Source organism: Pseudomonas gessardii, from assembly GCF_001983165.1.
In the GTDB taxonomy this organism is placed as follows: Bacteria; Pseudomonadota; Gammaproteobacteria; order Pseudomonadales; family Pseudomonadaceae; genus Aquipseudomonas; species Aquipseudomonas gessardii.
On record NZ_MNPU01000054.1, the window covers coordinates 1 to 40,519 of the forward strand.

40 protein-coding genes are annotated in these 40,519 nt (G+C 60.5%); 17 read left to right on the plus strand and 23 right to left on the minus strand.

Annotated features, from left to right (window positions below; translation table 11 throughout):
* Positions 1–314 precede the first annotated feature (314 nt).
* Positions 315–1,100, plus strand: coding sequence for a collagen-like triple helix repeat-containing protein (locus tag BLL38_RS25350; RefSeq protein WP_076964784.1), 786 nt, complete (start codon positions 315–317; stop codon positions 1,098–1,100).
* A 109-nt stretch (positions 1,101–1,209) separates the two neighbouring features.
* Here BLL38_RS25350 and BLL38_RS25355 read toward each other — a convergent pair whose 3' ends face one another.
* Positions 1,210–1,674: a CopD family protein gene (locus BLL38_RS25355; RefSeq protein WP_076964785.1), complete on the minus strand. Its 465-nt coding sequence runs from the start codon at positions 1,672–1,674 to the stop codon at positions 1,210–1,212.
* A gap of 99 nt (positions 1,675–1,773) precedes the next feature.
* Between BLL38_RS25355 and dinG the strand changes: the two genes are divergently transcribed.
* The 5 genes from dinG (at position 1,774) to pdxH (ending at position 9,245) form a co-directional block, all read left to right on the plus strand.
* Positions 1,774–3,918, plus strand: coding sequence for an ATP-dependent DNA helicase DinG (gene dinG, locus BLL38_RS25360; RefSeq protein ID WP_076964786.1), 2,145 nt, complete (start codon positions 1,774–1,776; stop codon positions 3,916–3,918).
* A gap of 89 nt (positions 3,919–4,007) precedes the next feature.
* Positions 4,008–6,233, plus strand: coding sequence for a beta-galactosidase (locus BLL38_RS25365; protein ID WP_076964787.1), 2,226 nt, complete (start codon positions 4,008–4,010; stop codon positions 6,231–6,233).
* A gap of 53 nt (positions 6,234–6,286) precedes the next feature.
* Entirely contained in the window at positions 6,287–7,432 is a 1,146-nt protein-coding gene (locus tag BLL38_RS25370) for a serine hydrolase domain-containing protein (RefSeq protein WP_076964812.1), read from the plus strand.
* 139 nt (positions 7,433–7,571) lie between these two features.
* Positions 7,572–8,570 (plus strand): OmpA family protein, encoded by a 999-nt coding sequence (locus tag BLL38_RS25375; protein WP_076964788.1) that lies wholly within the window; start codon positions 7,572–7,574, stop codon positions 8,568–8,570.
* 27 nt (positions 8,571–8,597) lie between these two features.
* A complete protein-coding gene (gene pdxH / locus BLL38_RS25380) occupies positions 8,598–9,245 on the plus strand; it encodes a pyridoxamine 5'-phosphate oxidase (protein WP_076964789.1) in 648 nt (215 codons plus the stop codon).
* A 60-nt stretch (positions 9,246–9,305) separates the two neighbouring features.
* Here pdxH and BLL38_RS25385 read toward each other — a convergent pair whose 3' ends face one another.
* On the minus strand, positions 9,306–9,551 hold the full coding sequence (locus tag BLL38_RS25385; protein WP_076964790.1) for a hypothetical protein: 246 nt from the start codon (positions 9,549–9,551) through the stop codon (positions 9,306–9,308).
* A 157-nt stretch (positions 9,552–9,708) separates the two neighbouring features.
* On the opposite strand from BLL38_RS25385, the gene BLL38_RS25390 reads away from it, so the two are divergent.
* Together BLL38_RS25390 and BLL38_RS25395 are read left to right on the plus strand one after the other, a co-directional pair.
* Positions 9,709–10,173: an outer membrane lipoprotein gene (locus BLL38_RS25390; RefSeq protein ID WP_029297142.1), complete on the plus strand. Its 465-nt coding sequence runs from the start codon at positions 9,709–9,711 to the stop codon at positions 10,171–10,173.
* A 115-nt stretch (positions 10,174–10,288) separates the two neighbouring features.
* Positions 10,289–11,317, plus strand: a complete 1,029-nt coding sequence (locus tag BLL38_RS25395; protein ID WP_011711660.1) for an IS30-like element ISShes10 family transposase — start codon at positions 10,289–10,291, stop codon at positions 11,315–11,317.
* 34 nt (positions 11,318–11,351) lie between these two features.
* On the opposite strand, the gene BLL38_RS31535 is transcribed toward BLL38_RS25395, so the two are convergent.
* The 5 genes from BLL38_RS31535 to nhaA form a co-directional block, all read right to left on the minus strand.
* A complete protein-coding gene (locus BLL38_RS31535) occupies positions 11,352–11,603 on the minus strand; it encodes a pyocin S6 family toxin immunity protein (RefSeq protein ID WP_076964791.1) in 252 nt (83 codons plus the stop codon).
* Positions 11,512–11,874 carry a DUF7683 domain-containing protein gene (locus BLL38_RS31540; RefSeq protein WP_236361895.1) on the minus strand — a complete coding sequence of 121 codons (363 nt, stop codon included), beginning with the start codon at positions 11,872–11,874 and terminating at the stop codon, positions 11,512–11,514. Before BLL38_RS31540 ends, BLL38_RS31535 begins: the two co-directional genes overlap by 92 nt.
* A 187-nt stretch (positions 11,875–12,061) precedes the next feature.
* Complete coding sequence (locus BLL38_RS25410; RefSeq protein ID WP_076964792.1) at positions 12,062–12,397, minus strand: hypothetical protein; 336 nt, start codon at positions 12,395–12,397, stop codon at positions 12,062–12,064.
* Entirely contained in the window at positions 12,394–13,611 is a 1,218-nt protein-coding gene (locus BLL38_RS25415) for an S-type pyocin domain-containing protein (protein WP_076964793.1), read from the minus strand. The genes BLL38_RS25410 and BLL38_RS25415 overlap by 4 nt, the downstream gene beginning before the upstream one ends.
* 152 nt (positions 13,612–13,763) lie before the next feature.
* Positions 13,764–14,951, minus strand: a complete 1,188-nt coding sequence (gene nhaA / locus BLL38_RS25420; RefSeq protein WP_076964794.1) for a Na+/H+ antiporter NhaA — start codon at positions 14,949–14,951, stop codon at positions 13,764–13,766.
* Between the two features lie 216 nt (positions 14,952–15,167).
* Between nhaA and BLL38_RS25425 the strand changes: the two genes are divergently transcribed.
* Positions 15,168–16,262, plus strand: coding sequence for a PLP-dependent cysteine synthase family protein (locus BLL38_RS25425; RefSeq protein WP_076964795.1), 1,095 nt, complete (start codon positions 15,168–15,170; stop codon positions 16,260–16,262).
* A gap of 110 nt (positions 16,263–16,372) precedes the next feature.
* Here the strand turns inward: BLL38_RS25425 and BLL38_RS25430 are convergent, their stop codons facing one another.
* Both BLL38_RS25430 and BLL38_RS25435 read right to left on the minus strand, forming a co-directional pair.
* Positions 16,373–17,986, minus strand: a complete 1,614-nt coding sequence (locus BLL38_RS25430; RefSeq protein WP_076964796.1) for an NAD(P)/FAD-dependent oxidoreductase — start codon at positions 17,984–17,986, stop codon at positions 16,373–16,375.
* A gap of 106 nt (positions 17,987–18,092) precedes the next feature.
* Positions 18,093–18,764: a COG3650 family protein gene (locus tag BLL38_RS25435; protein ID WP_076964797.1), complete on the minus strand. Its 672-nt coding sequence runs from the start codon at positions 18,762–18,764 to the stop codon at positions 18,093–18,095.
* Between the two features lie 172 nt (positions 18,765–18,936).
* Between BLL38_RS25435 and BLL38_RS25440 the strand changes: the two genes are divergently transcribed.
* Positions 18,937–19,293: a hypothetical protein gene (locus tag BLL38_RS25440; RefSeq protein WP_076964798.1), complete on the plus strand. Its 357-nt coding sequence runs from the start codon at positions 18,937–18,939 to the stop codon at positions 19,291–19,293.
* Here BLL38_RS25440 and BLL38_RS25445 read toward each other — a convergent pair whose 3' ends face one another.
* The gene (locus BLL38_RS25445) at positions 19,294–19,893 is read right to left on the minus strand and encodes a short chain dehydrogenase (RefSeq protein ID WP_076964799.1); all 600 of its coding nucleotides are present in this window, start codon (positions 19,891–19,893) and stop codon (positions 19,294–19,296) included.
* Between the two features lie 104 nt (positions 19,894–19,997).
* Between BLL38_RS25445 and BLL38_RS25450 the strand changes: the two genes are divergently transcribed.
* Entirely contained in the window at positions 19,998–20,906 is a 909-nt protein-coding gene (locus tag BLL38_RS25450; RefSeq protein WP_076964800.1) for a LysR family transcriptional regulator, read from the plus strand.
* On the opposite strand, the gene BLL38_RS25455 is transcribed toward BLL38_RS25450, so the two are convergent.
* The 9 genes from BLL38_RS25455 to BLL38_RS25495 form a co-directional block, all read right to left on the minus strand.
* Positions 20,903–21,388: a DoxX family protein gene (locus tag BLL38_RS25455; RefSeq protein ID WP_076964801.1), complete on the minus strand. Its 486-nt coding sequence runs from the start codon at positions 21,386–21,388 to the stop codon at positions 20,903–20,905. The two genes, BLL38_RS25450 and BLL38_RS25455, sit on opposite strands and share 4 nt — an antisense overlap.
* Complete coding sequence (locus BLL38_RS25460) at positions 21,385–22,149, minus strand: HvfC/BufC N-terminal domain-containing protein (RefSeq protein ID WP_076964802.1); 765 nt, start codon at positions 22,147–22,149, stop codon at positions 21,385–21,387. The genes BLL38_RS25455 and BLL38_RS25460 overlap by 4 nt, the downstream gene beginning before the upstream one ends.
* On the minus strand, positions 22,146–23,027 hold the full coding sequence (gene bufB / locus BLL38_RS25465; RefSeq protein WP_076964803.1) for an MNIO family bufferin maturase: 882 nt from the start codon (positions 23,025–23,027) through the stop codon (positions 22,146–22,148). The genes BLL38_RS25460 and bufB overlap by 4 nt, the downstream gene beginning before the upstream one ends.
* Before the next feature lie 22 nt (positions 23,028–23,049).
* Positions 23,050–23,352, minus strand: a complete 303-nt coding sequence (locus BLL38_RS25470) for a BufA1 family periplasmic bufferin-type metallophore (protein ID WP_076964804.1) — start codon at positions 23,350–23,352, stop codon at positions 23,050–23,052.
* A gap of 277 nt (positions 23,353–23,629) precedes the next feature.
* Positions 23,630–24,331 carry an ABC transporter ATP-binding protein gene (locus tag BLL38_RS25475; RefSeq protein WP_029297115.1) on the minus strand — a complete coding sequence of 234 codons (702 nt, stop codon included), beginning with the start codon at positions 24,329–24,331 and terminating at the stop codon, positions 23,630–23,632.
* Complete coding sequence (gene livG, locus BLL38_RS25480) at positions 24,332–25,099, minus strand: high-affinity branched-chain amino acid ABC transporter ATP-binding protein LivG (RefSeq protein ID WP_032858084.1); 768 nt, start codon at positions 25,097–25,099, stop codon at positions 24,332–24,334.
* On the minus strand, positions 25,096–26,349 hold the full coding sequence (locus tag BLL38_RS25485; RefSeq protein WP_029297111.1) for a high-affinity branched-chain amino acid ABC transporter permease LivM: 1,254 nt from the start codon (positions 26,347–26,349) through the stop codon (positions 25,096–25,098). Before BLL38_RS25485 ends, livG begins: the two co-directional genes overlap by 4 nt.
* Positions 26,346–27,269, minus strand: coding sequence for a high-affinity branched-chain amino acid ABC transporter permease LivH (livH, locus tag BLL38_RS25490; protein WP_057958729.1), 924 nt, complete (start codon positions 27,267–27,269; stop codon positions 26,346–26,348). The genes BLL38_RS25485 and livH overlap by 4 nt, the downstream gene beginning before the upstream one ends.
* 228 nt (positions 27,270–27,497) lie before the next feature.
* Entirely contained in the window at positions 27,498–28,625 is a 1,128-nt protein-coding gene (locus tag BLL38_RS25495; RefSeq protein WP_076964805.1) for a branched-chain amino acid ABC transporter substrate-binding protein, read from the minus strand.
* 183 nt (positions 28,626–28,808) lie between these two features.
* Here BLL38_RS25495 and BLL38_RS31190 point away from each other — a divergent pair, with 183 nt between their 5' ends.
* Positions 28,809–28,970, plus strand: coding sequence for a hypothetical protein (locus BLL38_RS31190; protein ID WP_162843706.1), 162 nt, complete (start codon positions 28,809–28,811; stop codon positions 28,968–28,970).
* Positions 28,967–29,272 carry a DUF2288 domain-containing protein gene (locus tag BLL38_RS25500; RefSeq protein ID WP_076964806.1) on the plus strand — a complete coding sequence of 102 codons (306 nt, stop codon included), beginning with the start codon at positions 28,967–28,969 and terminating at the stop codon, positions 29,270–29,272. The genes BLL38_RS31190 and BLL38_RS25500 overlap by 4 nt, the downstream gene beginning before the upstream one ends.
* A 297-nt stretch (positions 29,273–29,569) precedes the next feature.
* Here BLL38_RS25500 and BLL38_RS25505 read toward each other — a convergent pair whose 3' ends face one another.
* From BLL38_RS25505 to BLL38_RS25515, 3 genes are all read right to left on the minus strand, one after another.
* On the minus strand, positions 29,570–31,750 hold the full coding sequence (locus BLL38_RS25505; RefSeq protein WP_076964807.1) for a hypothetical protein: 2,181 nt from the start codon (positions 31,748–31,750) through the stop codon (positions 29,570–29,572).
* A gap of 208 nt (positions 31,751–31,958) precedes the next feature.
* Positions 31,959–34,184, minus strand: coding sequence for a putative bifunctional diguanylate cyclase/phosphodiesterase (locus tag BLL38_RS25510; protein WP_076964808.1), 2,226 nt, complete (start codon positions 34,182–34,184; stop codon positions 31,959–31,961).
* Positions 34,185–34,327: 143 nt separating this feature from the next.
* On the minus strand, positions 34,328–34,696 hold the full coding sequence (locus BLL38_RS25515; RefSeq protein WP_076964809.1) for a YkgJ family cysteine cluster protein: 369 nt from the start codon (positions 34,694–34,696) through the stop codon (positions 34,328–34,330).
* Positions 34,697–34,941: 245 nt separating this feature from the next.
* Between BLL38_RS25515 and BLL38_RS25520 the strand changes: the two genes are divergently transcribed.
* Entirely contained in the window at positions 34,942–36,288 is a 1,347-nt protein-coding gene (locus tag BLL38_RS25520; RefSeq protein WP_076964810.1) for a spinster family MFS transporter, read from the plus strand.
* 167 nt (positions 36,289–36,455) lie between these two features.
* Here BLL38_RS25520 and rapA read toward each other — a convergent pair whose 3' ends face one another.
* On the minus strand, positions 36,456–39,302 hold the full coding sequence (gene rapA / locus BLL38_RS25525; protein ID WP_076964811.1) for an RNA polymerase-associated protein RapA: 2,847 nt from the start codon (positions 39,300–39,302) through the stop codon (positions 36,456–36,458).
* A 218-nt stretch (positions 39,303–39,520) separates the two neighbouring features.
* On the opposite strand from rapA, the gene BLL38_RS25530 reads away from it, so the two are divergent.
* From BLL38_RS25530 to ccoM, 3 genes are all read left to right on the plus strand, one after another.
* Positions 39,521–39,862: a hypothetical protein gene (locus BLL38_RS25530; RefSeq protein ID WP_029297088.1), complete on the plus strand. Its 342-nt coding sequence runs from the start codon at positions 39,521–39,523 to the stop codon at positions 39,860–39,862.
* Positions 39,849–40,079 carry a hypothetical protein gene (locus tag BLL38_RS30815; protein ID WP_130898270.1) on the plus strand — a complete coding sequence of 77 codons (231 nt, stop codon included), beginning with the start codon at positions 39,849–39,851 and terminating at the stop codon, positions 40,077–40,079. The genes BLL38_RS25530 and BLL38_RS30815 overlap by 14 nt, the downstream gene beginning before the upstream one ends.
* Positions 40,080–40,222: 143 nt before the next feature.
* The gene (ccoM, locus tag BLL38_RS31695) at positions 40,223–40,339 is read left to right on the plus strand and encodes a cytochrome c oxidase subunit CcoM (protein ID WP_029297086.1); all 117 of its coding nucleotides are present in this window, start codon (positions 40,223–40,225) and stop codon (positions 40,337–40,339) included.
* Positions 40,340–40,519: the final 180 nt, after the last annotated feature.

Below are 40,519 nucleotides of genomic sequence, written 5' to 3' on the forward strand. Positions count from 1 at the left end.
TTGTGCTTAGTCAGGTAAGCTCGGTTCGGTCAGACGCCCATTGATAACGATGTTTTGGAAGCGGGATTGTTTCGCTTAGCAAGCTCAGAAAATTAACTGACTGTTGCACTTGCTCCTTGAGACCGCCGTTCCCTCCTTGCCCCTGGGTGGCTTCAGGGGCATTTCTGACGGCAATTTCCGACAAATCTCGCCGTTCCAGATGCCAAGTCGCAGCCTCCCCAAGTTTTTTAATCCTTCACTGGCAAATCGCCTGTAGAACTCGTTACTGTGCGCCCAAAGAATAATGTGAAGGAGACAGGGGCATGGGGTTATCAATGATCGAAACAGCACGGCAGCCACTCACGCGTAAGGTTTTTTTCCTGGTCCTGCTGGTCAGCCCTATTGCCCTGGCTGAGAGCGTCAGTGTCGAGACCCACTCGTTGTTGCGCTTGCCCAACAGCACCAGCGTGCTGCAGTTGGAGCGCCTGGAAGTTGCCGACTACGGCACTTTGTTGATTCCGGCGAATATCACCCAGGTCACGGTCGACGAGCTGCATCTGGGCCGCGAGGCGCGGATCACCATCGTGCCCAGCGCCTCGGCCCTGCAATTGCAGGTGCGGCATGCCCAGTTGGAACATGGCAGCCAGATCACCTCCCGTGGCGCGCCCGGCACCCATGAAAAGCCGGCCAAGCCGGGGCGTGACCTGAGCTTGCGGATCACCCAATTGAGCGCGGATGAACTGTCGGTCGATGCCCGTGGTGGCACGGGTGCCCAAGGCTATGCCGGCCTGGATGGCGCCAATGGCGAAGACCCAGGATGCACGTGGGGATCGGCCGGGCGTGGCGCCAATGGTGACAACGGCGGTGACGGGCTGCCGGGTGCGGCGGGCGCGGCAGTGCGCATCGAGTTGCCGCAGGATTATCCGCGCGAGCAGATCAAGGTCTGGGTCGATGGCGGTGCTGGCGGCTTGCCAGGTGTTGCCGGCAAGCCAGGTAAGGGCGGGCAGTCCAAGGGTTGCCTGGTGTACCACGCCGATGGCGGCGAGGCGGGCCGGCCGGGGTTGGAAGGGCAGGCCGGGCCGGCGGGGCCTGCCGGTACGGTCACTATCCAGCGGCTTTGAGCTATCGGCAGCGGCCCCATCGCGGGCAAGCCCGCTCCCACACTTGATTTGCGAACCCATTCAAAATGTGGGAGCGGGCTTGCCCGCGATGGGGCCTTGAAGCACAACCTCAGAACATCGGCCGAGCCGAAGCCACTGCCACCACCACCAACCCGACAAGTAGATTTACCCCCACCAACCGTCGAATCTGCCCCAGCGCCGCTGCGCCCGCCGGCCAATCCTCTGCGGCCACCGCTGCCCGCAGTTCCGGCAACTTCAAGGCCTGGATGCGGATAAACAGCGCCGTCATCACCACATACAAGCCCATCATCACCTGTACATAGCGCGGCGCGGTTTCAAAGCCGTTGAAGCGCAATTGCAGCAAGCCGACACCACTGATCGGCAAGATCAACACGGCCACCCAGACCCACACGAAAAAACGCTGAAACACATTCAGCCACAGTTTCAGCCGTGGAGGGCCGTCGAGCGCCGCCATTGCGGCCGGGCGCAGGATCATCCAGGCGAAAAACATACCACCGACCCAGACCAGGGCGGCCAATACATGCAGGGTGTAGGCAAGGCTAAAGACGGTCATTGAGGTACTCCGTTCTGCGCGGGATTAATTAGCGGGGTATGATAGCGGCCGATCCGAACCACTGAAAATTTATCCAGCGTTTTTTGCGCCCGACTATCCATGATCAGCACTGAACTCAAAACCACGATCCAGGGCGCCTACTCGCGTTTTCTCGAAGCCAAGAGCTTGAAACCGCGCTACGGCCAGCGCCTGATGATCGCCGAAGTGGCCAAGGTCCTCGGGGATATCGACACCGACGACGAAGGCCGGCGCAGTGGCGACCCTGCGGTCGTGGCCGTCGAGGCCGGCACCGGTACCGGCAAGACCGTGGCCTACAGCCTGGCGGCGATTCCCACTGCCAAGGCCGCCGGCAAGCGCCTGGTGATTGCCACCGCCACCGTGGCCCTGCAAGAGCAGATCGTCTACAAAGACCTGCCGGACCTGATGCGCAACAGCGGCCTGAGCTTCACCTTCGCCCTGGCCAAGGGCCGTGGCCGCTATATGTGCCTGTCCAAGCTGGATGTGCTGCTGCAGGAAGGCCATGCGCAAACCGCCACGGCCTCGCTGTTTGAAGAAGAAGGCTTCAAGATCGAGGTCGATGAAGCCAGCCAGAAGCTGTTTACCAGCATGATCGAGAAATTGGCCGGCAATAAGTGGGACGGCGACCGCGACAGCTGGCCCAATGCCCTGGAAGACGCCGACTGGGCGCGCCTGACCACCGATCATAGCCAATGCACCAACCGCCACTGCCCCAACTTCGGCCAGTGCGCCTTCTACAAGGCCCGCGAAGGCATGGGCAAGGTCGATGTGATCGTCACCAACCACGACATGGTCCTCGCCGACCTGGCCCTGGGCGGCGGCGCCGTGCTGCCCGACCCACGCGATACCCTGTACGTGTTCGATGAAGGCCACCACTTGCCGGACAAGGCCATCGGCCACTTTGCCCACTACACGCGCCTGCGCTCCACCGCCGACTGGCTGGAAACCACTGCCAAGAACCTCACCAAGCTGCTGGCCCAGCATCCGCTGCCGGGCGACCTGGGCAAGCTGATCGAGCAGGTGCCGGACCTGGCGCGGGAGATCAAGACCCAGCAACAGTTCATGTTCAGCGCTTGCGAGCAGGTGGCGGACTTCAAGCCCGGCGAAGACGTCGAAGGCCGCGAACGGCCACGCCACCGCTTTGTCGGCGGGCTGATCCCCGAGCATATGCGCGAGATGGGCGTGGAGCTGAAGAAAGGCTTCTCGCGCCTCACCGACCTGTTCACCCGCCTGACCGACCTGCTCAAGGAAGGCATGGACGGCGAGGTCAATATCGGCATCGCCAGCAACCAGGCCGAAGAATGGTACCCATTGTTTGGCAGCCTGTTGTCCCGTGCCCAGGGCAACTGGGAGCTGTGGACTGCCTTCACTGTCGAAGACCCGGAAGACAACCCGCCCATGGCCCGCTGGCTGACGCTGTCGGAAAGCGGCGCGTTGTTCGATATCGAAGTCAACGCCAGCCCGATCCTGGCGGCGGAAATGCTCCGGCGCAACCTGTGGAACGTGGCCTACGGCGCCCTGGTGACCTCGGCCACCCTGACCGCCCTGGGCACCTTTGACCGCTTCCGCATGCGCGCCGGCTTGCCGAAAAAAGCCGTCACCGCCGTGGTCCCCAGCCCGTTCCATCATGCCGACGCTGGCGTGCTGCGGGTGCCGGACCTCAAGGCCGACCCACGGGATGCGCCGGCCCACACCGCGGCCATCATTCGTGACCTGCCGTCGCTGGTGGAAGGTTCCAAGGGCACCCTGGTGCTGTTCTCGTCACGCAAGCAGATGCAGGACGTGTTCGACGGCCTCGACCGCGACTGGCGCAAGCAGGTGTTTATCCAGGGCAACCTGTCGAAACAGGAAACCCTGAACAAGCACAAGGCGCGGGTCGATGGCGGGGACTCCAGCGTGCTGTTCGGCCTGGCCAGCTTTGCCGAAGGTGTCGACTTGCCGGGGGCCTACTGCGAACATGTGGTGATCGCGAAGATCCCGTTCTCGGTGCCGGACGATCCGGTGGAGGCCGCGCTGGCCGAGTGGATCGAAGCCCGTGGCGGCAATCCGTTCATGGAAATCTCGGTGCCGGATGCCTCGTTGAAGCTGGTCCAGGCCTGTGGTCGCTTGCTGCGTACCGAAGAAGACCGGGGCACCATCACCTTGCTCGACCGCCGTCTGGTCACCCAGCGCTATGGCAAGGCGATCCTGAATGCCTTGCCGCCGTTCCGGCGCGAAATTTCTTAAGCCACCGTGGGTGAATTCACCCACTTCGTGGTCTACCTCATATCAAGTCATCAGGCCATTCACCGGCCGATTGGGAGAACCTTGTTCGTATGATCCGCACGCTGCCTGCTCTTTTTGCCCTGTTGTTCGCCGCGCCATTGCTGGCCGCGCCGGCGGGGCAACAGACACTGTTCAACTTTGTCCGACCGGCCGATGTGGTCAAGGTGGCGACCCAGGACGCCAGCCTGCCGCAATACAACGCCGAGCAGACCCCCGAAGGCGAGGTGCTGCGCCGCATCACCTTTAACCCGGCGGCGGAGCCGAGCCTGGTGCTCAGCCCACAGAACGGTGTGTGGGACTGGTCGCAATCGAGTGCCATGAGCCTGCGTATCCAGAGCGCGATGGACTGGGCGCTGACGTTGTACGTCAAGGTGCAGAGCAGCGACGGCAAGACCCTGGTCAGCCGTATCGATCTGCCGGCGGGGCCTGCGCAAACCCTGCTGGTGCCGCTGCAAGCCAATTCGCCCTTGAGCCAGGGCATGAAGGCCGGGCCGCCGATGCCGATCACCGTGGACGGGCAGCGTGTGATGCTGGCCGCCAGTGCTGGGGAAATCGATCGCAGCCAGGTGGTCTCGGTCACCCTGTCGATGCTCAAGCCCACTGCGCCGCAAAGCATCCTGCTGGAGCGCTTTGGCGTGCAGGACAGCGAACCGGTGCTCAAGGCCGCCTACAGTGAACTGGTGGATGCCTATGGGCAGTCCACCCGCGCGCGCTGGCCGGAAAAAGTCAGCAGCGACGAGCAGTTGAAAGCCGCTGCCGCCAAGGAACAGCAACAGCTCAAGGGCTGGCTGGCGGAACGGGGCAAGAGTGCCCTGGACACGTTCGGCGGCTGGACCAAGGGCCCGGCCTTTGACGCCAGCGGTTTCTTCCGCACCGAAAAGCGCGATGGGCGCTGGTATCTGGTGACGCCGCAAGGGCATCCGTTCTATTCCCTGGGTGTCAACACCGTGGCGGCGGACAGCAGCCAGACCTATGTGGCTGGCCGCGAGTGGATGTTTGGCGCATTGCCCAAGGCCGGTGAGCTCTTCGCCACGTATTACGGCAAGGGTGATAACCGTAGCGGCAATGGTGCCGGCCTTGGGCGCGGTTTTGATGCGGGCCGCTGGTACGATTTCTACGGCGCCAACCTGCAGCGTACCTACGGCACCGAAGGCTTTGACCAGAAGCGCTGGGTCGGCCACACCCTCGATCGCCTGCAAGCCTGGGGCTTCAACACGGTCGGTAACTGGAGCGCCCCGCAACTGGGGGACGCTGAGCGCGTGCCTTACACCTTGCCCCTGTCGATCATTGGTGATTACACCAGTATCAGCACTGGCATCGACTGGTGGGGCGGCATGCCCGATCCCTTCGACCCGCGCTTTGCCATGGCCACCGAGCGGGCAGTGGCGATTGCCACCCGTGACCATCGCGATGACCCTTGGTTGATCGGCTTCTTTGCCGATAACGAGCTGGCGTGGGCCGGCCCAGGTGACGATGCGAAATCCCGCTATGCCCTGGCCTACGGCACCCTGCGCATGACCACCGATGTGCCGGCCAAGCGCGCATTCCTCAAGCAACTGCGTGACAAATACCGCAACGAAGAGGGCCTGTCCAAAGCCTGGGGGATCCACCTGGCTGGCTGGGAGTTGATGGAAGATCCAGGCTTTGAGCCGCCGATGCCCAGCCTCGAGCACCCGGAAATCGAGGCCGACTTCCAATACTTCCAGAAGACTTTCGCTGACGCCTACTTCAAGACCATCTCCGACGCGCTGAAATGGCATGCGCCCAACCAGTTGCTGCTGGGCGGCCGCTATGCGGTCAGCACCCCGGAGGCGGTGGCGTCCTGCGCCCAGTATTGCGATGTACTGAGCTTCAATATGTACACCCTCAAGCCCCAGGACGGTTATGACTTCGCCGCCCTGCGCGCGTTGGACAAGCCGGTGTTGATCAGCGAGTTCAACTTTGGCTCGGCCGACCGTGGCCCGTTCTGGGGCGGTGTCACGCCATTGGCCAGGGAAGAGGCGCGGGGCACGGCTTACGCGAACTTCCTCAAGCAAGCCATGGCCGAACCGTCGATTGTCGGCGTGCACTGGTTCCAGTACCTCGATCAGCCGGTAAGTGGTCGTTTGCTGGACGGTGAAAATGGCCATTTCGGCCTGGTGGGGATCACCGATGTGCCGTTCCAGGGGTTTGTCGACAGTGTGCGCAAGAGCAACCTGGCGACGATCCAGCAATTGGCCCGGGAAGCCGAAAAGGCCAAGGTCGCCCAGGCTGCCACGGGTTCCCAAACCCAGTAATGACTGGAACAATGGGCGCCACTTTACGTAGGTCTTTTTCGAGGGGGATGCCGGTGCAGATTCAGGGTCATTACGAGCTTCAATTTGAAGCAGTGCGTGAAGCCTTCGCCGCACTGTTTGACGACCCTCAGGAGCGCGGCGCGGCGCTGTGTGTGCAGGTTGGCGGCGAAACCGTCCTCGATCTGTGGGCCGGCACTGCCGACAAGGACGGTGCCCAGGCCTGGCACAGCGATACCATCGCCAACCTGTTCTCCTGCACCAAGACATTCACCGCCGTCACCGCCCTGCAACTGGTTGCCGAAGGCAAGTTGCAGCTGGACGCCCCGGTTGCCAACGATTGGCCGCAGTTCGCGGCGGCAGGCAAGGACAACATCACCCTGCGCCAACTGCTGTGCCATAAGGCCGGGCTGCCCGCGCTGCGTGAAATATTGCCCGCCGAAGCCCTGTATGACTGGCCGTTGATGACGGCCGCCCTGGCCGCCGAAGCGCCCTGGTGGACACCCGGCGAAGGCCATGGCTACGCCGCCATTACCTATGGCTGGCTGGTCGGTGAGCTGCTGCGCCGCGCCGATGGGCGTGGGCCGGGGGAGTCGATTGTGGCCCGGGTTGCCCGCCCGCTGGGCCTGGACTTTCATGTCGGGTTGGCGGACGAAGAGTTTTATCGCGTTGCCCACATTGCCCGGAGCAAAGGCAATATGGGGGATGAGGCCGCCCAACGGTTGTTACAGGTCACCCTGCGTGAGCCCGAAGCAATGACTACCCGGGCGTTTACCAATCCGCCTTCTATACTAACCAGCACTAATAAACCCGAGTGGCGTCGCATGCAGCAGCCTGCGGCAAATGGGCATGGCAATGCGCGCAGTTTGGCCGGGTTTTATAGTGGTTTACTGGACGGAAGTTTGTTGGAAGCCGATATGCTTGAACAACTGACCCGTGAGCACAGTATCGGGCCGGATAAAACCTTATTGACGCAAACCCGTTTTGGCCTGGGTTGTATGTTGGACCAGCCAGGCGTGCCCAATGCGACGTTCGGCCTTGGCCCACGTGCATTTGGGCATCCTGGGGCTGGGGGCTCCGTGGGCTTTGCCGATCCAGAATATGATGTAGCCTTTGGTTTCGTGACCAAAACACTGGGGCCGTATGTACTTATGGACCCGCGCGCGCAAAAGTTGGTAAGAATATTGGCCGGTTGTCTGTAAATAGCTTGCGGTCTGGCGTTTTTTTGTTAAAAAGGCACCTACAAAAGGCGCTGGCAAAATGTTGTTACTTAAATCTTCTTGAAGCGTCTGTTTAACGAGTCATCAAGACTCCTGTTTTTTCTCATTTTGTGGATATCTCATGTTATCGAACAAGTCCTTGGCACTGGCGCTCTGCCTCACTCTTACTGGTTGTGCACAAACCCCACAAAATGATGCGTCTGGCGAGCATTGGTGGTCGTTCTGGCCCGACAAGGCGGCGGCCAAGGACGTTACCGCCAAGGCCGATGTCAAGGCGACTGACGCCAAGGCCGACCTCAAGGCCGATCTGAAGGCGGCAACGCCTGCTCCCGCTGCGGCACCGGTCGTGGCCAAGGCTGAAAGCGACACCAAGTGGTGGTGGCCGTTTGAAAGCAAGCCAAAACCCCTGAGCAAAGTCGATGTGACCAACATCCCCATGCCAGACCCGAAAATCACCCAGGCCTGGCTGGACGACTACGAGCCACGCCTGCGCGCCGCGATCAAGGACAGCAACCTGCAACTGGAGCGTCGCGACAACGTACTGGTGGTGATTGCCCCGGTCGACGGTTCGTACAACCCGAAGCGCCCGGCGATGCTGCTGCCCGTGACCCTGGGCCCGTTCACCCGTGTCGCCAAGGCTGTTGAAAAGGATCCGAAGACCGCCGTGCTGGTCCTGGGCCATATCGACACCGTGCAGAACCAGCCCCTGACCAAGGAGCGTGCCCAGTCCATTGCTTCGATCTTCAGCCTTAGCGGCCTGAAGCAGGACCGCCTGATGTTGCGTGGCATGGGTGACCTGATGCCCCGCGCCGCCAACGACAGCACCCAGGGCCGCGCCCTGAACCGTCGCATGGAAATCATGTTCACCCAGCGCACCACCATGCTGGCACTGCTGAGCAAGTACAACTCGCCAAATCCGCCGAAGCCTGAACTGGTCGCGGTACAGGACGTAGTTGCCCCCGCGCCGGTCGCCAAGAAAGCCGTTGCTGCCAAGAAAGCACCGGCCAAGAAGGCCGCCGCCAAGCCAGCCGCGAAAAAAGCTGCGGCCAAGCCGGCTGCAAAAAAGCCGGCTGCAACGCCTGCGAAAAAAGTAGCGGTGAACGACCAGGCGAAAAACTGAGCAGTTGAGCAAGAAGGATAAAACCCCATGACCCAGGCACTGGCTGATATGCGCCGTGACTACACACGGGACGGTTTGAGCGAGGCCCAGGCCCCGGACGAGCCGTTTGCCTTGTTCCACCAGTGGTTCAGCGATGCGGTCAAGACCGAGCAACCGCCAGTGGAGGCCAATGCCATGACCCTGGCGACCGTGGACCAGGAGGGCCGGCCTCACTGCCGTGTCCTGCTGCTCAAGGGGCTGGATGCGCAAGGTTTTACCTTCTTTACCAATTACCAGAGCGCCAAGGGCCAGCAACTGGCGGCACGGCCTTTTGCTGCCATGACCTTCTTCTGGCCGACCCTGGAGCGCCAGGTGCGCATTGAGGGGCGGGTGGTGAAGGTCACGCCCGCAGAGTCGGACGCCTATTATCAGGTACGCCCCCTGGGCAGCCGCATTGGTGCCTGGGCTTCCCCGCAAAGCCAGGTGATCCGTGATCGCCAGCAATTGCAGGACTTGCTCACGCTGACTGAACAGCGTTTCAGCGAAACCCAGCCGGATTGCCCGGAACACTGGGGAGGCTATCGCCTGCTGCCGGAGCGCATCGAGTTCTGGCAGGGCCGGGCGAGCCGTTTGCATGACCGCTTGAACTATCGTCTGCAGGGGGCCGACTGGACCCGTGAGCGACTGGCACCCTGAGAGCTAAAACACCTGTAATCCCACCCTGGATCTTTATGGCCTTGAGTGTTGCCCAGGCCTCTACTTCGGGGTTTCTGGCGTGTATTGCCGTGCTGCATCCTGCAGCCACTGTGGCAAATCCTTACGCTTGACCTGCTCTGCCTTGGCGCGTTCCAACTGTTGCAGCATAAAGTTGCGCTTGCGCTGGTCGTCTCCCGCCAGGGACAGCGCCAGGTCGCGGTCTACCCAGCGCTTGATCCGCCGGTACAGCCACCAGTGGAAATACAGGCCGGCTGCAGTGGTCGCTACAATGATGAAGTAGTCCATGAAATTCCTTGTCTGGGTGCAGGTGCTACCGTTTGTCGGTTTTTGCGGTACAGCCTGTCTGTACTGGGGCTGAATGAAAGCAATTTTCTGCGGGCCTTGCCGTGACAGGCGTCAAGCAGCGGAGTCTAATAAAGTGATGTCCTTTGGAGTTGATGCTATGCGTAAGTCTGTTCTGCTGGTTGCCTGCTTTACCACGATGTCGTTGCTGCTGGGTGGCTGTGCCTCCAGCCTGACCGGCGACTCGTACTCCCGTGACGAAGCCCGTCGTGTGCAGAGCGTTCGCATGGGCACCATCGAATCCCTGCGTCCGGTCAAGATCGAAGGCACCAAGACCCCAATCGGCGGCGCAGCAGGCGCAGTCATCGGTGGTGTTGGCGGTAGCGCCATCGGTGGCGGTCGCGGCAGCATTGTAACCGCCGTCATCGGCGCCGTGGCCGGTGGCCTGCTGGGCTCGGCCACCGAAGAAGGCCTGACCCGCACCCAGGGTGTGGAAATCACCGTGCGCGAAGACGACGGCAGCATGCGCGCCTACGTCCAGGCGGTGCAGGAAAACGAGATTTTCCGCATTGGTGACCGGGTTCGCATCATGACCGTTGATGGGACCAGCCGCGTTACCCGTTAAGAGGGGCAGGCGGCAAAAGCAAAACCCCGACCGGGTGACTGGGCGGGGTTTTTTATTAGCGGCGGCCGCAAAAACTGAGTGCAACACCTGACCTTTCCGGTACGGTGCTGCCACTATGTCCTATCACGAACTCAGTATCCCCGAACGTGCGACCCTTCAACTCGGCCTTGCCCAAGGTTTCAGCCAGCGGCGAATTGCCCGGATGCTCGGCCGCTCCCCCTCGACCATCAGCCGGGAGCTGCGCCGCAACCGGGCCCCTGGCACCCGCTACCAGGCCTGTGCTGCCCAGCAGCAGATGCAGGTCCGCCGCCAGGTCTGCAGGCCTCAGTGCAAGCTGCTGCCGGGCAGTGAGCGCTTCGAGCTGGTCGTCCATATGCTGCGTGAGGGTTTGTCTCCCGAGCAGATTGCCGGCAAGCTGCGCAGCATGAACATACCCAGCCTCAGAGAGGCCTACGTCTGCCGCGAGACGATCTATAACGCGATCTACGCCCTGCCGGTCGGTGGCCTGCGCAAGGAGCTGATCATCTGCCTGCGCCAGGGCAAGACGAGTCGCAGGCCGCGCTCTGGCGGCGTCGATCGGCGCGGCCAGATCCCTGAAATGCTCAGCATCCACGTGCGCCCGCCGGAGGTCGAAGACCGGCTGATGCCAGGCCATTGGGAGGGCGACCTGATCAAGGGCAAGGCCAATGCCTCGGCGGTGGGCACCTTGGTGGAGCGTACCAGCGGCTACCTGATGCTGATCAAGATGGCCGACGCGACGGCGACCTCGGCGCTGGAGGGCTTCAGTGCGGCGCTCAATGGCATGCCGCTGGCGGTGCGCAAGAGCATGACCTACGACCAGGGCCGGGAGATGGCGCGGCACGCCGAGATCACCCAGCGGACCGGGGTGGCGATCTACTTCTGCGACCCGCACAGCCCCTGGCAACGCGGCAGCAATGAGAACATCAATGGACTGATCCGCCAGTACCTGCCCAAGGGCACGGACTTGTCGGTGCATAGTCAGGAAGCCCTGGACGCCATCGCTTTGCAACTGAATATGCGACCGCGCAAACGCTTCGACTTCAAATGCCCGATCGAGGTGATGGGCGAAGTGATGCAAGAAGCCGTGGTGATGCGGCATGATGCTCCCGCTTCAATTCAATAACCGTGTTGCACTCAGATCCTGCAACCGCCAGCGTTCATGGCCGGGTTCGTAGGCCGATGAAGTACTCCAAGTCGTTTCTCAAGTTAATGTTCAGCAGCGTGGATAGCTGGGCGACTTGGCTTTTTGTTAGTTCCAACTCTCCGGGTTGCAACTCCTCAAGGGGTTTTGATTCGGTGAGTTGAGCGACGTCTTGGTTAAGCTGATCCCCTTCTATGTCGAATTGGTGCTGCAACGAACCATCTTGCTTCTGGTCCGGGTAAAAACCGGTAATTGATAGATAAAACATAATGTTTGTTAAGACCCTTTTCAGCTTCTGGTTCTCTAGTCAGATATTGCAGGTGAGTTGGAAAAAATGAACAGGGGGTCCCTATTGTTCTGCCTGCCAAAGATTCGATAGCTGCCAGTTGGGTGGGCGTAAGGTTGTAACCCTCCCAGCCATACTGCTCGTCGGACCATTGCATTATGGTTTTCAACTTGTCCTCACACCCATGAGGTAGCACGACTACAAACGCCTGGAGGTCAGTAATCTTATCGAAGGCTTCAATCAGATATCTCATGGTGCGAATCTTTTTCTTCTTTTGGATTTTCGTGGAGATGGATTTGATTATTAACGGTTCAAATCCACCTCCAGGCTTACTACCGATGCATGTGGTGATAAACGATGGACTCCATCTTGTTACTCGTTAATGGGACGCCGGTGAGGGGACGTCTCTCAGATTGAGTAACTGGTGGGGGGGGGGGCGCTCAGGTGAACATTTCGATGTCATCTTGCGCGCTACTGATTACACCGCTCAGTGATGGGTGTTTTTGCACAGCATATTGCATTGCAGTAGATACCTTAGCTGTGTCCAGTGCTCTGAATCGACGCGCGATATGACCTATAGCGACTATGGCTGCTGAAGCAATCGTTTGGTTGTCATGACTCATATGCCTTAAACAGATCTCTTGAGCCCAGACGCCATTTTTTTCATTAAGCCCTATAGAAATCAGTGCAGTTGCTACCTTACATTCGTCTCCAGCGGCAAGACTGTTTACTACTTCCTCATGACTCATATCCGGGTCGTGATAGTGCATGTTCATTTTTTTGCTCCGAGAATTTTTCCTTTGCGGTTGGTTTTACCTGCTTTTATCAGCGCGTTTTTCATGTCTTGATGAAGCTCTTCCCAGGACCTCACATGACCGTGATAAAGCTCATCTGCGGTGCGATCTATGACCACAAACTCCTTCGTTTGTGGGTCGATGCCTACTCTGCGCGGTTCTGTAGGTTTCACTTGTATAGAGTCGTTTAGTGCAGCTAAACCGTTGGTTGGTCTTTTGCTTTTAACGGAGTTGCCTTTTTTTCCGTGGTACGGCGCATCTTCGTACTTCCAGCTCACCACGATATAGAGCGGTTTTACCCCTGACTCACTGGGGAACACCAGAATAAAATCCTTGTACTCCGGCGGATAAATCGGGTCGACGATGATATTGGCGGCTGTTTCCGTCGGCGGATACACCCATAGGTGAGGCGTGGCTGGCGCAGCTTCCAGTGCGGGTATGCCAAGGGTATCTGTAGGGTCAACCGCAGGTGTCCAGATCAGTTCGACGCCGTCGCCCAAATCCGCTACGTGTTGCGTGCCCTGTGGTTGAAACTGTACGACATCGACCATTTCCCAATCACGATTCTTTCCCGTGTAGAAGGCATAGCCCTTCAGGCTACCGTCGGCCTGTTGTTCGATATTCAGGCGTACGCGGGTGCGGGCACGGGGCAGGGTGCGCAATTGTTCATCGCTATAGAGCGCGCTGTCGCCCAGTGTCGAGGGCCAGAGTAGGGCGACCAGGCCCAGCATGAGACCTGTTGCAACAGTCCCGGTGGCTGCAGCCGCGCCGGTAATGGTCGAGCCCCCCAGTGCCAGCGAGCCAAGCCCGGCAGGCAATGCACTGGCGCTGATCTTCTTGAGAGGAAGTCGGCCTGTTGCATCTGTTTCACGGCCGCCCAGCACTGCATGTTCGCCATAGTCTGCGAGGCGATCCAGGGGAATGTAACCAGACGGGGTGTTATAGCTGATGATGGCGTCCGGCAAGTGGCAGGACTTGGCGAAAACGCACCCGACGACAGGGGCCGGCGTTGGTTCTGGCGCTGGCTGAAGCTTTGCTTCATACGCCTGCTGGCGTGCGAGCATTGCGTTGTAGGGTTGCTGGCGAGTCTCGCGGGCTGCCAGTTCGCGGTCGCTCATAGGTTCCAGGCGGCGATAGCCACCGGTACCGGTTCCATAGGAACGCCAGACCTGGGGTCTGTCCTTGTTGTTGGCCATCATGCCCTCCTGGCCGTGACATCCGTTCTTGAAGACGGGTGTGCGACCTTATGGGAGGTGCAGGAGAAAGAATGTAGGAAGGTGCTGTGAGCGAGGGGAGAAGAGGCTGAAAGAATGGGTGAGGGCAGGATAAGCCTGCCCTCACGGATGCGTTACGCGTTGACCGTCACCTGCTTACGACTGGCCATCGCCGTCACTGCATAACCAATCAATGCCGCGAGGATCGAGCCGGTGAGAATGCCCATCCGGTCCATCCCGGCGTATTCGCTACTGCCCGGTACGAACGCCAGCGAGCCGACAAACAGGCTCATGGTGAAGCCGATGCCGCACAGGATGGCCACGCCCATGACCTGGCCCCAATTGGCGCCGGTCGGTAGGGCCGCGAGGCCGGTTTTAACCGCAAGCCAGGTCAGGCCAAACACGCCGACCGTCTTGCCCACCAGCAGGCCTGCGGCGATACCCATTGGCACATGGTGGGTGAAGCTCTCCAGGTTGACCCCGGCCAGGGACACGCCGGCGTTGGCAAAGGCGAACAGCGGCAGGATGCCGTAGGCCACCCACGGGTGCAGGGCGTGTTCCAGGCCCAGCAGGGGCGAGGGTTCGGCATTTTTGGTGCGCAGCGGAATGCAGAACGCCAGGGTCACGCCGGCCAGGGTGGCGTGAACACCACTTTTGAGTACGCAGACCCACAGGATCAGGCCAATGATCAGATACGGCCCAAGCTTCACCACCCCCAGGCGGTTCATGGCTATCAGCGCGACAAGGCAGGCGCCGGCACCGGCCAGCGACGCGGTGGACAGTTCGCTGGAGTAGAAGATCGCGATGACGATGATGGCGCCCAGGTCATCGATGATTGCCAGGGTCATCAGGAACAGCTTCAGCGACACCGGTACGCGTTTGCCCAGCAACGCCAGTACGCCCAGGGCAAAGGCGATATCGGTGGCCATCGGGATGGCCCAGCCGCCCAGCGCTGCCGGGTTATCCTTGTTCAGCGCCCAGTAGATCAGCGCCGGCACCACCATGCCGCCAATGGCTGCGGCGCCTGGCAGCACGACCTGGGAAGGCTTGGACAAGTGGCCGTCGAGCAACTCGCGCTTGACCTCCAGGCCGATCAGCAGGAAAAACAGGGCCATCAGGCCGTCGTTGATCCACAGCAGCGACGGCTTGGCGATTTGCAGGGCGCCGATTTGTACGGCCACGGGCACGTCAAGAAAGCTGTTGTAGAGATAGGACAGCGGCGAGTTGTTGATGATCAGGGCCAAGGCGGCTGCAGCGATCAGTAACAGACCGCTGGCCGCTTCGAGCTGGAAGAAACGGGTAAACGTGCTACGCAGAGGCAAGGGATGCTCTCCAATCAAAGTTCAATAGGGGCGTACCCTAACCCGTACTGTTAGTTGTTAAAACAAAAGTTATATTCTTTTTTGTTATATAAAAGGGTCGTGATAGGGATTGAGCCAAAGCCTGGCAATTGTGTATCGAATTGAGTCATGACTGTATCTGTGTGCAGTGTAGGAAACACCCTAAAATCAAGCCTGAAAATTTAATGGAACTTGAGCATGAGCGACCATCGTCCGTGGGCCCGAGAGGCCATCCGCATTATTGAGGCGGACTTCCAGCGCAGCGCCGACACCCACCTGATCCCGCTGCCATTGTCGGGCTTGCCGGGGATCGAGTTGTATTTCAAGGATGAGTCGAGCCACCCCACAGGTAGCCTGAAGCACCGACTGGCGCGCTCGCTGTTCCTGTATGCGCTGTGCAACGGTTGGCTCAAGCCCGGAGCGCCAGTGATCGAAGCTTCCAGCGGTTCGACGGCGATCTCCGAGGCGTACTTTGCGCGCCTGCTGGGCCTGCCGTTCATTGCGGTGATGCCGGCCACCACGTCCCAGGAAAAGATTGCGCAGATCGCCTTTTACGGCGGCAAGAGCCACCTGGTGCAGGATCCCACGCAGATCTACGCCGAGTCCGAGCGCCTGGCGCAGGAAAGCGGCGGCCACTTCATGGACCAGTTCACCTATGCCGAACGGGCCACCGACTGGCGGGCGAACAACAATATTGCCGAGTCGATCTTCCAGCAGTTGCGCTTCGAGCGGCATCCCGAGCCGAGCTGGCTGATTTCCAGCCCGGGCACCGGCGGGACCACGGCGACCCTGGGGCGTTATGTGCGCTATCGCCAGCATTGCACCCGGGTGTTGTGTGCCGACGCTGAGCGTTCGGTGTTCTTCGAGTATTACCAGAGCGGTGATGCCAGCTTGCGCCTGGACTGTGGTTCACGTATTGAAGGCATCGGCCGGCCACGGGTGGAGGCGTCGTTCCTGCCCAAGGTGATTGATGCGATGGTCAAGGTGCCGGATGCCTTGTCGCTGGCGGCCATGCATTACCTGGCGCAGCGCTTGGGACGGCGGGTCGGGGGTTCCAGCGGCACCAACCTGATCGGCGCGCTGATCGCTGCGCAGCAGATGCAGGCGGCAGGAGAGTCGGGGTCTATCGTGGCGATTCTGTGTGATGGGGGCGAGCGTTATGCCACGACCTACTACAACGATGCGTGGCTGGTCGGGCAGGGGTATGCGCTGGAAGAGTTGATTGACGCGGTAGCTGCCACTGTCGAGCGGGGCGATCCGTTGCCGGATAGCGTCCTGCGCGCCAATATCTAAACCGTCTGGCACATGATGATCACTGTGGGAGCCGGGCTTGCCCGCGATGGCGGTCTGTCAGTCAACAGATCGCCATCGCGGGCAAGCCCACACAGTGGGGGGGCGTTTGCTCAGGCTTCGATGCCGAGGATATTGCGCGCCACGGCTTCGGCAATCCGAATCCCGTCAACGCCTGCCGACAGGATCCCACCGGCATAACCTGCACCTTCGCCGGCCGGGAACAGGCCTTTGACATTCAAGCTCTGCATCGACGCATCGCGAGTGATCCGCAGCGGCGACGAGGTGCGGGTCTCGATCCCGGTCAGGACCGCGTCATGCAGCGAGTAACCCTTGATCTGTTTCTCAAAGGCCGGCAATGCTTCGCGGATGGCCTCGATGGCGAAGTCTGGCAAGGCCAGGGCCAAGTCGCCCAGGGCAACGCCCGGCTTGTAGGAAGGTTCTACGCTGCCGATAGCGGTGGACGGCTTGCCGGCGATAAAATCCCCCACCAGTTGCGCCGGCGCTTCGTAGTTGCTGCCGCCGAGGATGAACGCGTGGGATTCCAGGCGCTCCTGCAACTCGATCCCGGCCAGCGGGCCGCCCGGGTAGTCCACTTCCGGGGTGATGCCGACCACGATCCCGGAGTTGGCGTTGCGTTCGTTACGCGAGTACTGGCTCATGCCATTGGTCACGACCCGGTTCGGCTCGGAAGTGGCCGCCACCACCGTGCCGCCCGGGCACATGCAGAAGCTGTACACCGAACGGCCGTTCTTGGCATGGTGCACCAGCTTGTAGTCGGCCGCGCCCAGCTTCGGGTGCCCGGCATATTTGCCCAGGCGTGCGGCGTCGATCAGCGACTGTGGGTGTTCGATACGGAAACCCACCGAAAACGGCTTGGCCTCCATGTACACGCCACGGCCGTGGAGCATGCGGAAGGTGTCGCGGGCGCTGTGGCCGAGGGCGAGGATCACGTGCCTGGAGAGGATCTGCTCGCCGCCATCGACCACCACGCCATTTAACTGGCCATCGTTGATCAACACATCGGTGACCCGTTGTTCAAAACGCACCTCACCGCCGAGGGCGATGATCTGCTGGCGCATGTTTTCCACCACGCCGGTCAGACGGAAGGTGCCGATATGCGGTTTGCTGACGTAGAGGATTTCGTCTGGCGCGCCGGCCTTGACGAACTCGTGCAGGACCTTGCGCCCGTGGAACTTCGGGTCCTTGATCTGGCTGTAGAGCTTGCCGTCGGAAAAGGTCCCGGCGCCGCCCTCGCCGAACTGCACGTTGGACTCGGGGTTGAGTACGCTTTTGCGCCACAGGCCCCAGGTGTCCTTGGTGCGCTGGCGCACTTCGCGGCCGCGCTCGAGGATGATCGGCTTGAAGCCCATCTGTGCCAGCAGCAACCCGGCAAAGATCCCGCAAGGGCCGAAGCCGACCACAATCGGCCGCTCGCTCAGGTCTGCCGGCGCCTGGCCGACGACCTTGTAGCTGACATCGGGCGCGGCATTGATATTGCGGTCGTCAGCGAACTTGAGCAGCAGGGCGGCTTCACCCTTGACCTCAAGGTCGACGGTGTAGATGAAGCACAGCTCCGACGACTTCTTGCGTGCATCGTAGCTGCGTTTGAACAGGGTGAAATCGAGCAGATCATCACTGGCGATGCCCAGGCGCTGCACGATGGCAGGCCGCAGGTCTTCTTCGGGATGGTCGATGGGCAGCTTGAGTTCGGTGATTCGTAGCATGACAGGATCCGATATGCGGCGTTTGGTAGGGCCGGCGGTTTTGCAAACCGGCGATTATAAGCCCCAACGGCGCTTTCCCGTCATGCTAAAACAGCGCAGGGCCGAATCAGTCGTCTCGCGAGCCGCCAAACGCTGCACAGCCACGTTGCACCTGACCGTTGATCCGAAGTTCGGCGCTCATATGCTGCAGGCTGCCGCTGACGCTGTCGATACAGCGCTGGGGCGCGACCCACAGCTCGATCTGCTGGCCGTTGGCTTCGGTGGTGAGGTTGAAGCGGCCATCACCCAGTTGCTCTTCCACATACGGCACCGGCAACGGTGGCTGGCCCTCGCGTTGCAGGACCATGCCCTTGTTGGTGACATTCAGGGCCCACGCCGGCTTATGGCCGTTGGCGCGTAGGATCATGCGTTTGAAGTCCGGGTCGTCACAGGCCGAGGCCGAGCGTTCGACGCGGTACAACTGCTGCAGCTCCACCTGGCCCTGGGTGCCGCTGGCCACCCCGGAGAACTTGCCGCGCAGGTCGGCGAACAGGGCCCCTTGCTGGCCGGCCAGGGACGCCGCTTCCTGGAGGATGCTGGTACCGCCGCTATCGTTGACCACGTAGTTGCGCTGGTCATGGCAGGGCTGGAACAGCAATTTGCCACCGACGGCAGTCAGCTCGCCCTGCATGCGAGTCAAGCTCGCGGTGGAAGGCTTGGCCGGGTCGCTTTCAAACACCTGGCAGGCGGCGAACAGGGGCAGCAGGGCAAACAGAGCTAGGATACGGGCGGCAGGCATTATCGGGTCTCCTGATAAGTGTCGCCACGTTACGCAGGCTGGCGCTGCATCACAAGCCGGTGATGGGGGGCGAATAGGTTTCAGCATTTTAATAAAGCCTGGAATGACGTTTTTTCTCCTGGGTGTTGTGCCAGCCTTGTGCAACTTTTAAGTTTTGCAACGGAGCCAATCCATGACCATTCGATGGAGCCTGTTCGCCCTGGCCTGGCTGGCGCCTTTGGCCTGGGCCGAGGCACCGGCCAAGCTGTTCTACACCTCACAGACCGACTTCACCGAGATGACCTTGACCCTGAAAAGAGCCGACGCCCTCCAACCCGAGTTTATCGAGGTCGATGTGACGCTGACGCCGCAGGCCAGGGAGCGCACGAAAGCGCTGACCCAGGCGGCCATGCATAAACAGATGACGCTGTACCTCAATGGCCGGCAGCTCAATACGGCGACGGTCCATGGTGTGCTCAGCGGCCCGGGCCTGAGGTTCTCCATTCCCCGCGATCAGTTGCTGGAGATGATGCCGTCGTTGCTCAAGTGATCAGCCTACGATGTAAGTCTGCCCGGTCTGTAAGCCTTCCACGCTCTTGGCGTAGGCCAGTGCCACATCCGCCGCAGGCACCGGCTTGAAGCCGCGGAAATAAGGGGCATAGCTGCCCATGGCCTCCACCAGCACGTTGGGGCTGACCGAGTTGATCCGCAGGCCCCGTGGCAGTTCGATCGCAGCGGCTTTGACGAAAGCATCCAGGGCGCCATTGACCAGCGCGGCCGAGGCCCCGGTGCGGATCGGGTCGCGGTTGAGAATGCCGCTGGTGAAGGTGAACGACGCACCATCGTTGGCAAACTCGCGGCCGATCAGCAACAGGTTGACCTGGCCCATCAGTTTGTCCTGCAACCCGAGGTCGAAGTGGCTGGCGTCCATTTCGCCCAGGGGCACAAAGTTGACGCTACCGGCGGCGCACACCAGGGCATCGAAGGTGCCGGTTTGTGCAAACAACTGGCGGATCGAAGCGCTGTCGCTGATATCGACCTGCAAGTCGCCGCTCTTGCGGCCAATGCTGATCACCTCATGGCGCTGGGCCAGCTCGGCCTTGACCGCCGAGCCCACAGTACCGCTGGCGCCTATCAACAGGATTTTCATGTGTCGTTCCTCCAAAGGTTCAAGTGAGCCTTGAGTCTAGAGTGGTTTTTTCTGCGAATAAGCGCACTAATAGGCAACCTTTGGTTTTCAAATGGAAACAATCCATGAGCGAGATGGAGGATCTGGCGGCGTTTGCGGTGTTGATTGAAGCCGGCAGCTTTACCCTGGCGGCCCAGCAACTGGGGTGCAGCAAGGGCCAGTTGTCCAAGCGCATTAGCCAATTGGAGGCGCAGTATTCGGTGGTGTTGCTGCATCGCACCACCCGCCGGCTCAGCTTGACGGCGGCCGGGGCGGCGTTGTTGCCCCAGGCCCAGGGGCTGGTGATCCAGGTCGAGCGCGCCCGACAGGCATTGGCACGGCTCAAGGACGATTTGGCCGGGCCTGTGCGTATGACGGTTCCGGTGTCCTTGGGCGAAACGTTTTTCGACGGTCTGTTGCTGGACTTTTCCAGGCAGTATCCGCAGGTGCAGATCGAGTTGGACCTCAACAACCGCTATCGCGACCTGGCCCGGGACGGTTTTGACCTGGCGGTGCGCTCAGAGGTCGCCAACGATGAGCGCCTGGTCGCCAAGCCCCTGTTGGCCTGGCATGAAATGACCTGCGCCAGCCCGGCCTACCTGGAGCAATACGGTGAACCGCTGGCGCCCGCTGATCTGGTTGGCCACCGCTGCTTGCTCAACAGCCACTACAGCGGGCGCGAGGAGTGGCTGTATCACCAGCAGCATGAGTTACTGCGGGTGCGGGTGGGTGGCACCTTTGCCTCCAACCACTACAACCTGCTGAAAAAGGCTGCGCTGGTCGGCGCCGGTATTGCACGGCTGCCGTCTTATCTGTTGCAGATGGAATTGGCTGACGGCCGGCTGCGTTGGCTCCTGCGCGATTATCAGACCCGCAGCATGCCGATGTACCTGGTCCACCCCTATCAGGGCGGGCTGCCACGCCGTACCCAAGTGTTGGCCGATTACCTGGTGGGCTGGTTCAAGCGCAACGGCGAGGCATTGGATCGGCTTTAGTGCCAGCGCCGGGCAATCCACTGATCAATCGATACCCGTCCCGGGCCCTTGGCCATCAACACCAGCAGCAGCGCGATCCAGGTGCCGTGGGTCGGGTAGGCATCCGGGTAGACAAACACCTGGATCACCAGGGTCATGCCCAGCAGCGCCAGGGCTGAAAAACGCGTGGCCAGCCCCAGCAGGATCAGGACCGGAAAAAAGTGCTCGGCGAACGCGGACAGGTACGCGGCCACGTCTGCCGGCAAAAACGGAACCTGATATTCGCTTTGAAACAGCGGTATGGTGGAGCTTGCCAGGTGCGGCATGCCCAGTTCAAAGGTGCCGTCTACCAGGTCAATGGCCAATCCCTCGACCTTGGTCTGGCCGGACTTCCAGAACACCGCGGCAATGGAAAAACGTGCGACAAGTGCTATCAGGCTGTAGGGGATTTTTTCAAAGAGTTGAGTGACGCGTGCAATCAGGCACGGGGTGGCAGTCTTCATGGTTGTACCTTGAGATGGGTGATGGCGCGGTGATTGATCAGCAGCCCCAGGCATTGGTGCAGGTCGAATTCGCTGGACGCATCCAGGGCATACGCCACCGCTATTTCCAGTGGCCAATCGTTGTGCAGGCTGTTGATAAACGTCACGCAGCCGCTGTCGATGCAGAACACTTCGACCTCCAGGTCGTTGCGCAAGATCAGCGCACTTTGCCCATGCCAGGGGTCGAGGCTGGCGACGGCGTCGCTGGTTTGGTGCGCGGCCCATAGCGCCACCACGGCATAGTTCGATTGCAGGGTGGCAACGGATGGATGCAATTGCAGGCGCACGTTGCTCAGGCTAGGCAGTTGCTGCAGGTGGCTGATGACGGCCTGTGGGTCGGCGACGGGGGTGTCGGCGGCGTGATAGGCGTTGATTCGCAAGCGCTCCAGCCGAGCGATGTCGGCCAGGTACGGCACACTGGCTGCTGGGGCGAACCCCTGGATAAAGTCGGCCAAGTCATTGCCGTACTCGTTGAGCACAGGGCTGGTGGGCGGATACGCCTGGACATACAGCCCGGCCATGGCGCGGAAAAAGCCATCGCCCACCAGTTGCAGAGTCACCGGGTAACTGTCGGCCAGAGCGTTGATCAATGTGCTGTGGACGTTGTTGCGATACACCGCAAAACGACTGGCGGGATCGGCGCCATTGCGGCTGAACAAACCCTCCGGGCATGGCTGGTCTGGCGCCAGCAGGGCCTGGGCAAACTCTCCAAGCACGTTCATGGGCGTACCGCCGCCGCCAGCAGGTGCTGCTCGGCTTGCCGGGCTTCGGCGTGCAATACGCTGAAGGCTGGCACATTGTTGTCGCGTTCGATCAGCGTCGCGACCGGGCCGGTGCGTTGCAAGGCTTGCTGATACAACTGCCACACGGCGTTGTCGATGGGCGCGCCGTGGTCATCGATCAGCAGGCGATCACCGAGGTTGTCGGCGTCTTCGGCAAAGCCTGCCAGATGAATCTCGCCCACGGCGTACAAAGGCAGCGCGTCGAGGTAGGCCAGCGGCTCCTGTTGATGATTGATGCAGGACACATACACATTGTTCACGTCCAGCAGCAAGCCGCAGCCAGTGCGGTGGATGACTTCGCTGATGAAGTCGGTTTCGTCCAGGGTGGAGCGCTGGAACTGCAGGTAGGTCGACGGGTTCTCCAGCAACATGCGCCGCTTGAGGGTGGTTTGTACCTGGTCAATGTGTTCGCACACCCGCTTGAGGGCCGCGTCGTCATAGGCCAGGGGGAGCAGGTCGTTGAGAAACACCGGGCCGTGGCTGGACCAGGCCAGGTGTTCGGAAAAGGAGTGGGGTTGATAGCGTTCGACCAGTGCCGCCAGGCGCGCCAAGTGGGCCTGGTTCAACGGGCCTTCGCCGCCGATGGACAGGCCGACGCCGTGCAGCGACAGCGGGTAGTGCTCGCGGATCAACCCCAGGTAGTGATGAAAAGGCCCGCCGGCCACCATGTAGTTTTCGGCGTGGACTTCAAAAAAACCAACATCGGGCAGGGTGGCGAGCACGTCGTGAAAGTGCTCGCTCTTGAGCCCCAGCCCGGACCGGCGGGGAAGGCCGAATGCCTGAGCCTGGGCGACATCAGGCAGGGATGAAAGCGTCATCGTCAGTACTCAGGCAGGGGCGTCAGGACTTGGCCTTGAAGGCTTCCAGTTGGCCAAAGCCGGTCGGCGAGGTTTTGCTTTCCATCTTCACGCAGGTGCCTTCAGGGACCAGGCTCCAGGCGTTGGCCTGATAGTCGGTCTTTGAGGTGCCCGCACAGGTGGTGCCAGCGCCTGCGGCGCAGTCGTTCTTGCCTTTGAGGGCGACGCCGAAGCATTTTTCCATTTTGGCTTCGTCGGCACCGGCAACAGTGCTCAGGGTGCTCAGGCTCAAGGCAGAGCCCAGGGCCAGGACGAGGGTAGCGGCAGACAGCGAACGGGTGGTCATGGTGTTTCTCCAGCAGTGAGGTGAGTAAGCAAGCGTTTGTGCTTACTTAGCCTACTAGAGAACGGGGGGAGGGGATCGTTACATGTGGGTCGAAGATAATTTAAGGCAACACACGCTCAGCGGATCACACAAAGCAAATGTGGGAGCGGGCTTGTGTGGGAGCGGGCTTGCCCGCGATGGCGGTGTTTCAGTCAGAGTTGCATTAACTGACCCACAGCCATCGCGGGCAAGCCCACTCCCACACAAGCTCGCTCCCACATTTAGTTAGCAACCGTTATTAGCCGCCCAGGTACGCCTCGCGCACTTTCGGGTCGGTCAGCAGTTGTTCACCGCTGCCCTGCATCACTACCCGGCCGTTTTCCAGTACATAGGCGCGGTCGGCAATTTTCAACGCCTGGTTGGCGTTCTGTTCCACCAAAAACACCGTCACACCGTCCTTGCGCAGTTGTTCGATGATATCGAAAATCTGCTGGATGATGATCGGCGCCAGGCCCAGGGAAGGCTCGTCCAGCAACAGCAGCTTGGGCTTGCTCATCAGCGCACGACCGATGGCGAGCATTTGCTGTTCGCCACCGGACATGGTGCCGCCGCGCTGGCTGAAGCGCTCCTTGAGCCGAGGGAACAGGTGCAGCACCTTGTCCATCTGCTCCTGGTAGTCGCCCTTGTCGGTAAAGAACCCGCCCATGGCCAGGTTCTCTTCCACGGTCAGGCGGGCAAACACCCGACGGCCTTCCGGGACCACGGCAATGCTCTTGCGCATGATCGCCGCCGAGTGCTGGCCCACCAGTTCCTCACCCATGTAGCGGATGCTGCCGCTGTGTGCCTGGGGCGAACCGCACAGGGTCATCAGCAAGGTGGACTTGCCGGCACCGTTGGCGCCGATCAGGGTGACGATCTCGCCCTGGCGCACTTCGACGTTGACGTCGTGCAGGGCCTGGATCTTGCCGTAGAAAGTGGAAACGTTTTCAAATTGCAGCATTTACGCTTCCCCCAAATAGGCTTTGATCACTTGCGGGTTGTCGCGGATCTGCTCCGGCGTCCCGTTGGCCAATGGCGTGCCCTGGTTGATCACGACGATATGGTCGGAAATGCTCATGACCAGTTTCATGTCGTGTTCGATCAGCAGCACGGTGGCGTTGTTTTCTTCACGCAGCACCCCGATCAACGCCTTGAGGTCTTCGGTTTCCTTGGGGTTGAGGCCCGCAGCCGGTTCGTCGAGCATCAGGATCCGCGGGCGGGTCATCATGCAGCGGGCGATTTCCAGGCGACGTTGCTGACCATAGGCCAGGGTGCCGGCCGGGCGGTTGGCAAACTCGGTCAGGTTGACCTTGTCCAGCCAGTACGCGGCGTACTCCATGGCCTCGCGCTCGCTCTTGCGGAACGCCGGGGTCTTGAACAGGCCCGCGAAGAAGTTGGTGTTCAGGTGCCGGTGCTGGGCGATCAGCAGGTTTTCCACGGCGGTCATGTCCTTGAACAACCGCACGTTCTGGAAGGTCCGCACCACGCCCTTGCGGGCGATCTCGTGACCGGCCAGGCCCTGGATCGGCTGGCCGTCCAACAGGATGCTGCCACCGGCCGGCTTGTAGAAGCCGGTCAGGCAGTTGAACACCGTGGTCTTGCCGGCGCCGTTGGGGCCTATCAAGGCGACCACTTGTTTTTCTTTGACGGTCAGGGCGACGCCATTGACCGCCAGCAAGCCGCCGAAGCGCATGCTCAGGTTTTCGACTTTCAGGATCTCGCGGCTCATTTGCGCAGCTCCATATGTGGACGTTGCATGGGCAGCAGGCCTTGTGGGCGCCAGATCATCATCAGCACCATCATGGCGCCGAACATCAACATGCGGTACTCGCTGAACTCGCGCATCAGTTCCGGCAGCAGGATCATCACGATGGCCGCGAGGATCACGCCCAGCTGCGAGCCCATGCCACCCAGCACCACGATGGCAAGGATGATTGCCGACTCGATGAAGGTGAACGACTCCGGTGTCACCAGGCCTTGGCGAGCCGCAAAGAAGCTGCCGGCAAAACCGGCGAACGCGGCGCCCAGGGTGAAGGCGGAGAGCTTGATGATGGTCGGGTTCAGGCCCAGCGCACGGCAGGCGATTTCGTCTTCACGCAGCGCTTCCCAGGCACGCCCGATTGGCATGCGCAGCAGGCGGTTGATCACGAACAGCGCGGCCAAAGCCAGCAACAGGGCGACCAGGTACAGGAACACCACCTTGCTCACCGGGTTGTAGGCAATCCCGAAGTACTCGTGGAAGGTCTGCATGCCTTCGGCAGCGGAGCGATCAAACGACAAGCCGAAGAACGTTGGCTTGGGAATGCTGCTGATGCCGTTGGGGCCGCCGGTGATATCGGTGAGGTTACGCAGGAACAGACGGATGATCTCACCAAAACCCAGGGTCACGATGGCCAGGTAGTCACCGCGCAGGCGCAACACCGGGAAGCCCAGCAGGAAGCCGAAAGTGGCCGCCGCCATGCCGGCCAGAGGCAGGCAGATCCAGAAGCTCCAGCCCAGGTAGTGCGAGAGCAGCGCGTAGGTGTAGGCGCCCACTGCGTAGAAGCCCACATAACCCAGGTCGAGCAGGCCCGCGAGGCCGACCACGATGTTCAGGCCCAGGCCCAGCAGCACGTAGATCAGGATCAGGGTGGCAATATCCACCGCGCCACGGGAGCCGAAGAATGGCCAGATCAACGCGGCCACGATCAGGCCGATGATGATGTAGCGCTGGGTGCGCGGCAGGGTCAGGAACTGGCTGACCTTGGGCGAGACCAGCGGGCCACGGTTGGACTTGAGCAGCGCTCCGACCTGCTGGGTGAACAGCACCCGCAGGAACATCAGCACCGAGCACAGGGCAATGATGGTCAGGGTGACTGGCCCGGTGCCGTGTACTTCAAGGTTGATCCCGACAATGCTCAACTTGAGCCCGAGTACCGGAAAGGCCACGGCCCATACCAGCAAGGCGCTGAAAAACGCCGACTTAAGATATCTGCTCATACTTTCTCAACCTCCGGACGGCCCAGGATGCCGGTCGGCCGGAATAACAGCACCAGAACCAATAGGCCGAAGGCCACGACGTCCTTGTACTGGTCGCCGAAGATATCGGCACCAAAGGCTTCGGCCACACCCAGCACCAGCCCGCCGAGCATGGCGCCCGGAATACTGCCGATGCCGCCCAGGACCGCCGCAGTGAAGGCTTTGAGCCCCACCAGGAAACCGGCGTTGGGGTTGATCACGCCATACTGCATGCTCAGCAGCACCGCCGCGACGGCCGCCAATGCAGCGCCGATCACGAAGGTCAGGGCAATGATGTTGTTGGTGTTGATGCCCAGCAGGTTGGCCATCTTGATGTCTTCGGCGCAGGCCCGGCAGGCGCGCCCCAGACGGGAGCGGGAGATGAACAGGGTCAGGCCCAGCATGGCCACCAGGGTGACGACGAAGACCAGGATCTGCATGTAGGAAATCAGCACTTCTTCTGCACCGCCTGGACCGAAGGAAAAGCTCCCCGGGATCAGGTTGGGAATGGACTTGTCCTTGGAGTCCTGGGACAGCAATACGGTGTTCTGCAGGAAAATCGACATGCCGATGGCGGAAATCAACGGGATCAGGCGGTTGCTGCCACGCAAGGGGCGGTACGCAACACGTTCGATACTGTAGCCGTAGGCACTGGTTACGACGATTGACGCAAGGAATGCGGCAGTCATCAACAGCGGCAGGGAGTGGATACCCATCATGGCCAGCCCGGCAATGGCGATGAACGCCACGTAGGAGCCAATCATGTACACCTCGCCGTGGGCGAAGTTGATCATTCCAATAATGCCGTAAACCATTGTGTAGCCAATGGCTATCAAGGCGTAGGTGCTGCCAATGGTCAGGCCATTAACCAGCTGTTGGAAAAAATGATAGATCTCAGGCATTACAGCGCTCCTAAAAACCCGATACGCATTTCACTGGTGGAGTCATCTTCCCGCCCGGTGCTGTGTTCTGTGAGCACATTTGCACCAAGCATTTGCCAGCGAACCGCTGGTGACGGTTTTAAGATTTTCAGGTGAGCCAGCGCCCGGATCGCGGGTGCGTGGCCCATAAACCTCGTAAAACAAAACCCACTGCTTGCACAGTGGGCTTGTTGTCCAGTAACGCCTGGCTTACTGAGGGGATACTTCGGTTTTTGGTTGGCCGAAGTGCCATTCGTAGACCACGAACTTGAAGTCTTTCAGGTCGCCGTTCTTATCGAAGCTCAGGTCGCCGGTCGGGGTCTTGAAGGTACCCGCGTGGATGGCCTCGGCCACTTTGGTGGTGTCTTCGCTTTTGGCAGCAGCGATGCCGCCGGCGATGATTTCAACCGCCGAGTAGGCCGGGAACACGAACGGGCCGCTTGGGTCTTTGCCGTCAGCCTTAAGTGCATCGACGATGGCCTTGTTCGCAGGGTCGGCGTCGAAGGATTTCGGCAGGGTGACCAGCAGGCCTTCGGAGGCTTTCTGGGCGATTTGCGAGATGGAGTCGTTACCCACGCCTTCCGGGCCCATGAACTTGGCTTTCAGGCCTTTTTCCTGGGCCTGGCGCAGGATCAGGCCCAGTTCCGGGTGGTAGCCGCCGTAGTAGACGAAGTCGACGTTGGCTTGCTTGAGCTTCTGGATAATCGAGGAGAAGTCCTTGTCGCCGGCGTTCAGGCCTTCAAACACGGCAACCTTGGTGCCTTTCTTCTCAAGGGTCTGTTTAACGGCGGTGGCGATGCCTTCACCGTATTGCTGCTTGTCGTGCAGCACGGCGACGACCTTCGGCTTGACGTGGTCGGCGATGTAGTTGCCGGCCGCAGGGCCTTGGGCGCTGTCCAGGCCGATGGTGCGGAAGATCAGCTTGTAGCCACGGGAGGTGATATCCGGGCTGGTGGCCGCCGGGGTGATCATGATCACGCCTTCGTCTTCGTAGATGTCGGTTGCCGGTTGAGTGGAGCTGGAGCAGAGGTGGCCGACCACGAACTTGACGCCGTCGTTGACCACTTTGTTGGCGACGGCAACGGCTTGTTTAGGGTCGCAAGCGTCGTCGTATTCCTTGGCTTCGAGCATCTTGCCGTCGACACCACCTTTGGCGTTGATGTCTTTGATGGCTTGCTTGGCGCCCATGAACTGCATGTCGCCGTACTGGGTCACAGGGCCGGTTTTAGGGCCGGCAATACCGATCTTGATGGTGTCAGCTGCGAACGAATGGCCGGCAACCCCAGCCAGGACCATAGCGGCAAACAGTTTGGAAATCTGCTTAGTAGCCTTATTCATAGTGCTCCACTCTTACTGTTGTATTTTTTATAGTTCTAGCGGCCGTGTGAGCTGCAGAACCGGATCGGATATCTCGGATATCCCCCCGGCAGCGACCTGGCAACTGTACCGGTACAGTGTAGAGCGCCGGTTGATCGCTTGAAAAGCTGGCTGCTGGGGGCAAACGCCGGGTGTGTCGCTTAAATGAAAGAAAAAGACAGAATTGCGGCGGGTGCATGCCAGAGTTTCGGGCAATCCTTGGCATTTCTGACACTTTCAATCGGTGCCTCAATTGCTACTGGGTTTTTCTGGGGAAGTCCCGACGGTATGATTGCGCCGATTTTTTCCTCAGGTGAGTTCCCATGACGCAAGAACCTAGCACCCTCTATGCCAAGCTGCTCGGCGAAACCGCGGAAATTTCCTGGAAGGAGCTCGAACCGTTCTTTGCCAAGGGTGCCCTATTGTGGGTCGATGCGGGCCTGGATTTGATCGAAGCGGCCGAGGCCATGGCCGAGGACAGCCGTGACAAAGTGGCCGCCTGGCTGGCCTCGGGGAGCCTTGGCGAAGTGTCTGCGACGCGGGCATTGGACTTGGTGGCGCGTGATCCGGGCCTGTGGGCGGTGGTGGTTTCGCCGTGGATTCTGATCCAGGAAAGGGCATCAAACTAAATGCCTGCACCTAAATGGTGCCGGTTTTTTCCCGGTTGAAAGTGTGTAGCGGAGTAACCGCTTTGCCCGTGATGGCAACTGGCCGTGAAGAAAGGTCACAAGGGAGGGTGACGTAAACGTCATGGGAACAGTTTTGCGAGGGGCGGAACGCCTGGGGAATTGTTTCTTGGTGTGGCAAGGTTCGGGATATTGATCGCCGGTTAGACCGCTATCGCAGGCAAGCCAGCTCCCACATTGTGATGTGTGAATACATTCAAAATGTGGGAGCCGGCTTGCCTGCGATGGACGCGCCGCGGTCTAGGCAGTCTTCCCGGTATGGTTATTCAGCGAGATCACCTTGGTCTTGCCAATCCGGTGACGGTAGATCTCACGCAGGTACTTGATCGCCTTCTTCACACAGTCCCGCGACAGGCGAATGTCGTTGATCGAGACAAACTTCTCCTTGTCGTTGATCAGCTCGCGGTACTTCTTCTCATACATCGGCTTGATCGCGTACCAGTTGGTGTCGAGGATCTTCGCCGGGTTCTCGAATTCGTTGAGCAATTCGTCGATACGGTCCTCGTCGAAGTCTTCGTGGATGATGAAGTCCAGGATCGAGTTGTCCAGGGTGTCGTCGAAACGGTACGGGTTGCGGGCAAAGCAGCGCTTGATAAAGGCCACGATCAACGTCAGGAAGTCGTCCGACAGGCACGGGCTCTTGGCGATCAGGGTGGTCAGCGACAGGTTGGCCGAGGCGCCGATCACCAGGGCGTAGCGCTTGAGGGTGGTGTTGGGGAACAGGCTGTTGAGGTGGGTCTTGAGCCGGTTCAGGTCCATATAGGACAGCTTGTAGTCCTTGGGCAGGGAGACGATAGACACCACCGACGAACAGTTCTTGAAGAAGTGCAGGTCATGCAGGGCCGCCGCGTCATAGCCGGAGTTCTTGTACTGCTCCAGGGACGCCTTGTAGCGCTTGGATTCGATCGGCAACAGGCTGATGCCTTCGATGGCCTGGGTGACCTTGTTGAAGTGGGGCAGGTCGATGGAGCGGAAGAACAAATCGTCGATGTTCAGGCGCTGGGGCTCTTTTTCAAACACTTTGAACTTGTCGCCGCTCGGCGCCGGGGTTTCCGGCACCACAGACTCGGCATAGGCAATCGCCACCGGCCCGGCGAGGCTCATGAACAGGTCGTTGGCGTCCAGGCGAATGGTTTCACCGATATCGATGCCGGCGCGGCGGAAATAGTTCTGGTCGTAGTCGGTCGTCACCGCCTGGGCCGTCAGAATGTTGAATATCTGTTGTGAGATGTACTGGTTGGCGTGTTTTTCCATGGCATTGACATCAATGTTCTGGATGTTGCCGTCGTCGCTTTCTTCGGCGTAACGCATGATGTCGTTGGAGATCAGCATCATCGCGTTCCACGGGCGAATGCGGCCCTTGACGCTGGCCTCGCTGCTGTCTTCATTGGCGAAGTTGTACGAGAAGTCCCATTCCTCCGACAGGTATTTGCACAACAGACGACCGGCGTTGATGTGCAGCGCCTCGGACATTTCGCTGCGGTGGTCGGAGATATTCGGCAGCACGCAGATGCCGCTGGTGAAGATCGGCTCGAACACAAAGGCATGGCCGCTCTTGCTGTCGTGCTCGTCGGCAGGCTTGGTGTCGAAGGTCTTGTTCATGTACGAGTGTTGCTGGGCCAGGCCAAACTCCGAGGCCATGCCCGAGCCGGTGCCGCCGCCGGCGCTGAAGATCGAGAAGTACAGGCGCGACTGGTTGGCCTTGATCCCGCAGGAGTCGATCAGGTACGAATGGATCATCTTCCAGTCGGGGCTGGAAAAACGCTGGGTGTCTTTGTTGAGGATGATCTTGGCCAGGTACTGGCCGAGGATCGGTGCGTTACCGGCGCCGCCGGCGTGCACTTCCGACAGGTCCATGATCTTCATCTTGCTGTAGTCGCGTAAAAAGCCGCTTTTCTCGCCCTTGCGCGAGAAACGGATGCGCCCGGCAATGTCTTTGTCCAGGTCGCCAAGCATCACCAGGGGTTCTACCAGGAACACCGGCTTGCTGGCCTTGTTGGCGCCCAGGCGCAGGTTGTTGCGGATCCACTGGGCTGGGCTGTAGCCCTTTTCAACGTAGGATTTGTCTTCGGTGCTGAACTCGTTCAGATAGAACTTGCGGGCGTTGTACACCAGCTCCGCCACATCCAGGGCAATGTTGGACCCACAGCGCCCCAGGCCGATCAGGCAGACCGAGGGAAACTCCTGCTCACTGCGCTGCTCGCTGTCACCTTCAAGGTGCGGCGCGCGTGGGAACACCATGTCGCGCAGGCCGTCGAGGTTATCGAGGATGCGGTCGGTGTTGGTTTCGGTGAAGTACAGGTATTGCTGGGTGCCCAGTGCACGTTGACTGTTCAATGACTTTGAACCTGAGGGTTTTTCCGCAGGAGCTGTCAGCAACACGTCGGATACCGCGGTAACAGGATTATTTTTAGAAGTCATTGTGCGCCATGTGCCTGGACGGATGGCTGGAAAGCCTTAAAGAGCCATCACCGAGTGAGAGTTCGCGACTTTTACAGCGCGTTTAGGCCTCAGCGCTCAGGCTTAACCCTAGTATTTCTGGGGAAAAGCGACGCCGGACTCTCATGAATCGGCCGTTTGTCGGCGTTCTTTAATCAAAATGATGGCGATATGCCAAGGTCTTTGGACTTCAGCGGATGGGATGTACAACCGCTGATGGGGCCTTGCCTCCCGCCAGGTCCATCGGGGGGAGTGGGGGCTGCTGGTCAAGCGCCATGATCACGGCGCTGATTTCACTGGCCGGCACCGCTGCACTGAGCAGGTAGCCCTGAGCGTAATCGCAGCCATACTTGCTCAATAGCTCCAGTTGCTGCAGGGTTTGCACCCCTTCGCAGATGACCTGCAGGTGCAGGGTGTGGGCCATGCCGATAATCGCCTGGACAATTTCCATATCGGTGGTGGACTTGGGAATGTCCTGGATAAATGAACGGTCGATCTTCAGCGTATTGAGGGGCAGGCGCTTGAGGTAGGAGAGGGAGGAATAGCCGGTGCCAAAGTCGTCGATGGACAGTGCAACCCCCAGCGCGCGGATTTGCCGCAGCAGGATCAGGGTGCTGCTGATATTGCCCATCAAGGCATTTTCCGTCACTTCCAGTTCCAGGCGGCTGGCGGCGATGCCACTGCTGCGCAAGGCGTATTCGATTTCATCGGCCAGCTCGTCACGGGCCAGGTTCAGGGCCGAACAGTTCACGGCCATGATCAGGTCCGGGTGGCCTTGCTCCGTCAGCCAGCCCAGGTCGGCACAGGCCTGGCGTAGTACCCAGTTGTCGAGCTCGGCGACCAGGCCGTTGTTTTCGGCAATGCCGATAAACCGCTCGGGCGTCAGCAGCCCATGTTGTGGGTGTTGCCAGCGCACCAGGGCTTCGAGCCGTGTGACCTTGCCTTTGCGCAGATCAAGAATCGGTTGGTAGTACAGGGTCAGTTCTTTTTGCTTGCGCAATGCATGGCGCAGTTCCTCTTCCAACTGCAGTTCGAGAAAGGCCCGGGTCTTCAGGTTGGCGCTGAAGAAGTTCAGGCCGTTGCGCCCGGTATCCTTGGACTGATACAGCGCCAGGTCGGCGGTTTTCAGCAGTTCCTCACAGCTGGTCCCATCTTCGGGAAATACGCTGATCCCGATGCTGGTGGTCATTACCAGGCGCCGGCCGGCCAGCTCGATGGGTTCTTTCATTTTCTGCATGATGCGCTGGGCCATGTGCCGTGCTTCGTCGCGATGATGGATATTGATCAGGATGCAGAACTCATCGCCGCCAAACCGCGCCACCACATCATTGTGGCTGCGGACCGAACTCTTGATATGGTCGGCCAGCACCGTCAGCAGCTCATCGCCGGCATCGTGGCCGAGGCTGTCGTTGATCCGCTTGAAGTGGTCGATGTCGAGAAAGATCACGGCCAGCATGCCCCCGGCCTGGGTTTTCTGCGCCAGCTTTTCGGCGAAGACCTGGTTGAAACCCCGGCGATTGAGCAGGCTGGTCAACGCATCGTAATGGGCCACTTGCTGCAGGGACGCACGCGCCTGGTCCAGCTCGCCAAGCAAGGCATTGACCCGACGCAGGTCGCGCTCCTTATGCTGCAGTTTCTTGTCGGCGAGGGCTGCACTGATGCTGCTGCCGATCACCAGCAAGGTGATGACGGCCACCGACAGGCCCAGTTGTGTCGGGTTGTTGTTGCTTGGCAATGACGACACCGCCCCGCTGGGCACCAGCAATTGCATGGCGGCCATGCCGGTGAAGTGCATGCTGATAATACCGGCGCCGAGCACCAGGCTGGCACCGTACTTGAGTAACTGGTGGAACATCCCGCTGCCATTGCGCAGGTATTGGGACAACAGTAGCGCCGCCAGGCTGGCCCCGATGGCGATCGCCACCGACAAGCCAAACAGCCCGCTGGAAAAATACATCTGGGCCTCGGAGCGCATGGCGGCCATGCCCACGTAATGCATCAGGGCGATGCCCAGGCCCATCCAGATGGCCGCTACCAAGTACTGGTGAATGCGCAGTTGGGCATGACTGAGGGTTTGCATGGCGAACAATGACGCGATCAGTGCGATCAGCAACGAGGCAAAGGTCAGGAACCATTGGTAATGGATGGTAATGGGCGCCTGGAACGCCAGCATGCTGATGAAGTGCGCCGACCAGATCCCGCCGGCCAGGCAACCGGCACCGACCCCGCGCCAGCGGCGCTGTGCCGTCAGGTTGTCAACGTGGCCGACACGCTCGGCCATGTCCAGGGTGCCGAAGCCCGCTGCGCAGGCAACCAGGTACGCCAGTAGCACCAGGAAGGGGTTGTGGGTGCAATCGAGTAACAAATACCCGCTCTCGGGAAGGGCGGTAAAAAAATGCAGGCCTAGCCATTCCATAGCATGTCCCGTTACAGAGTCATCTCGTGTCACGGCGCGCGGCGATGACCTATGCAGTCGAGTATAGAGGGCTCAATGGAATCGCAAGGGGTAATGGCATTTTGATTGCTTTGATTTTGGCATGCCGGCTATAGCCAATGGTGCTAAGCGCTGATGGGCAGCTCAAACGCGTAAGGCGGTTGCTCCAGCGGCGCCAGGCCGAACGCGGCGCGTGCGGCGTCACAATCGACGTTCACCTCGCCCTGGCTCCACGACGACTCGAACTCCCGGCATACACTGGAGCGCTGCTCGTAGATCGAACAGCGCGTGGCGCTGCCTACTTCACCTTCAAGGCTGCAGCAGCGTGCCGGTTTTTGGTCGGTGCCGATCATCGCCACCCGGGTGGGGTTGATCTGGGTCACCAGCTCATCGGGCACGGTGCCGCCTGATGAAGCGCATTCGCCCCAAAAGAAAGACACGCGAAAGTGTGAACAGCAGGCACCGCAATTCAGACACGGACTGGCATCGGACATGGCACGTCATCAATAAGAGGTAAGGGGGAACAGCGGAAGGCTCGCTATTCTATGCCTGCCAAGGCGCTTGGGAAGGGGGGCGCGTGCTTATTTTTTTGCCGGGCAAATCCTGCTGTCCTGGATGAAATTACGCCCTATCAGCTTTACGAATCATTACAGACAACCGCGCCGCGTCTGACTAGATTGCAGGTTCCGGGCAGGATGCGTCGGCATCGAGCCTCTATAACAATAAAAGAGACGGACCCATGCAGAACTCGACCCAAGCGGCGAATGCCTGGCGCATTCTGTTCCTGCTGTTCCTGGCCAACCTGTTCAACTTCTTTGATCGCACGATCCCGGCGATCATCATCGAGCCGATCCGCATGGAATGGCACCTCAGTGACTTCCAGCTCGGCCTTATCGGTACCGCGTTCACCATCGTCTACGCCATTGCCGGCTTGCCCCTGGGACGCCTGGCCGATACCGGCTCGCGCAGCAAGCTGATGGGCTGGGGCCTGGCAAGTTGGAGCGCGCTGACGGCGGTCAATGGCATGGTTGGCAATTTCTGGACGTTCCTGCTGGTGCGCATGGGCATCGGCATTGGCGAAGCCAGCTATGCGCCGGCGGCCAACTCGCTGATCGGCGACCTGTTCCCGGCCCACCGTCGCGCCCGGGCCATGGGGATTTTCATGCTGGGCCTGCCCCTGGGCCTGTTGCTGGCCTTCTTCACCATCGGCGCGATGGTCAAGGCGTTCGACAGCTGGCGAGCACCGTTCTTTATTGCAGCCATCCCGGGGCTGATCCTCGCGGTATTTATGTTCTACATCAAGGAGCCCAAGCGCGGCGCGGCCGAAACCGTGCAAGTCTCCCAGGAGAAGGTCGACCGGCCGATCCGCCGGGTGCTGGCGGTGCCGACCTTCCTGTGGCTGGTGCTGGCGGGGTTGTGTTTCAACTTTGCCACTTATGCCTGCAACTCGTTCCTGGTGCCGATGCTGCAACGCTACTTCTTGATGCCCTTGCAGGAGGCGGCGGTTGCTACCGGGGTCATTGTGGGGGTGACCGGCTTGTTTGGCCTGACCCTGGGTGGCCTGGTGGCCGACAAGATTCACCAGCGCATAGCCAATGGCCGCCTGCTGTTTGCCGCGTTCAGCCTGATCATCTCCACGCTGACCACGGCCTGGGCCCTGCACGCCGGGCGGATCGAGATCGGGGTGTTTGTGGCGGTGTTCAGTGTGGGCTGGTTGTTTGCCTATAACTTCTACACCTGTGTGTATACGGCGATCCAGGACGTGGTGGAACCGCGTCTGCGGGCCACGGCCATGGCGCTGTTCTTCGCCGGCCTGTATCTGCTGGGTGGCGGTATGGGGCCGGTGGTGGTGGGGGCGCTGTCTGATTACTTTGCCCATGCGGCGATGTACGCGGCGGGTGCCGAGCAGATGACCGAGGCGTTCAAGGCCGTGGGCCTGCATGACGCCATGTACCTGATCCCGGTGGCGTTGTTCCTGACCATGCTGTTTCTGTTCCAGGCTTCGCGGTGTTTTGTGCGCGATGCCCAGCGGATGAAGGATGGGTTGGGGAAGGTTGAGGTGCCCGGGCCTGCGGTGACAGCTTGAGACCGAGGTGACTGCATCGCGGGCAAGCCCGCTCCCACAGGGGAATGCATTGCAAATGTGGGAGCGGGCTTGCCCGCGATGAGGCCCTGACTCACAGCACACATCCAAAATGAATAAAAAAGGCCCGCATTGCGCGGGCCTTCTTGTTCAACAGGGCAGGACGCGGATCAACCGGCGACCAGCACCCGAATCGCCTCCAACCGCAGCGCCGCCTTGTCGAGCATGGCCAGGCCTTGCTCGCGCTGTTGGCGCAGGGCAACCAGCTCGCTGTCGCGCACGCTCGGGTTGACGGCTTGCAGGGCGGTCAGGCGCGCCAGCTCTTCGTCAGTGTCTGCCGCCAGGCGACGTTGCGCCTCGGCTACACGTTCGGCATGGCGCGGGGCGATTTTTTCTTCGCCGGCGTTGATCCGAGGCGTCAGCTGATCGCGCTGGGCCTGCACGAACTTATTGGCACTGGCCCGTGGCACGCTTTCCAGCTGGTCGTTCAAGGTGGTGAAAGACACCCGGCCCGACAAGTCATTGCCATTGGTATCCAGCAGGCAGCGCAGGGCCGCCGGCGGCAGGTAGCGACCCAGTTGCAGTGAGCGCGGTGCCACCACTTCACTGACATAGAGCAGTTCGAGCAACACGGTGCCCGGCTTGAGCGCCTTGTTCTTGATCAGCGCCACGGCGGTGTTGCCCATGGAGCCGGACAGTACCAGGTCCATGCCGCCCTGGACCATCGGGTGCTCCCAGGTGATGAACTGCATGTCTTCGCGCGACAGTGCCTGGTTGCGGTCGTAGGTGATGGTCACGCCTTCGTCGTCGCCGAGGGGGAAACTGGCGTCGAGCATTTTTTCGCTGGGCTTGAGGATCAGCGCGTTTTCCGAATGGTCTTCGCTGTCGATGCCAAACGCATCGAACAGGGTTTCCATGTAGATCGGCAGGGTGAACTGATCGTCTTGCTCCAGAATATCCTCGACCAGCGCATCACCTTCGCCAGCGCCGCCGGAATTGAGCTCCAGCAGGCGGTCGCGACCTGTGTGCAGCTCGGCTTCCAGGCGCTCGCGCTCGGTGCGGGCTTCGTCGATCAGCGCTTGCCATTGGCCGTCGTCGGCGTTTTCCAGCAGCGGCAGCAGGCGTGGGCCGAACTGGTGCTGCAAGGCGTTGCCGGTCGGGCAGGTATTCAGGAAGGCATTCAAGGCTTCGTGGTACCACTGGAACAGGCGCTCTTGCGGGCTGGTTTCCAGGTACGGCACGTGCAGTTCGATCACGTGTTTCTGGCCGATGCGGTCCAGACGGCCGATGCGTTGCTCCAGCAAGTCCGGGTGCGACGGCAGGTCGAACAGCACCAGGTGGTGGGAAAACTGGAAGTTGCGACCTTCACTGCCGATTTCCGAACAGATCAGCACCTGGGCGCCGAACTCTTCGTCGGCGAAGTAGGCGGCGGCGCGGTCGCGCTCAAGGATGTTCATACCCTCGTGGAACACCGTGGCCGGGATACCGGAACGTACGCGCAGGGCGTCTTCCAGGTCCATGGCGGTTTCGGCATGGGCGCAGATCACCAGGACCTTGGTGCGCTTGAGCATTTTCAGCTGATCGATCAGCCACTCCACGCGCGGGTCGAAGCGCCACCAGCGGTTTTCTTCTTCTATATCCGGCTGCGACTGGAAGCTGACTTCCGGGTACAGCTCGGCATGCTCGCCCAGCGGCAGCTCCAGGTATTCGTCCGGGCACGGCAGCGGGTAGGCGTGCAGCTTGCGCTCGGGGAAGCCTTGCACGGCGGCGCGGGTGTTACGGAACAGCACGCGGCCGGTGCCATGGCGGTCCAGCAGCTCGCGCACCAGGCGCGCACTGGCTTGGGTGTCGCCATCGTTGACGGCGGCCAGCAGGGCTTCGCCTTCGTTGCCGAGGAAGCCCTGGATAGTCTTGTGCGCAGCCGGTGAAAGGCGGCCCTTGTCCATCAGCTCCTGCACGGCTTCGGCCACCGGGCGATAGTTCTCGCTCTCGGCGCGGAAGGCTTTGACGTCATGGAAACGGTTCGGGTCCAGCAGGCGCAGACGGGCGAAGTGGCTGTCCTGGCCCAGTTGTTCCGGGGTCGCGGTCAGCAGCAGCACGCCGGGAATGGTCTCGGCCAGTTGTTCGACCAGTTGGTATTCGGCACTGGCTTTTTCTTCGTGCCAGACCAGGTGGTGCGCTTCGTCGACCACCATCAAGTCCCAGCCGGCGGCAAACAGCGCGTCCTGGGCTTTTTCGTCGTCCACCAGCCATTCCAGGGCCACCAGCGCGAGCTGGGTGTCTTCAAACGGGTTGCTGGCATCGCTTTCGATAAACCGCTCTTCGTCGAACAGTGCGACTTGCAGGTTGAAACGCCGGCGCATTTCCACCAGCCATTGGTGCTGCAGGTTCTCCGGGACCAGGATCAGCACGCGGTTGGCGCGGCCGGACAGCAGCTGGCGATGGATCACCAGGCCGGCTTCGATGGTCTTGCCCAGGCCCACTTCGTCGGCCAGCAGTACCCGTGGCGCGATCCGGTCGGCGACTTCGCGGGCAATGTGCAATTGGTGCGCAATCGGCTGCGCACGCACGCCGCCCAGGCCCCAGAGCGAGGACTGCAATTGGCGGCTGGTGTGTTCCAGGGTGTGGTAGCGCAGGGAGAACCAGGCCAGCGGGTCGATCTGGCCGGCGAACAGACGGTCGCTGGCGAGGCGGAACTGGATAAAGTTCGACAGTTGGGTTTCTGGCAGGGTGACGGGCTCGTTCTGCCCATTGAGGCCATGGTAGACCAGCAGGCCGTCGACATCGTCGACCTCGCGCACGGTCATTTTCCAGCCTTCGAAGTGGGTGATGGTGTCACCCGGCGAAAACCTCACGCGAGTGAGGGGCGCATTCCGTAGCGCATACTGGCGGGTGTCGCCAGTGGCCGGATAGAGCACGGTCAGCAAGCGGCCGTCCTGTGCCAGAACGGTGCCTAACCCCAGCTCTGCTTCGCTGTCACTAATCCAGCGTTGCCCCGGTTGATACTGCTGCGCCATGCTGCCTGACTCCCGCCGTGAAAAAGCCGACTATTCTAACGGAACAAGGCCCCCAGCCAAAGGACTCTGACAAAAACTACTCCTCTTGCGGGGCGCAAAGAGGGCGATTCGACGGGTGGCGGGGCACTGGCGACTGACGACTGGGTCACAAGTTGGCGGCCCCAGGCTCAAGTCGCTGGTACAGCAGCCGACAGCCTGCTGACAGGAGACCCATAATTATGTTGCCACCGATCTTGCCCTTGAGTGTTGTGCCGGTCACGTCGCAACTCGACCCCGTGCGCCCAAAACCCGATATTCCACCGGTGGTGCCTGCGCAGCCGAGCTCCAACGAAAGCACCATCGACCTCAAGCACCGCGACGCCGAGCAATCGACCCTGATGCTGCGCGAGGAACAACGACGCCAGCAGGAACAACAAAAGCGCCGACGCGAGGCCGATGAAGATCCCGAGCAGCACCTGGCCATTCCCGGTGACGAACTGAATGCCGATAACACGGTGCCGGTCGCGCCGTTGATCGAGGATGCGCCCCGCCAGGGGTTGTGGGTGGATGTCGAGGTTTGACCCCCGGGTGGGCCAGGACGCATTATTGCGTCACGCCAGCCACCACGTAAGCCAAGCCATGAGTGACGACAAGCTGATCGACCTGAATGCCGAACGGGCCAAACGGGTCCACGACCTCAACGACAAGCGTCTTAATGACGTGCGCCAGGCGTTCGAGCAGGCCATGCCCTTGGGCAAAACCAAGAAAAAGCCGAAAAACAAAACGAAAAAGCGCTGAAATGCCCTGAATCTGTTGATACAGGTCAGTTATTCCCCTTCTTTACGCCCCGTTGCGGGCGACATTGATCCCCGTCAATTTCTCCCCCCGACTTCTTGGTTAACTTAGCCCTATCGCAACAAGGCAAGAGCAGGAGGCCGGTCATGTTTTTCGATAATGTGGTTTTCGCCGGGGTGCTGACTGTCGGCCTCATGGTGCTGTTTTTTGTAGGGTTTGGGTTTTTTATCTGGAAAGACGCGAACAAGCGTAAAAAACCATAGGTTTTTCCGGGTTACATGAGCACGCAAGGCATTTTGGGCGACTTCGGTCGCCCTTTTTTTGGTGCGCCAGGCATGGCGCGTTGCGCGCAAGCGCAACCAGCTTGGCTGTGGTGGCCACGCTGGTGACTGGGAGGTGAAAGTCCTCTACACACCCGGCAAGGGGAAGTGTTAGCCAGAGGC

What these genes read in the sequence shown, in the direction of transcription:
- BLL38_RS25445 (WP_076964799.1), bottom strand. Translation starts at nt 19,893, where the DNA reads ATGAAAATCCTGTTGATAGGCGCCAGCGGTACTGTGGGCTCGGCGGTC.
- BLL38_RS25510 (WP_076964808.1), bottom strand. Translation starts at nt 34,184, where the DNA reads ATGGAATGGCTAGGCCTGCATTTTTTTACCGCCCTTCCCGAGAGCGGG.
- BLL38_RS25530 (WP_029297088.1), top strand. Translation starts at nt 39,521, where the DNA reads ATGTTGCCACCGATCTTGCCCTTGAGTGTTGTGCCGGTCACGTCGCAA.
- BLL38_RS25435 (WP_076964797.1), bottom strand. Translation starts at nt 18,764, where the DNA reads ATGCCTGCCGCCCGTATCCTAGCTCTGTTTGCCCTGCTGCCCCTGTTC.
- BLL38_RS25450 (WP_076964800.1), top strand. Translation starts at nt 19,998, where the DNA reads ATGAGCGAGATGGAGGATCTGGCGGCGTTTGCGGTGTTGATTGAAGCC.
- BLL38_RS25475 (WP_029297115.1), bottom strand. Translation starts at nt 24,331, where the DNA reads ATGCTGCAATTTGAAAACGTTTCCACTTTCTACGGCAAGATCCAGGCC.
- BLL38_RS30815 (WP_130898270.1), top strand. Translation starts at nt 39,849, where the DNA reads ATGTCGAGGTTTGACCCCCGGGTGGGCCAGGACGCATTATTGCGTCAC.
- pdxH (WP_076964789.1), top strand. Translation starts at nt 8,598, where the DNA reads ATGACCCAGGCACTGGCTGATATGCGCCGTGACTACACACGGGACGGT.
- BLL38_RS25415 (WP_076964793.1), bottom strand. Translation starts at nt 13,611, where the DNA reads ATGGCCAACAACAAGGACAGACCCCAGGTCTGGCGTTCCTATGGAACC.
- BLL38_RS25375 (WP_076964788.1), top strand. Translation starts at nt 7,572, where the DNA reads ATGTTATCGAACAAGTCCTTGGCACTGGCGCTCTGCCTCACTCTTACT.
- BLL38_RS25395 (WP_011711660.1), top strand. Translation starts at nt 10,289, where the DNA reads ATGTCCTATCACGAACTCAGTATCCCCGAACGTGCGACCCTTCAACTC.
- BLL38_RS25515 (WP_076964809.1), bottom strand. Translation starts at nt 34,696, where the DNA reads ATGTCCGATGCCAGTCCGTGTCTGAATTGCGGTGCCTGCTGTTCACAC.
- BLL38_RS25365 (WP_076964787.1), top strand. Translation starts at nt 4,008, where the DNA reads ATGATCCGCACGCTGCCTGCTCTTTTTGCCCTGTTGTTCGCCGCGCCA.
- livH (WP_057958729.1), bottom strand. Translation starts at nt 27,269, where the DNA reads ATGCCTGAGATCTATCATTTTTTCCAACAGCTGGTTAATGGCCTGACC.
- dinG (WP_076964786.1), top strand. Translation starts at nt 1,774, where the DNA reads ATGATCAGCACTGAACTCAAAACCACGATCCAGGGCGCCTACTCGCGT.
- BLL38_RS25430 (WP_076964796.1), bottom strand. Translation starts at nt 17,986, where the DNA reads ATGCTACGAATCACCGAACTCAAGCTGCCCATCGACCATCCCGAAGAA.
- BLL38_RS25350 (WP_076964784.1), top strand. Translation starts at nt 315, where the DNA reads ATGATCGAAACAGCACGGCAGCCACTCACGCGTAAGGTTTTTTTCCTG.
- BLL38_RS25455 (WP_076964801.1), bottom strand. Translation starts at nt 21,388, where the DNA reads ATGAAGACTGCCACCCCGTGCCTGATTGCACGCGTCACTCAACTCTTT.
- BLL38_RS25355 (WP_076964785.1), bottom strand. Translation starts at nt 1,674, where the DNA reads ATGACCGTCTTTAGCCTTGCCTACACCCTGCATGTATTGGCCGCCCTG.
- BLL38_RS25520 (WP_076964810.1), top strand. Translation starts at nt 34,942, where the DNA reads ATGCAGAACTCGACCCAAGCGGCGAATGCCTGGCGCATTCTGTTCCTG.
- bufB (WP_076964803.1), bottom strand. Translation starts at nt 23,027, where the DNA reads ATGACGCTTTCATCCCTGCCTGATGTCGCCCAGGCTCAGGCATTCGGC.
- BLL38_RS25500 (WP_076964806.1), top strand. Translation starts at nt 28,967, where the DNA reads ATGACGCAAGAACCTAGCACCCTCTATGCCAAGCTGCTCGGCGAAACC.
- BLL38_RS25410 (WP_076964792.1), bottom strand. Translation starts at nt 12,397, where the DNA reads ATGAACATGCACTATCACGACCCGGATATGAGTCATGAGGAAGTAGTA.
- BLL38_RS25495 (WP_076964805.1), bottom strand. Translation starts at nt 28,625, where the DNA reads ATGAATAAGGCTACTAAGCAGATTTCCAAACTGTTTGCCGCTATGGTC.
- BLL38_RS25390 (WP_029297142.1), top strand. Translation starts at nt 9,709, where the DNA reads ATGCGTAAGTCTGTTCTGCTGGTTGCCTGCTTTACCACGATGTCGTTG.
- BLL38_RS25485 (WP_029297111.1), bottom strand. Translation starts at nt 26,349, where the DNA reads ATGAGCAGATATCTTAAGTCGGCGTTTTTCAGCGCCTTGCTGGTATGG.
- BLL38_RS31540 (WP_236361895.1), bottom strand. Translation starts at nt 11,874, where the DNA reads ATGAGATATCTGATTGAAGCCTTCGATAAGATTACTGACCTCCAGGCG.
- BLL38_RS25425 (WP_076964795.1), top strand. Translation starts at nt 15,168, where the DNA reads ATGAGCGACCATCGTCCGTGGGCCCGAGAGGCCATCCGCATTATTGAG.
- BLL38_RS25460 (WP_076964802.1), bottom strand. Translation starts at nt 22,149, where the DNA reads ATGAACGTGCTTGGAGAGTTTGCCCAGGCCCTGCTGGCGCCAGACCAG.
- rapA (WP_076964811.1), bottom strand. Translation starts at nt 39,302, where the DNA reads ATGGCGCAGCAGTATCAACCGGGGCAACGCTGGATTAGTGACAGCGAA.
- BLL38_RS31535 (WP_076964791.1), bottom strand. Translation starts at nt 11,603, where the DNA reads ATGTTTTATCTATCAATTACCGGTTTTTACCCGGACCAGAAGCAAGAT.
- BLL38_RS25470 (WP_076964804.1), bottom strand. Translation starts at nt 23,352, where the DNA reads ATGACCACCCGTTCGCTGTCTGCCGCTACCCTCGTCCTGGCCCTGGGC.
- livG (WP_032858084.1), bottom strand. Translation starts at nt 25,099, where the DNA reads ATGAGCCGCGAGATCCTGAAAGTCGAAAACCTGAGCATGCGCTTCGGC.
- BLL38_RS31190 (WP_162843706.1), top strand. Translation starts at nt 28,809, where the DNA reads ATGAAAGAAAAAGACAGAATTGCGGCGGGTGCATGCCAGAGTTTCGGG.
- BLL38_RS25505 (WP_076964807.1), bottom strand. Translation starts at nt 31,750, where the DNA reads ATGACTTCTAAAAATAATCCTGTTACCGCGGTATCCGACGTGTTGCTG.
- BLL38_RS25385 (WP_076964790.1), bottom strand. Translation starts at nt 9,551, where the DNA reads ATGGACTACTTCATCATTGTAGCGACCACTGCAGCCGGCCTGTATTTC.
- ccoM (WP_029297086.1), top strand. Translation starts at nt 40,223, where the DNA reads ATGTTTTTCGATAATGTGGTTTTCGCCGGGGTGCTGACTGTCGGCCTC.
- BLL38_RS25440 (WP_076964798.1), top strand. Translation starts at nt 18,937, where the DNA reads ATGACCATTCGATGGAGCCTGTTCGCCCTGGCCTGGCTGGCGCCTTTG.